The organism is Acidovorax sp. Leaf73 (genome assembly GCF_916855635.1).
Classification (GTDB): Bacteria; Pseudomonadota; Gammaproteobacteria; order Burkholderiales; family Burkholderiaceae_C; genus Acidovorax; species Acidovorax facilis.
Genome location: NZ_CAKASI010000003.1, coordinates 679,273 through 735,580, shown reverse-complemented (window position 1 = coordinate 735,580; position 56,308 = coordinate 679,273). Strand labels below are relative to the sequence as shown.

Genomic DNA, 56,308 nt, shown 5'->3' with positions numbered 1-56,308 from the left:
CATCTGGCTGTGGTCGAGCTTGCCTTCAGCGCCAATACCGTCTTCTTCACCGGCTTCGCCGGTTTCCAGGTTGCCCAGGCAGCCCAGTTCGCCTTCGACCGTGACGCCCACCTTGTGCGCCATGTCCACCACCTTGCGGGTCACTTCCACGTTGTACTCGAAGGAGGAAGGCGTCTTGCCGTCTTCCATCAGCGAGCCGTCCATCATCACCGAGCCAAAGCCCAGGTCGATGGCGCCCTGGCAGACCTTGGGCGAAGTGCCGTGGTCCTGGTGCATGACGAGCGGAATGTGCGGGAAGGCCTCGACCGCTGCCTGGATGAGGTGCTTGATGAAGGGCTCACCCGCATATTTGCGGGCACCGGCGCTGGCCTGCAGGATGACCGGGGCGCCCACTTCGTCGGCGGCGGCCATGACGGCCTGGACCTGCTCCAGGTTGTTGACGTTGAAGGCAGGGATGCCATAGCTGTTGGCAGCGGCATGGTCGAGCAGTTCGCGCATCGAAACGAGGGGCATGGTCGTAGGGTCCGTTGAGGGTTGGGGAAGGCGCTGTAAGCCGGGCTTGGCGGTGGTAACCGCTTGGTAACTCGCAATTTTAACCGGGGGGCGTGACCGCCGAAGGGGGCAAATCCAACCGAAAACAGGTGGTAAAGGGCGGGGCGGCAGGCGCTGGCCCGAAATAGCCACCATGAATGTCTGCGACCCGCCGCAGGATCTCGTGGCCCAGATGCAGGCTGTCCGAGGGGTTTCTCGGCCCCGGAGCGACAGACGCATCGCCCTGGCGCCGCGCGCCGTCGTCGCACACCTGCAGCCATGCACCCGCCCCGTCAGAAGCACCTACCTGCACGGCGATGTGCGTGCCGTCTGGTGTGTGTTTGAGCGCGTTCTCCACCAGATTGCGCGCCGCGATGTCCAGCAGCAGCGCATGCCCAGACACCCACAGCGCCGGTGGCGCCGACAGTGCGATGTCGTTGCCCCGCTGCCAGGCCGCCTGGGCATAGTCGGCACACACCTGGCGCGCCACCGCGCACAGATCCACCGGCGCCTTGGCCTCATGCAGTTCGGCCCGGCTCGCGCGCGCCAGGGCCAGCAGCTGGTTGAGCACATGCCCTGCACGCAGGGCATCCTGGCCAATGCGGGCGATCGCCTGCGCCCGGGCGGCCGCATCCAGTTCGCCGCCCAAAGCACTGGCCTGCAGCGCAATGGAGGACAGGGGCGTGCGCAATTCGTGCGCGACTTCATTGGCCAGCCGGCGCTCGCGCACCATCGCCGCCTGCTGGCGGTCCAGCAGGGTGTTGATCGATGCGACCACGGACTCGAACTCGTTCCAGGCATGGCGTGACGCCAGGCGCTGGGTGCTGGCGGGGTCGAGCGCCGCCACGTCGGCCGACAGGGCATACAGCGGGCGCAGACCGCGCCACAGCGCAAGCCCGAGGGCCAGGGACACCACGGGCAGCAACCACAGGCCAGGCTCGATCATCTGCTCGGCAATGTCCTGGGCCAGCTCGTCGCGCTCGCGCAGCTCCAGCAGCACCATGATCTTGTGCGTGCGTGCCGCGTCCCACTGAGAAAAACTGCGCCACACCACACCCTTCGCCCCCAGCGCCATGTTGGCGAACCCCTCGGCGGCGCTGAAAGCAGGAACGGGCGCCGTACCGCTGTGATGGAGCAGACGCCCCTGCGCATCCCACTGGACGACGCTGAGCGATTGCTGGTAGTCGTGCGACTTGAGCCAGGGTGTGGCGACCCGCTGGGTGACCTGGGGCCCCTCGGCAGCCTCGTTCGCACGCAGGTTAAGCAACAGGGCGGCCACGCTGGCCAGGTGCCCGTCGGTCAGTTCATCCGCCTCGTGCACCCCCGTCTGGTAGCCCATGAACACAAAGCTGCCCCACACCAGCACCAGCGCGCCCAGGGACCACAGCAGCAGCTGCCGGGTCAGCGACGGCCTGCGCGCACTCCCCCCGGACGTTGCGGCAGCAGCGCTCATGCGGCCGCCTCCTGGGGCATGAAGTAGCCCACACCTCGCATGGTCTGGATACATGTGCTGCCCAGCTTGCGCCGCAGGTGGTGAATGTGGACCTCCACCGCATTGCTCTCGATGGCCGCATCCCAGCTGTACAGGCGCTCTTCGATCTGCTGGCGCGAGAGCACCCGCCCCCGCGCCTCCAGCAACACCAGCAGCACCGAAAACTCCCGGGGCGACATCTCCACCAGCTTGCCGCCTTGGTGCACCGTGCGCGCCGCAGGGTCCATCTCGATATCGCCATAGCGGATGGTGGGCGAGGCACGCCCGGCGGCCCGGCGCAGCAGGGCGCGCAAGCGCGCATCCAGCTCGTCCATGTCAAAAGGCTTGGCCAGGTAGTCATCCGCCCCCTGGTCCAGCCCCGCAATGCGCTGGTGAACCTGGTCACGGGCGGTCACGATGAGCACAGGGGTGGAGGGATCGGGCAAAACCTGCGCAGAAGCCGCCCCCCCGGGCGCCGGGCTCAGGCGCAACCGCCGCAGCAGATCGCCGCCATCACCGTCGACCAGCCCCAGATCGAGCAGCACGGCATCAAAGCGCTCCGCGCGCAACGCCCCCCAGGCACTGGCCACGCCATCACACACATCCACCGCATAGCCACGTTGCTGCAGGTTCGTGCGCAGGCCTGCGGCAATGCCGGCATCGTCTTCGACAACGAGTATTCGCATGCAGCGATTGTCGCCGGGCGCGGCCACCTGCGCAGGGTCATTAAGGCGGCGTTAAGTGGCGCGCCCTATGGTCGGTGAAATGCTGTCCACGCCTTCCTCGCCCCGCCGCTTCGCCCACGACCACCGTACCTTGCTCCTGTGGACCCTGGGCATCCTGATCGCCATAGTGGCGTGGGACGCTGGCGGGCAAGACATCCCCCTGGCCCGCGCGTTTGGCTCGGCCAACGGGTTCCCACTGCGAGAACAATGGTTCTTCGTGCAGGTGCTCCACGAAGGGGCCCGCCGCCTGGGATGGCTGCTGGTGCTGCTGCTGGCGCTGGGCGTTTGGTGGCCCTGGGGGGTGCTGCGGCGTCTGGATATGGGTGAGCGCCTGCAGATGGCCATCAGTGCCTTGCTGGCGCTGGCGGCCGTGAGCGTGGGCAAGAACCTCAGCACCACCAGCTGCCCCTGGGACCTGGCGGAGTTCGGCGGTGTGGCGCGGTATGCCTCCCACTGGGCGCTGGGCGTGGTCGATGGCGGCGGTGGGCGGTGCTTTCCGGCGGGCCATGCCTCGGCGGGTTTTGCCTTCGTGGGGGGCTACTTCGCGCTGCGCCACAAGGCACCGGCTGCCGCGCGCTGGTGGCTGGCTGCGGCGGTGCTGGCAGGCTTGGTGCTGGGTGGAGCCCAACAGGTGCGGGGCGCGCACTTCATGAGCCACACGCTGTGGACGGGCTGGCTCTGCTGGACGGTGGGCTGGCTGTGCGACCTGGGAGCGTTGGCACTGCGCCCACGCCTGGCGGCGTTGTCTCTCGCCAACGACCCGCCACACGCGGCCAGCTAACGACTCAGAACCTGGCTATTCAGCTCGCCACGCAGATCTTCAGCATATTGGTCCCGCCCGGCGCACCCATGGGTTCGCCGCAGGTGATGGCATAGACATCGCCCTTTTGCACGATGTTGCGGTTCTTGAGGTGGCGCTCGGCCTGCTCAAGGGCCGTATCGCGGTCAGCACTGGTGTCCATGAGCAGGGGGCGCACGTTGCGGTACATGGCCATCTTGCGCTGCGTGGTCACCTTGGGCGTGAGCGCATAGATGGGGATGCGGATGCTGTGGCGGCTCATCCACAGCGCCGTGGCACCGCTGTCGGTCATGGCCACGATGGCCTTGGCGCCCAGGTGGTGGGCCGTGAACAGCGCGCCCATGGCAATGGACTGGTCGATGCGGCCAAAGGTCTGGCCGGTGAAGTCCGCGTCCAGGTGATGGTCTTCCGCCGCCTCGGCCGCTGCGCAGATGGTGGCCATTTCTTCCACGGTTTCGAGCGGGTAGCGGCCTGCGGCCGTCTCGGCGCTCAGCATCACGGCGTCGGTGCCGTCCAGCACGGCGTTGGCCACGTCACTCACCTCGGCGCGCGTGGGCACGGGGTTGGTGATCATGCTTTCCATCATCTGCGTGGCGGTGATGACGACCTTGTCCAGCTCGCGCGCCATGCGGATCATCTTCTTTTGCAGCGCGGGCACGGCCGCGTTGCCCACTTCCACCGCCAGGTCGCCGCGCGCCACCATGATCCCGTCGCTCACGCGCAGGATGGCTTCGAGGTGCGGGATGGCCTCGGCCCGCTCGATCTTGGCGATCAGGCCCGGCTTGTGGCGGTACTCGGACGCGGCCACATTGCACAGCTGGCGCGCCATTTCCATGTCGGTTGCGTTCTTGGGAAAGCTCACGGCCACGTAGTCGGCCTGGAAGCTCATCGCCGTGCGGATGTCCTCCATGTCCTTGGCCGTGAGGGCCGGTGCCGTAAGGCCGCCACCCTTCTTGTTGATGCCCTTGTTGTTCGACAGCTCGCCACCCACCTTGACGGTGGTGTGCACTTCCTCGCCGCGCACCGCATCCACCGTGAGCACGATCAGGCCGTCATTGAGCAGCAGCAGGTCGCCCGCCTTCACGTCGCGTGGCAGCTCCTTGTAGTCGAGCCCCACACCTTCGATGTCGCCCAGTTCGGTGCGCGATGCATCCAGCACAAACTTGGCGCCCGACTCCAGCTGCACCTTGCCCTCGGCAAACTTGCCCACGCGGATCTTGGGGCCCTGCAGGTCGGCCATGATGGCCACCTCGCGGCCCGCGCGCTGGGCAGCGGCACGCACGGTGGCGGCGCGGTCGATATGGTCCTGCGCCTTGCCGTGGCTGAAGTTCAGCCGCACCACGTTCACCCCCGCTCGGATCATGGCCTCCAGCAGTGCCGGGTCGCTGGAGGCGGGGCCCAGAGTGGCAACAATCTTGGTGGCGCGGCGGGTAGGCATGGGTTTGTCTCTTTCTCTCGTTTGTCTGGTGGATGTAATCGAGTTTCAATTCTCACACGAAGCGGTTACAGGCGAGTTACCCCTTGCATCCGCCCTGCGGTCCAAAAGCCCCATCAGAGCAACGGGGATGACAACAGATGCGCCAGCACATGCGCCAGGATCGCGGCCTCCAGCCCGTGGCGCGCGTAGAGCCAGCCTGCCACCAGGCCAAAGGCCGTGTTGCCCACCAGCACAAACACCACAACGGGCACCGTCAATGCGCCCGCCAGCGCCTGCGCGGCAGGCAGATGCCCCAGCGCAAACAGCAGCGCACTGAGCAGCACCGCCACAGCCACCAGCCCCTTGCCCGGCTGGCCCTGTCCGCGCTGCACCACGCGCCAGCCCAGCCACATCAGCAAGGTCATCACGCCCCAGCGCACCAGCAGCTCTTCGGTGATGCCGCCATACAGCAGCTTGACCACCAGCGGCATGGCGCTGGCAGGGTCCGACGGCTGGAGCGCTGCGGGCGCCACCTGGGACAGCACCCACAACCACGCGGCACCCACCACACCGCCCACGATGCCAGGCAGGGACTGGACACGCAGCGCGGGGCCGATGGGCTGGCCGACCAGCCAGGAAGACACCACGGGCGCCCGCAGGCCCACGCGGGGCGCCAGCCACACGCCCACCGCCACAGCCAGCGCCAATAGCACGGCCGTCTGCAACCCGCTGAGCAGCACCACCGCCCAGAGCGGCAACGGCAGCAGCGCCTCGTTGGCCTTCAAAGGTGGCAGCAGCGCCCACACTACCGCCACCACGCCGGGCATGCCCAGCAACCACAGCGTGCCGCCCAGTCGCCACTTCGCGGGTTGCCCCGGGGCACCCGCCGACTCCGCCAACAGAGCGTTGTCCACTGCCATGGGTTTGCCCACGCTCAGGCGCGCATCAGCGCTTCGATCTCGTCGGCCTTCACGGGCACGCCACGCGTGATCAGCTCGCAGCCCGCGTCCGTCACGATGGCATCGTCTTCAATGCGGATGCCGATGTTGTGGAACTGCTCAGGCACGCCCTCGGCAGGGCGCACATAGATGCCCGGCTCGATGGTGAGCACCATGCCGGAGCGCAGCACACGGCTGGGGCGGTTGGTGATGGTCTCGCCCGAGAGCGGGTCCTTGCGCTCGCTCACCTGGCCGACTTCGCCGGGCTCCACGTAGCTGCCGCAGTCGTGCACATCCATGCCCAGCCAGTGGCTGGTGCGGTGCATGTAGAACTGGAAGTACGCGCGCTTGTCGATCACGTCCTGCGCCGACCCCACCTTGTTCTTGTCAAGCAAGCCCAGGTCCAGCATGCCCTGCGCCAGCACGGCCACCGTGGCGTCGTGCGGGTCGTTGAAGCGGGCACCCGCCTTGGTGACAGCCACGGCGGCATCCTGGCTGGCCAGCACCAGGTCGTACAGCGCACGCTGGGGGCCTGTAAATGTGCCGTTGGCGGGGAAGGTGCGGGTGATGTCGCTGGCGTAGCTGTCCAGCTCGCAGCCCGCGTCGATCAGCACCAGCTCGCCATCGCGCACCGGGGCCGCATCGGCGCGGTAGTGCAGCACGCAGGCGTTCGCGCCCGCCGCCACGATGGAGCTGTAGGCCGGGTACTGCGAGCCTGCGTCTCGGAACGCGTGCAGCAGCTCGGCATCGAGGTGGTATTCGCGCACATCCTCCCCGGCGCGCAGCATGCGGGCCGAGCGCTGCATGGCGCGGATGTGGGCCTGCGCGCTGATGCTGCTTGCGCGACGCATGATGTCCTGCTCATGCGCGTCCTTGAACAGGCGCATCTCGTCGAGCAGCGTGCACAGGTCGTTCTGTTCTGCGGGGCAGATGGCGCCATAGCGCACACGGCCGCGCACCACGTTGAGCCAGCCCTCCACCCGCGCCGCCAAGCCGCTGTGCGTGGCAAACGGGTACCAGACGCAGCCCGTGTTTTCGAGCAGGCGCGGCAGCTTGCTGTCCAGCTCAGCCATCGAATGTGCCGCGTCCACTCCCAACGCAGCGGGCGCGGCGGCCGGGCCCAGGCGGTATCCATCCCAGATCTCGCGCTCCAGGTCCTTGGGCTGGCAAAACAGCGTGCTGCGGCCGTCGTGGGCCAGCACCAGGCACGCGCCGGGCTCGGTGAAGCCGGTCAGGTAGTAGAAGTAGCTGTCGTGGCGGAACAGAAAGTCGCTGTCCCGATTGCGCGGGCGCTCCAGCGCCGTAGGAATGATGGCGATACCCCCGGGGCCCAGCTGGGCAGCCAGGTGCGCGCGGCGCTGGGCGTAGACAGAGGCAGTCACGGTGGTGTTCATGGCGCGTTGGAAGAAAAGGAGTTGAGTTCGGCCAGCCGCTCGGGCGTGCCCACATCGGTCCAGCGGCCGGTGTAGAGCTGCGCACTGACGCGGCCATTGTCCATTGCACGGCGAAGCAGCGGTGCCAGCGGGGCTTTGATGCCGCCGGGGTTTCCGGGCGGAATGTCGCACCACGGCGCTGCAAACAGCTCGGCGCGCAACAGGGCGATGGTGCTGTAGGTGTAGCGTGGCGCGGGGTCGTCGGCGGGCAGGTTCAGCGCCAGCCCGTCTGCCGACAGGCCAAAGTCGCCGCGCGGGTTATGGGCGGGGTTGGGCACCAGCCACACGTGGGCCAGGTGGTGGCTGGCTTCAAAGGCCGCCACGGCGGCGCTGTCGAACACGAAGTCGGGGGCAAACACATCACCTGCCGCCAGCCAGAACACGGGGCCCAGCTGGGGCAGCGCGCGCGCGATGCCACCAGCGGTTTCCAGCGCACCGCCAAAGTCCACGCCTTCGTGCGAGTACGAAATTGATAGCTGCTTGCGCTTACCCATCAAGCGCTGGAGACCAAAAACACCTAAAAAATGATCACTGATCTGCGCCCCCAGCCACGCGGTGTTGATCACCACCTGTTCCACACCCGCCTCCTGCAGCGCCGCCAAGTGCCACTGCAGCAGCGGCTGGCCCTGCACCGGCAGCAGAGGCTTGGGGGTGGTGTCGGTCAACGGGCGCATGCGCTCGCCACGGCCGGCGGCCAGCAGCAACGCGGGTACCTGGTGATGGGAGGCGGCACTAGAACTCATGCCGCCACCTCGTTCACAGCACCCCGCTGCAGCGCGTGGCGCTCCACCGTGGTGGGGTCGAACAGGGCCAGCAGCGCGTCCATCAGCGCCCGCGCCTTGCCCGAATGGTCGGCGCCAAAGTTGCACACATACACATCCAGCGTCACCGCGCGCTGCTCGGGCCAGGTGTGCACGCACAGGTGGGATTCTGCTAGCAAAACAGTAGCAGTCACTCCGCCAGGGCCATGCGCCGTGGCCGGAAATTCATGAAATAACTGCCCCACGGGCTGCAGCCCGGCGGCGTGCACCGCATCGGTACAGGCGTGGCCCAGGGCGGCGGCGTCCAGCAGCCAGGCAGGGGCACAGCGGCAGCCATGCAGATCGGCGGTGAGGTGCAGTCCTTGCATGGGGGTGCACTGTAGTGCATTGGCGAGCGGATCGCGGTCGGTTTGGCGCAAGGTCGCAACCGCACAAAGAGCTTCGATTTTCTGCCAGCCGGATCGCGCCAACCGGTTTCGGGCTACGGATAATGCGCACTTTGCCGTTGCACAGATCCAACCCTATGCGTCCGCAGGCCATCAGCACTCCCAAAACCGTCGCCTCGCAGCAGCGGCTTTGGCAACAGCTCGACATGCTCTGTGACCTGGGTCTGGGGCTTGCACCGGTCGCACCTGATGTTTGCGCGGTGTTGCGCGTACTCGTCGGTGCCGATGCCGCAGCACTTTTCTGGCTGGACGAAAACGGCCTTCCTGCCGGATTCCACCACGAGGACTCACCGGCATCCACGCAGGATCTTTTTCTCAACGAGTACCCGCGTCTGTTTAACGGGCCCGGGGAAACGAACGTGCTGGAACTTGCCAAGACCGACGGTCCTCGCGTCGGCCGACTCCTGGCTCCCGGGGCAAGGTACTTTCGGTCCAACAGCTACAACCTTCTGGTGCGCGCCAGCGGCCACCAACATACGCTGGATCTTCGCGTCGAGGTGGATGGCCGCGCACGAGCCATTGCGACTCTGTTTCTTGCACCTGGCCTCAGCTTTAGCGATGCCCAGGCCAGGATGCTGGAGCGCGCCTGCGTCAGTCTGTCACGGGCTTTTAAGCCCACCTCGCTCACCACCCGCTGGGAAACCGGGCGGTTCGGTGCCACAGGCCATATCCTGCTGGATGCTGCGGATCAGCGCCCCCTGCTGGTGGACGCGGTCGCCACCGAGCTGCTACGCCAGGCCAACCTGGCAGGACTTGGTGTGCGCGATGACTCGCGATCACGCTTGCCGCAAAAGTTGCCGCAGGATCTATTGCAGCGTTTGGGCCTGCCGCAGGATGGCACATCGCGCGTACCCGTTCCACACGGCTGGCTGGTGGCCAAAGCACACGAACTGAACTCTCTGGCAGGGGGACCGAGCCAGGTAATGCTGACGCTTCAACTGGAGCGGTCCCGCTGCATCGATATGGTGCGTCGCGTCCTTGCTTTGCAGCTCAGCCCATTGCAACGCGAAATTGCGCTATTGGCGGGTATCGGTCACGCGCGCAGCGAGTGCGTAGAGCGCACCGGCGTAGGCGCTGCGGCGCTCAAGAAGCATCTGCGGGCCATCTTCGAAGTCACCGGCGCCGCCGACTGGGAGAGCCTGGGCCAAATTCTGCAGCAGCACTAGCAGCAGTTGGGTGGCAACGCCATTCCCCCCTGGGGGACTGGTATGCGCCGCCACCGCCCCACACAATCGCGCTCCGTTGGGTGCACGCACGCACCCAATCTTATTCAACGGAGCCCCCATGAGAGATGCCGCATGGCCCCGTCAGGCGCGTGCTGAATCCCCCGCCCCCATCGTCGGCCATCCGACAAACAATGCCCCCGACCACATAGGCTCAGCGTTGGCGCCCGCAAACCGATCCCATGAAGCGATGGTCAACAGCCTCACGTTCGAACCCTTTCTGCATTTTCAGTTTCATTGTGACCCGCCCTTGCACGTGGAGATCAGCAGCCGCAGCCGCGCGCCGCTGTACATCGTAGGTAGTGAGGGTTGCCAGTTGCGCTGGGAGAACAACGCCCCGCTGGCCCTGAATGCGGGAGACGTGGTGTTTTTGCCGCACGCAGGGCGCCACCGCATCTATACCGATGAGCGTGCACCACTACAGCAATTTTCTGACCTGGTGGGCCAGGGTCTCAAGCGACGCGGCAAATCCTTTGACATCGTGATGGGACACGCGGCGAACGCACCACCATCGGCGGACGAGCGCTGGAGCGGTAGTTTCTACTGGCGCTCTGAGCTCTCTGCCCATCCGCTGATGGCCTCATTGCCGCCCATCCTTGTGTTGGCAAAAGCGGATGCGATGACCTGGCTGCCCACCATGACGCAGCTAGTCGCATGGATGGCCGATATTCGAGGGGGTGGCAATGGCGTCGGGCTAACGCACGTCATGAACTCACTCATGCAGCGGCTGGTGCTCGCGTGGTTGAACGATCCTGGGCGTGTGGTGCAGAGCCGGGCCAGCGACGTCAGCGCCCCCCGGGATGAGCGCCTTCTGGTCGCGCTGGAGAGCATTCATACCCGCTGCGCCCACCCATGGACGGCCAGCTCACTGGCCGCGCTGTGCCACATGAGCAGAACGCAGTTCACCCAGCGATTTCAGGCGCAGACGGGGCTTCCGCCCATGCGCTACCTGGCGCGATGGCGGCTTCACCTGGCAGAGCGCTTGCTCAAAGAGCAGCGCCTCACCTTGCAACAAGTTGCCGATGCCGTGGGGTATTCCACAGGCGCGATCCTCGCGCGCGCCTACAAGCGAGAGCACGGGGTCACGCCCGGGTCCGAAGCCCCCCCACCGAACAGCCGGCTGTGAAATTGCGCTGAACGGCTGTCGCCGCAGTGGCCTCTTTTCTAAAGAATTCACCACGGGCCCGTAGCGGGCCCATTTTGTTTTCTTTGGAAGGGATTTCGCATGACAGATACCGCACTGGCCGCGAATACGCCGCGCGTGCTGAGGGCCGCAGTCCTTTGGCTGGGATTGACCAGCGCGGCCATGGCCAACGCTGCAGGGTGGCAACCAGTGGCCAGCTTCGCCACGGCACGCTACGAGCACACCGCCACCGAGATGAATGACGGCCGCGTGCTCGTGGCCGGAGGGCGCAGTGGCAGCGCCACCAACGCGAGCACCCAGATCTATGACACTGGCACCGGCAAATGGGCCGCCGGGCCAGCACTGCCCAGTGGTGCTCGCTCTCGCCACACAGCAACGTTGCTGCGCAACGGCATGGTGTTGATTGCGGGAGGAAACAACGGAAACGTTTCGCAGACTTCGGCCGCAATCTTCGACTCACAGGTGGGTCAGTTCTCCACGGTGGACCCCATGGGTGTGGAACGTGAGTACCACACCGCCACGCTGCTCAAGGATGGACGCGTGTTTATAGTCGGCGGCCGAGGAAAATCTGGCGCTGAAGCGCGGCGATCGGCGGAGATCTATGACCCCGAGACGCGCAGCTGGGGCTCCATCGCACAAATGCCGGGCCAAGGCGCGCGCCAGCATACAGCCACGCTGCTGAATGACGGACGCGTGCTCGTGGTCGGAGGTATTGACAACGGCCAATCCTCCACCAAGGCGGTGGCTGCCTGGAACCCTTCGACCGACACCTGGGCCTCGGTGGCAGCGTTACCGTCACCTCGCTTTGATCACACAGCGACCCTGCTCCCCGATGGAAAGGTATTGCTGGTCGGCGGCAGCGACGCAAGCGGTGCACTTGCCAGCACCTTGCTGTACGACCCCGCCACTGACACGTGGACTCCCTCGGCAACGCTCAACGCCTCTCGCACACGACATACCGCAGCCCTGCTGCCCGATGGGCGGGTGCTGCTCAGCGGAGGCGAGGCGGGCGGGATACCCATCGACAAGGCTGAGATTTACAACCCACTATCGGGTTCGATCAACGTTTTTGCACCCATGACCACAGCGCGCAGCGGGCACAGCGCACTGGTACTGCACACGGGCAATGTGCTCGTGGTCGGCGGCCAGGGTGGTGCTGGGGCTCTCGACAGCGCTGAGTTGTTTAGCGCAGATACTCTGGCGCCCGCCACAACTGGCCCGTTGCCCGCGCTGCGGGCGTATCACAAAGCCACGGCACTGCCCGACGGCACCGTGCTCATCGCTGGTGGCCTTATCCCCAACGGCGGTTCCGCCCAGCCCTCTGCCACCACGCTGCGCTACCACATCGCCAGTGGACAATTTCAAGCGGCTGCATCGATGGCAAAGGCTCGGCAATACCACACCCAAACCCTGCTGACCGATGGCCGCGTATTGGTCGTGGGGGGCGCGTATTCGCTCAACGATGTCGAGCTGTACGACCCCATCTCCAATCAGTGGTCTGCTGCCCCTTCGCTGGTTCACGGACGGTATGTACACACGTCCACCTTGCTGCCAGGTGGCGACGTTCTTGTGGCGGGAGGGACCAACAACGGTAGCTTGGTGGAGGCGGAAATCTACAACGTTGCGACCAACAAATGGTTGTCTGCGGGGCCCATGTTAACGCCGCGCAATGGGCACACGGCTACGCTGCTGCGCGACGGGCGAGTCATGCTGGCGGGCGGAAACGCAGTGAACGGACAGGCTACCACCACGGTGGAGTTCTACACTCCGCGCACGGGAGCCTGGACAGCAGGCCCAAGTATGCAAGGTGCGAGGAGCCAGCACACGGCAACGCTACTATCAGACGGTCGGGTTTTGGTGGCAGGAGGCATGGCCAACTTCACCTACCTGAACAGCGCTGAAATATTTGACCCTGCGACGAACGCCTGGCAACCCACCAGCGACCTTCAGCAAAAGCGCGTTGTCCACACGGCAACACTCCTTACCGATGGCCGCGTTCTGGTCACCGGCGGTATGTACAGCGGGGCTGGCATAGGATCAGCAGAGGTTTACGACCCAGGTGCCGGAACCTGGCAGACTGCGGGCCCATTGCCCCAGGGGAGAAACCAACACACTGCGACCGTGCTGGCGAATGGCCAGGTACTGATTGCAGGCGGGCTGACCAATGGCGCAGCCACGGCACTGCTCTACGGTGGAAAGCTTGGTGTTTCGGATTCGCGTCGCCCGCGCATCACAACGGCTCCGGCACAGGTCGCGCATGGCTCATCGCTTCAACTGGGCGGACTGCGTTTTACCGGCGACAGCGAAGGCAGCGGCGGCGGCTTCAGCCAGTCTGCCTCCAATGTGCCCCTGGTACGCATGCAGCGCGTGGACAACGAGGAGGTCTATTGGATCGCCGCAGAGAACTCCAACGCCACCACCTTCACAGGGCAACCTATGCCGACAGGGGTCACTGCGGGTTGGTATCAGCTCACGCTGTTCGTCAACGGTATGGCATCCGATGCGGTCACCTTGCGCGTGCTGGCCGGGGGAGCGCCCAACGCGCCGACCAATGTCAACGCCACCCCTGGCGACGGCAGGGTTACGGTGTCCTGGCAACCACGCCTGGGGGGCACTCCGCCCACGTCGTACACGGTGACCGCCCAACCGGGCGGCGCCAGTTGCACCGTGCAAGCACCTGCCACCTCGTGCACCGTGACGGGCCTGACCAACGGCACGGCGTACACCTTCACGGTGACTGCCAACACCGCAGGCGGCAACGCATCAGCACCTCCGTCGGCCGCCGTCACGCCTGTACCCGGCGCGGTGGGTGGCGCGCAGAGCATCCCCACATTGTCTGAATGGGGTTTGATTCTGCTGTCTGTGCTGATGGCCGGTTTCGCGCTGCTTCAGAGACGCCACATACGCATTTGATGGATGGCTCGGCGCAGCTTTGACTGCGGCCAGCTCATGGATGCAAAAAACTGCTTCTAGCGCTCGCTCATCAAGCGTTAGTTGCTCACTTTTTTAGAACGCTACGAATCCGAGCCAACTTCGCAGCGGTGCATGCGGGGTGAACAACCAGCCGTTCGAACTACGGCAGTGTTTCCCCTTGTTTCACGGACCCAGACAACAGGACAACCATGTCAAACGACGCTTCAATCAGAACACTCTTCGCACCTCGGGCGCGCGCCATAGCAGCAGGCCTGCTCCTGGCGAGCACCCAGGCGCTTGCACTCGATTGCGCACCCGGCCAGTGGCTGGTGGAATACTTTCCCAACACCAACCTGTCCGGAGCTGCCGTGCTGACCCGGTGCGAACAAGGCCCCATCGACTACTACTGGATGACCAACAGCCCCGACGCGCGCCTGCCAGTAGACGCGTTCTCGGTCCGCTGGACGGCGAGCCTGCCGTTCGCCGCTGGAGCCGCCAAGTTCACCACCTTCACAGACGACGGAGTGCGCCTGTTCGTCGATGGGAAACGGGTCATCAACCACTGGGCTCGGCACAGCATCGCGATGGACACCGCATCCATGCGATTGACGGAGGGCCCTCACACCGTGCGCATGGAGTATTTTGAGGCCGGAGGCGAAGGCTTGGCGCAGCTCTTTATTGAAGGGTTAAAGCCCACCACAACACCCCCACCACCACCAGAACCCCCGCGCATCCGCGCATTCACTGCCCAGCCAGAAGCCATTGACATGGGGGGCAGCAGCATCTTGGCGTGGACCACCGAAAACACCGTCACATGCGCCGCCAATGGCGGCTGGACCGGCGAACAGGCCACCAACGGCGGCACCAACGTGCGGCCTGCCGCAACCACCACCTATGGCCTGAGTTGCCGCAATGCGGCGGGTACCACGGCCAGCGCATCCGCCACCGTCACAGTGCGCAAGACGCCGCCACCGCCCGTCACGATCAGCTTGACGGCCACGCCGCCCCGCATTACCGCAGGCCAGAACGCGCGCCTGGCCTGGCAGGCTAGCAACGCAGCCAGCTGCGCCGCGTCGGGCGGATGGAGCGGCGCGCGCGCCACCGAAGGCAGTGAGCTGGTAAGTCCCACCACAAACACCGCCTATACCCTGACCTGTACCGACAGCGCTGGCAAGAGCACCGTGGCCACAACGCAGGTGGAGGTAGAGGCCAGTAACCCGCTTCCCTCGGTCAGCGGGTTGAACGCGACAGTTTCCACACGCGGGGTAAACCTGGCTTGGGATCCGGTGGCCCGCAGCGGCAAATGGGTCAACGGCTACTACGCCGGTTGGTTCTGGGAGACCTATCCGCCGGAAGCCGTGGACATGAGCACGATGACGCACTTCGTTTTCGGGCGCTATGCACCAGCGCTCGGGTCCCTCCCGGGTGGACGGGCGGGTGATCTGCTCGAAGGTGCGGGCGGAGGGCACTCGCCAGAGGTTGAGAACGCGCTGATTGCCAAGGCCCATGCTGCAGGCGTAAAGACGGTGATGATGGTAGGTGGCGACAGCGACGGCCCCGGATTTTTAGCCGCCACCGCCGACCCCACGGTTCGTGCACGCTTCATCCAGAACATTCTGGACAAGGCCGTACAGAAGAACTACGACGGCGTGGACATCGACTGGGAAGAAAACCTGGAAACGGCCCCCGCACGCGCCCAGGCCCTGGCACTTCTGCGCGAATTGCGCGTCGCATCCGCGCAAAGGGCCCGATACCAGGTACCTAACGCGCCACTGGAACTGAGCTGGCCTGGGTTCTGGGTCAATCAGAACCAGTCCGACATCACGCCCTGGCACGTCGAAGTGGCCGCAGCAGTCGATCGCTTCAATTTGATGACTTACAGCATGACGGGCGACTGGGGCTGGCTGTCTTGGCACCACTCCCCGTTGTTCGGTGCAGGCGAACTGTATCCAACGTCGATTCAATCAACAGTTCAAGCCTACCTTGACGCAGGCGTGCCACGCTCCAAGCTGGGCATCGGCATCGGTTTGTATGGCGCCTACTACAACCATCCTGTCACCGGACCGCGCCAAAGCTTGAACGGCATGCAAGGCTGGATGAACAATGGCGATTGGGAAAATAACTACCAGCGCCTGGTTCAAGACAACGCCTTCGGCCGGACGGGCGCCATCTACCATTGGGATGACGTGGCAAAACAAGGCTACATCACTTACTCCCCGCCATGGAATCGCGGCCCCAACACGCCAGTGACCTACCTGAGCTTCGAAGACGAGCGCTCCATCGCGGCCAAAGGCCAGTGGGTGCGTGAGCAAGGCTTGGGCGGCACGCTGGTGTGGACCATCAACTACGGGTATTTGCCGCAATCCAGCAGCAATCCGCAGATGCAGGCGGTCAAACAGGCGTTCATCGCGTCCGGGGCTGCAGGCTATCGCGTGTACAGAGATGGCGTGCTGGTCGCCACCGTCACCGGAATCACCTTCGCAGACACCGCCGCTCCGCGCGGTCATCGGGGCTACCAGGTCAGCATGCTGGACGCGGCAGGCAACGAAGGCCCGCTGTCTGCGCCGGTGTTTGTGCAGGTCCCCTGAAGAGGAGCACAGGGTCGCGGCACCTCCGTCCCGCGTCAACCCTGCAGCCATGGAGTGCGGTGGGCGACGCCCCATCTGCCGCGCCAAGCCCCGAACGCTGGGGCGACGCAACGCGTTGGGGAAGCCGCTTTGGAGTAGCCCGGGCGAAGACGCGTGGGGGTGAGTGCAGCGCGCCCCGGTAAAATGCCGGGTTTCCCCCGAATCACCCACCCTGAACCCTCCCCCCATGGCCAACACCCAGCAATCCCAACAGATGGCAAATGCGATCCGCGCATTGGCCATGGACGCCGTTCAACAAGCCAACTCCGGCCACCCCGGCGCCCCCATGGGCATGGCCGACATGGCCGTGGCGCTGTGGAGCCGCCACCTCAAGCACAACCCTACCAACCCCCAGTGGTTTGACCGCGACCGGTTTGTGCTTTCCAACGGCCATGGCTCCATGCTGCTGTACGCGCTGCTGCACCTCACGGGCTACGACCTGCCGATTGGCGAGCTGAAGAACTTCCGCCAGCTGCACAGCAAGACGCCCGGCCACCCCGAAGTGGGCTACACCGCTGGCGTGGAAACCACCACCGGCCCGCTGGGCCAGGGCATTACCAACGCCGTGGGCTTTGCGCTGGCTGAAAAGCTGCTGGCCGCCGAGTTCAACCGCGAAGGCCACGCCGTGGTGGACCACCACACCTACGCCTTCCTGGGCGATGGCTGCCTGATGGAAGGTATCAGCCACGAAGCCGTGTCTCTGGCCGGCGCCTGGAAGCTCAACAAGCTGATCGCCCTGTACGACGACAACGGCATCAGCATCGACGGCCAGGTCGCGCCCTGGTTTGCCGACAACACCCCCCTGCGTTTTGTGGCCAGCGGCTGGAACGTGATCGGCCCCATCGACGGCCACGATGCTGACAAGGTGGCCGCAGCCATCGAAGAAGCCAAGAAGCAGACCGAGCGCCCCACCCTGATCGTGTGCAAGACGCACATCGGCAAGGGCAGCCCCAACCGCGCCAACACCGCCAAGGCCCACGGCGAACCGCTCGGCGCCGAAGAAATCGCGCTGACCCGCGAAGCCCTGGGCTGGGCCAGCGAACCCTTCGTGATCCCCGAAGACGTGTACGCCAGCTGGGACTGCAAGGCCAACGGCCAAGCTTTTGAGGCCGCCTGGAACGAGCGTTTTACCGCCTACACCGCCGCCTTCCCCGAGCTGGCTGCCGAGCTGACGCGCCGCATGAACGGCGACCTGCCCGCCAACTTTGCCCAGGTGGCCGTGGACACCGTGGTGGCCGCCCATACCAAGGGCGAAACCGTGGCCAGCCGCAAGGCCAGCCAGCTGGCGCTGGAAGCCTTCACCGCAGCCCTGCCCGAACTGCTGGGTGGCAGCGCCGACCTGACCGGCTCCAACCTCACCAACACCAAGAGCACGCCCAACCTGCGCTTTGACATGCAGGGCAACGTGGTCAAGACCGAAGCCGCGAATGGCGACAAGGTCGGTGGCCGCCACATCAACTACGGTGTGCGCGAATTCGGCATGGCCGCCATCATGAACGGCGTGGCGTTGCACGGTGGCTTCATCCCCTACGGCGGCACCTTCCTCACGTTCAGCGACTACAGCCGCAACGCCATCCGCATGGCCGCGCTGATGAAGCAGCGCGTGATCCACGTGTTCACGCACGACTCCATTGGTCTCGGTGAAGACGGCCCCACGCACCAGTCCATCGAGCACGTGGCCAGCCTGCGCCTGATTCCGAACCTCGACGTCTGGCGCCCCGGTGACACGGCCGAAACCGCCGTGGCCTGGAGTGTGGCCCTGTCCAACCGCAACAAGCCCACCGTTCTGGCCCTGTCGCGCCAGAACCTGCCCTACGCTCCCAAGCGCGACCTGGGCGACATCTCGCGCGGCGCCTATGTGCTGTCAGAACCCTCCGACGTGGGCATCAAGAAGAAGCCCGTGGCCGTGATCATCGCCACCGGGTCTGAAGTACAACTAGCCCTCAAGGCCCAGCGCCTGCTGGCCGACAAGAAGATCGGCGTGCGCGTGGTCTCCATGCCCAGCACGACCACCTTCGACCGCGAAGACGCCAAGTACAAGAGCAGCGTGCTGCCCGCCGGCGTGCCCCGCGTGGCCGTGGAAATGGGCGTGACCGACGGCTGGTGGAAATACGGCTGCGCCGCCGTGGTGGGCATCGACACCTACGGTGAATCGGCCCCCGCGCCGGTGCTGTTCAAGCACTTCGGCTTCACCGAAGAGAACGTGGCCGACGCAGTGCTGGTGGCCATCGGCGCGGCCCGCCTGAAGCCCGCCAAGAAGGCCCGCTAAAACTTCTCCTGCCCGCTGTGCCCCGCTGCCAGCGGGCGCGCGGCGGCAGATTCCCGATTTCGACTTTGCAACTTTGAAGAGGCTCCCTATGACGATCAAGATTGGTATCAACGGCTTCGGCCGCATCGGCCGCAACGTGCTGCGCTCGGCCATCCAGAACTTCAGCGACATCGAAGTCGTGGGCATCAACGACCTTCTGGAGCCCGAGTACCTCGCGTACATGCTGCAGTACGACTCGGTGCATGGCCGCTTCAAGGGCGAAGTCTCGGTCGAGGGCAACACCCTGGTCGTCAACGGCAAGAAGATCCGCCTGACGCAAGAGCGCGACCCCGCCAACCTGAAGTGGAACGAAGTCGGCGCCGACGTGGTGATCGAATCCACCGGCCTGTTCCTGGACAAGGTCACCGCGCAGAAGCACCTGGACGCTGGTGCCAAGAAGGTCATCCTGTCGGCCCCCTCCAAGGACGACACCCCCATGTTCGTGTTCGGCGTGAACCACGACACCTACGCGGGCCAGGCCATCATCTCCAACGCATCGTGCACCACCAACTGCCTGGCCCCCGTGGCCAAGGTGCTGAACGACAAGTGGGGCATCAAGCGCGGCCTGATGACCACCGTGCACGCAGCCACCGCCACGCAAAAGACCGTGGACGGCCCTTCGAACAAGGACTGGCGCGGCGGCCGCGGCATTCTGGAAAACATCATCCCCTCCAGCACCGGTGCTGCCAAGGCCGTGGGCGTGGTGATCCCTGCGCTGAACAAGAAGCTGACCGGCATGTCTTTCCGCGTACCCACCTCCGACGTGTCGGTGGTGGACCTGACGGTGGAGCTGGACAAGGCTGCCACCTACGAAGAAATCAAGGCCGAGATGAAGGCCCAGTCCGAAGGCGCGCTCAAGGGCGTGCTGGGCTACACCGAAGACAAGGTGGTGGCCACCGACTTCCGTGGCGACACCCGCACCTCGATCTTTGATGCCGACGCTGGCATTGCACTGGACGGCACCTTCGTGAAGGTCGTGAGCTGGTACGACAACGAATGGGGCTACTCGAACAAGTGCCTGGAAATGGTGCGCGTGGTATCCAAGTAAGTACGACTTGCGCAAAAGGGGATCAGGCGCCATGCTTGTCCCCGGAACGCAACGGCGGACTCAGGCCTGTTTGCGCAGGTCTTGAAAAGTTTTCCCTTTGAAGATGAAGAAGCGCTAGTAGCAACTACCCTGTTCAAGCCGGTCGCCTGCCAAGGCCACCGGCTTTTTTTTGCCCGCCCTCCGCGCATAGCAGGTACGGAGCACCTGGCATTCAACGGTCACCACTCCCAGGAGCTGCCGCTGCTGAGGCCGCCACAGCCAGCGGCGCAGGCCCCGGCACCTGCCCTGGAGCACTTGCGATGTGCACCGTGCGGGTGGGGAAAGCAAACTCCACGCCCATGGCCTTGAACTCGCGCAGCAGCCCGAGGTTGATGGACTGCTGCAGGTCCATGTACACGTTGAAGGCCGGGTCTTCGACGATATAGACCACCTCGTAGTCGAGCGAACTGGCGCCAAACGCCTTGAAATGCGCGCGGTCAAAACGCAGCTGCGGCTGGGCTTCGATGAGCTTGCGCACCACACCCGGAATGGCCTCAGCTTGCTCGGGGGTGGTGTCATAGGCCACGCCAAACGTGAACACGATGCGCCGCCGCTCCAGCATGCGAAAGTTGCTGATGGTCTGCTTGAGCAGGTCGGTGTTGGACATCACGATCTGCTCGCCCTGCAGGCTGCGGATGCGTGTGGTCTTGAGACCAATCACCTGCACCGTGCCCGACACATTGCCCACCACGATGAAGTCGCCCACCTCAAACGGCTTGTCCACCGCGATGGCGAGCGAGGCAAACAGGTCTCCCAAGATGTTTTGCACCGCCAGCGCCACCGCAATGCCGCCCACGCCCAGGCTGGCGATGAAGGCCGTGATGTTCACGCCCACATTCGACAAGATGGCCAGCAGCACCACGCTCCACAACAGCGTGCGCAGCCCCCAGGACATCAGCGTGGCCGAGGCACTGACCTGCGTCATGCCACTGGACGAGTGCCGCTCCACATAGCGGCGCACGCCAATGCCAATGGCACGCATGCCCCACAGGCCCATCTGCAGCGCCACGGCCACAAACCACAGCTGGCTCAGGCGGCTCTCCCAGCGGCCGGGCAGGTCCAGCAGGCTCGCGCCCACGAGCAGAGCCACCACCAGCATCAGTGTGCGGCTGGTGCCTTCCAGCACATCCACCATGGTCAGCGCCATGCCGCTGTGCGACTGCGTGGCCCACACCTTGGCGCGGCGGGTCAGCAGGTGCAGCACCACAAGGATGGCTGCATAGGTGGCCGTGGTGGCTGCCAGGGCCACGCACAGGCTCCACAACGGCACGCCGGCAAAGGTGGTCTCCTGGACCCAGGTCATAAAGGTGGATGGCTGCATGCGGGGACTCTCCTCTTCGTGGTGCAGTGACGGGATGGGGCGCGCGGGGGCGGGGCTGATACACGGGGTCACCCGTGACCTCGGCCATGCAGGGCGCTTCAGCCCCGCAATGGAGCGCTAAGGTGCGCAACGTCCTTGATCGAGACCCCGTGGAAGTCAGAGTTCCGCAGTTGATCAGACAACGGCCAATGCGCCGCTGGTCTGCCCCGTTTGCAAGTGTTCGTAAGACATGCCCCACAGCAATACAGAGGCAGGGCCTACGCCCCGGTACTGCGCGGGCCCCAACAATGCATCAACACCAGAGCACCGCTGGCTGCCCGCCCGAAATCTCGGTGCGGCACATCCCACAACCTCCACAGGAGTCCACCACACCATGCATTCATCCGCACTGATCCGCACCGCCACAGCGGCACTCGCACTGGGCGCACTGGCCGCCTGTTCCTCCACCCCCGCACCCACCGAGCAAATGGCCGTGAGCCGCACCACCGTGAACCGCGTTGCGGCTGCCCCGGCGGTGGCCACCAGCGCCCCCGTGCAGTTGCAACAAGCGCGCGAGAAGCTCATGCAGGCCGAAAAAGCCATGGCTGAAAAGGACTATGTGGCCGCGCGCCGCCTGGCCGCTGAGGCCGAGGTAGATGCCCGCGTGGCCGAAACCCGCGCCGACGCCGCCAGCAATGCCGCCAACCTGACGCAAGTGCAAGACGGCATCCGAGCGCTGCAAGAAGAAATCAACCGCCGATCGCCGCGCTAGGCCAGCGCCAGACGTTGGAGCCCTAGCGCCCAACCTGGACTCACGCCCAACACCGCTGGGGCCCCGCGATTGACCTCCCCCAAAATCTCAAGGAACACCTGACCATGCATCGCTTTTTTCACCGAACCACCGCCCTGTGCACCAGCCTGATTGCCGTAGGCCTGCTGGCCGCCTGCGCCAGCACCACCCCATTGCCCGCGCTGGAAGAGGCCCGTACCGCAGTGAGCACCGCTGCAGGAGACCCGGCCGTCAACCAGTACGCGCAGCTCGAACTGAAACAAGCCACCGACGCACTCGCCAAGGCCGACCGCGTGTGGGCCGATGACCGCGACACGTCCGAGACCAACCACTTGGCATACATCGCCCGCCAACGCGCCGAGATCGCCACCAATGCGGCCCGCGCGCGCCAGCTCGATGCCAACATCCAGCAAGCGGGCAGCGAAGCCGACCGCATCCGCCTGCAGGCCCGCACCCAAGAGGCTGACGCAGCCCGCCTGCGCGCCCAGCAAGCCCAACAACAGGCGATGAGCGCAGAGCAACGTGCAGCCCAACAGCAGGCCCAGGCCACGGCCGCCATGGCCCAGGCCAACGCCGCACAAGACCGTGTGCGCGCCCTCGAAGCACAACTGCGCGAACTCGAGGCCCAGCAAACCGAACGCGGCCTGCTGGTCACTCTGGGCGATGTGCTGTTTGCCTTCAACAAGGCCGAGCTCTCCGCCCAGGCCGGCCCGCGCCTGGACAAGCTGGCCAACTTCCTCAAACAGTTCCCGGACCGCAAACTGCTGATCGAGGGCTACACCGACAGCGTGGGTAGCGACAGCTACAACCAGGACCTGTCAGACCGCCGCGCCCAAGCCGTGCGCGACGCGCTAGTGCAGCGCGGCGTGGACACCAGCCGCATCACCGCACGCGGCTACGGCAAGGCCCACCCCGTGGCCGACAACGCATCGCCCGAAGGCCGTGCGATGAATCGCCGCGTGGAGATCGTGATCGCCGATGACAAGGGCAACCTGCGCGGGAGATAAAGTACCCCCCTGAGGCGCTGCGCGGCGGCCACTGGCTTGAGCCACGCCGGTTTCTGCGGCCTATATCAATAAACGCTTCAAAGACCGCGCCGCTTACGCCGCGCGGTCTTCAAACGTTTCGGTATCCACTTCGCGCGCGCTCTGGGCGTTGTAGCGATTGCCCACCACCGTGCGCTCATTGATCAGCGCGCCCAGACGCTCCATGGTGGCCGCATCCAGTCGCACGTTCACGGCACCCAGGTCGTCGTGCAGATGCTCCACATTCGTGGTTCCTGGGATGGGGATGATGTGCTCACCTTGGTGCAGCAGCCACGCCAGGGCCAGCTGGGCGGGCGTGCAGCCCACATCGCGTGCAATCGCCTGGTAGCCATCGAGCAGCTTCAGGTTGGCCGCATACGCCTCGGGTGCAAAACGCGGCATGGCACGGCGGATGTCCTTGGCGTCCAGCGTGCTCACATCGGTCAAGCCGCCACACAAGAAACCCCGCGCCACCGGGCTGAACGCCACAAAGGCCACGCCCAGCTCGCGGCAGGCGTCCAGCACGGCAATCTCGGGGTTGCGCGTCCACAGCGAATACTCGGTCTGCACCGCCGTGATCGGGAACTCGGCATGCGCGCGGCGCAGCGTGGCAGCAGACACCTCGGAGAGACCCACAGTGCGAATGTACCCGCGCCGCACCAGCTCGCCCAGTGCGCCCACGCTTTCCTCAATCGGCACGCTTTTGTCCCAGCGGTGCAGGTAATACAGGTCGATCACATCGGTCTGCAGGCGGCGTAGGCTGTCTTCGCAAGTCTTTCGCAGCGTATCGGGCCGCCCGTCGATCACGCGCACCAGCTTGCCGTCACCCGCCACATCCACGCCCTGCATGCCGCATTTGCTGGCCAGCGTGAAGCGGCTGCGGTGCTGCTTCAACACACGGCCCACCAGGTTTTCGTTGGCTCCAAAGCCATAGAGCGTGGCGGTGTCGAACAGCGTCACGCCCGCATCAAGTGCAGCCAGCAGCACGCGCTCGCCCTGCTCGGCAGACACCGGCGCGCCATAGGCGTGCGACAGGTTCATGCAGCCCAGGCCGATGGCCGAGACGGAGAAAGGTCCAAGGTTTCTTTGTTGCATGCCGCGAGCTTACGGCAAGCGCGGCAACCCAGCGGGTGGCTCGGGCTTGGGTGCGGGGCCTAAGATTTTGCGGCCGATGGCCGCTTGGCCCACAGCTCAATGCGCTCACCCGCAGCGCAGGCGGCCACCAACTCCGCAAACCGTGCCTCGCGGGTCGCATCGCGCTTGGCGGATGCGACCCAGTGCAGCATGCTCTTGCGATAGCTGGGTGGCGTGGACTCCTGAAAGAACCGCCACGCGGCCTTGTTGCGCTGGAAGGCGCGCTGCAGCGACGCCGGCAGCTCGACCACTGCCGCCTGCTCGTGGGAATAGATGGCCGACTTGTGCGCCTTGCGGTGGGCAAAGGCCGCGAGCCCCGCGGGCGTCATGCGGCCCGCCGCCTGCAACTGCTCCACCTTGGCGATGTTGACAGCGCTCCAGATGGACGACGGCTTGCGCGGGGTGAAGCGGATCGAATACGTGTGCTCGTCAATGCGCCGCCGGATGCCATCGATCCAGCCAAAGCACAGGGCTTCGTCCACCGACTCCGACCATCCCATGCTGGGGCGGCCCGAACCCACCTTGTGAAAGCCCACCAGCAACTCCGGCGCGCTGTCTGCATGGTGCTCCAGCCACTGGCGGAACGCCTTCGGGGTGGCAAAGAAGGTGGGGGTGGTCTGGGAGGCCATTGTGCTGCGAACGTCTTTTTGTGAAGGCGGGCGGCTGGCAATTGCTGTTGTGCGGGTGCGTCGGCTAGGCCGCCACGCCTTCGTGCGCCAGCTCGGCGCATGGCCCCAGGGGCAACACGCACAGTGCCACGCCGTCGAGCGTGAGCACCAAACCCAGTTGCCCGCCTACCTGCACCACACCACCCGCCGTGGCCCGTGGGCGTCGGGCTTTGTGGTGCAACGGGAGCACGGCATGCACCGCACCATGTATGGCCAATGCACTGACCGGCGGCTGGCGCAGCAGGGCCCACAGGCCCTGTGCGTCCCGCGATTGCAGCGACTGCAGGTACAGGCGCAGCACCGCAGGGTCGGCGTCCTTGGATTCATCGCGCCCATCACCACGGCGGGCCTCCTCTTCGGCCCGCCGCAGGCGTTGCAACGCGCGGCGTAATTGCTGGCGGCTGGCCGCCCCCGTCCGGCCGGTGGCCTGCGCCAGCTCGGCGTGGCTGGCATCGAACACAGCATGCAGCAGCACCGCAGCCCCCTCCACGGGCGTCACGCACGCCGCCAGCCGCCGCAACGCCAGCGTGGCTTGCTGCGCCAGCGCGGCATCGGCCTCTGCCGAAGGCGCGACCGAAACGAGGGCATCCCCTTGCGCTGCCTGGATGGTCTCTGCCGCCCACTGCGCCATCCACTGACGGCGACGCAGTCGATCAATGGCCAGGTTGCGCACCACCGTCAGCAGCCACGCCTGGGCCGCATTGAGCGCCGGGGCGTTGGCCTCCAGCGCACGCACATAGGCGTCCTGCACGGCGTCCTCGGCCTCGACCGGGCCCAGCAGGCGCGTTGCGGCACGCAGCAAGGTGCTGCGGCTGGCGTTCACCAGCGCCATCAGGTGTTCATCGTTCTGCATCGGGGCATGGTGCCACAGGCTGAAGCCGGCCACACATCGGCAGACAATGGCTCGCAGGCTGTTGTCACTACCTCCGTCACATGGGTTGGCGGCGTTCAACAGCCCGCAACGCGAGAGGGCCGCCAGTCAACTTTCCCTGCGCCTTGCCGATAACCAGGGATGCAAATTGCCAGCACCACCTCCACCACCGGCCCGGTCTCTTCCTCCAGTGGCAGCAGCGACATCGCCAAGCTGCAAAAGCAGCTGCGCGAGCTGACCGAGCAGCTCAAGGGCTTGGCCAGCTCCGACATGGATGCCAAGGCCAAGCAACAGAAGGCCAAGTTGCTGCAGGCCCAGATTCAGATGGTGCAGGCCCAGATCACGGCGATACAGCGCGCGCAACAGCAAGAGCAGCAACGGGCCCAGGCGGCGAAGGCCGAAGGCGCGGCGGCCAGTGCCGCGCAGCAGCAGAAGGCCCAATCGGTAAAGAATCCACCTGCTGGGCTGGGCAACAACGTCGATACCTACGCCTGAAAAGAACGGCTTTCTGAACGGGTGGCCTCTGCCTGCGGCCCCCGCCCCGGCATACACCAGCGCCGCATTCGCCTGCGGCGTCCGCGACAAGCTCCGCCCGCCATTGCATGGACAATCTCGGTATGTCTGGCGCACCTACTACCACTTCACATCCCTCTTCCGCCCACCCCGTCTTGATCGCCGGTGGTGGCATTGGTGGCATGGCCACTGCCCTGACCCTGCACCAGATCGGCGTGCCCTGCATCGTCTTTGAATCAGTGCCCGAGCTGCAGCCGCTGGGCGTGGGCATCAACCTGCAGCCCAATGCCGTACGAGAACTGCACGACCTGGGGTTTGGCAACGAAGTGCTGGACACCATTGGCCTGCAGGCGCGCGAATGGGCCCTGGTGGGCCGCAACGGGAACGAGGTGTACGCCGAGCCACGCGGCCTGCAGGCGGGCTACCACTGGCCGCAGTATTCGGTGCACCGGGGGCAGCTGCAGATGATGCTGTTCAACGCCGTGCGAGAACGCCTGGGTGACGATGCTGTGCAATTGGGACAGCGGGTGGTGGGCTACCGGCAAGATGCCGACGGTGTGACGGCGATCATCGAGACACGCGATGGTGAACGCCGGGAAGTGGACGGATCGCTGCTGATCGCCGCCGATGGCCTGCACTCGGCCGTGCGGGCGCAGATGCACCCCGCGCAGCCGCCCATCCAGTGGGGCGGTGCCATCATGTGGCGCGGCACCACGCCGGGGGTGCCTGTGCGAACGGGCGCTTCGTTTGTGGGCGTGGGCTCGCTGCGGCACCGTGTGGTGTTCTACCCCATCACACCGCCCGACCCGGCCACGGGCTTGGCCACCATCAACTGGATCGCCGAGATCACGGTGGACAACCAGGGCGGCTGGCAGCAGGGCGACTGGAACCGGCGTGTGGCGCTGGAGGAATTCGCTCACCACTTTGACGGCTGGAACTACAGCTGGCTGGACGTGCCCGCGATGCTGCGGGGTGCGAAGGACATTTTTGAATACCCCATGATCGACCGCGACCCCGTGCCCACCTGGGTGGACGGCCGCGTGGCGCTGCTGGGCGACGCGGCGCATGTGATGTACCCCGTGGGCTCCAACGGCGCCAGCCAGGCCATCGTGGATGCGCGCGTGCTGGGCGCACAGCTGATTGCGCAGGGCGTGGGCCCGCAGGCGCTGCGTGCCTATGACGACCAGCTGTGCAAGGACATCTCGGCGCTGGTGCTGCGCAACCGGGGCTCCGGCCCCTTTGGCCTGCTGGGGCTGGTGGACGAACGCTGCGGCGGGGTGTTCGACCACATCGACGACGTGCTGCCGCGCGAAGAGCGCGAAGGCTTCATGGCGCGCTACAAGGCGGCGGCGGGGTTTGCGATCGAGACGCTGAATGCGGCGCCGCCCACCATCGTGCCGGGGCAGCGCGTGGCCGCAGGCTGAGGGGTGTCACGCCCGGCGTGTCTCGTTCGTCATGGCAGTCCTGTCACTCTTTTCAAGGACCTGCCCCCATGGACACGCCAGACACCAACACCCCATCCTCCACCCAAGGCGCCGAGCCGCGCACGTCGTACTTGGAAGAAAAGGCCTTCAAGGCCCGCACCCTGCTGGTCTTCGGCACCATCACCGACACCCTGGCCGCCGATGTGGCGCGGCGGCTGATTGCGCTGGATGCAGACAGCGCCGAGCCCATCGACATGCTGGTGAGTTCGCCCGGTGGGCACCTGGAGTCGGGTGACACGATGCATGACCTGGTGCGCTTCATCACCGCGCCGGTGAACATGATCGGCACCGGCTGGGTGGGCAGCGCGGCCACGCACCTGTACTTGGCCGCGCCGCGCGAGCGGCGGTTCTGCCTGCCCAACACGCGCTTTTTGATCCACCAGCCCAGCGGCGGCGCAGGTGGCCCGGCCAGCGACATTGCCATCCAGGCGCGGGAGATCGTGAAAGCCCGCCAGCGCATTGCGCGCACCATCGCCCGGCAGACGGGCAAGCCGCTGGAGGTGGTGCTGGCCGACATCGAACGCGACCACTGGCTGTCGGCCGAAGAGGCGGTGGACTACGGCCTGGTCTCGCGCATCATCGAGAACAAGGCCGCGTTGAGGGCGTGACGCTGCCCCATCGAATTGCTATCAAAACAATAGCTTATAGCGCTTGATACACAGGCGGTAGCGGCCGGTTTCTCTTGAAATCAGCCTGCGTTGAGCTGCTGCTCCAGGTTGTGCAGCACCTGGTAGCACGGCAGCACCTGCGCCACGCTGGCGTTGGGCTCGCGGCCTTCTTTGATGGCGGCGAAGAACTCGCGGTCCTGCAGCTCGATGCCGTTCATCGACACGTCCACCTTCGACACATCGATCTTCTCTTCCTTGCCGTTCACCAGGTCGTCGTAGCGGGCGATGTAAGTCGCGGTGTCGCCGATGTAGCGGAAGAAGGTGCCCAACGGGCCGTCGTTGTTGAAGCTGAGCGACAGCGTGCAGATGGCGCCATTGGCGGCCTGGAGCTGGATGCTCATGTCCATGGCAATGCCCAGGTCCTTGTGGATGGGGCCCTGGATGGCGTTGGCCTTCACGATGGGGCTGCCCGCCTGGTAGGCGAACAGGTCCACGGTGTGCGCAGCGTGGTGCCACAGCAGGTGGTCCGTCCAGCTGCGCGCCTGGCCCAGCGCGTTCATGTTGGTGCGGCGGAAGAAGTAGGTCTGCACATCCATCTGCTGGATGTTGAACTCGCCCGCCGTGATCTTTTTGTGCACGTACTGGTGGCTGGGGTTGAAGCGGCGGGTGTGGCCGCACATGGCCACCAGGCCGGTCTGCTTTTGCAGGGCGACGACCTTCTCGCCATCGGCCAGGATGTCGCACAGCGGAATCTCGACCTGCACGTGCTTGCCCGCTTCCAGGCAGGCAATGGACTGGCTGGCGTGCATCTGCGTGGGCGTGCACAGGATCACGGCATCCACTTCCTTGATGGCCAGGCTGTCCTTCAGCTCGGTGGTGACATGCTTGATGCCGTACTTGTCGGCCACTTCCTGGGTCTTGGCCAGGTCGCGGCTGATGAGGGAGACGACTTCGACGCCGTCAATGTTTTGGATGCCGTCCAGGTGCTTGATGCCGAAGGCTCCAGCGCCTGCGAGTGCGACTTTGATGGTCATGGTGTGTGTCCTTTTACGTGTTCTCAAGAATCAGATGGCCCACGGCGGTGTTGGACGCTGGCACATGGTAGAAGCGGTGCGCCAGCTTCGGGGGCTTGCCTCCGGCCACGTCGGCCATCGCGCCACGGGCGATGAGCCACATCACCAGCTCGATGCCTTCGCTGCCCGCCTCGCGCACATAGTCGATGTGCGGGATGCTGGCAGCGGCCTCGGGGTCGTTGATGAGCTTGTCGAGGAAGGCGTTGTCAAATTCTTTGTTGATGAGGCCTGCGCGCGGGCCCTGCAGCTGGTGGCTCATGCCACCCGTGCCCCAGATGTGCACGTTGATGTCTTCGTCGTAGCTCTCCACGGCCTTGCGGATCGCCTGGCCCAGGTTGTAGCAGCGGCGGCCGCTGGGCACGGGGTACTGCACCACGTTCACGGCGAACGGAATCACCGGGCAGGGCCAAGCGCCCTTCACGGGGTCTTGTTCGCCAAACATCAGCGACAGGGGCACGGTCAAGCCGTGGTCCACGGCCATCTTGTTGACGATGGTGAGGTCAAAGTCCTGCTGGATGACCGACTGCGCAATGTGCGCGGCCAGGTCAGGATGACCAATGACCTTGGGCACGGGGCGCGGGCCAAAACCTTCATCGGCCACTTCGTAGTCGGCAGCGGTGCCGATGGCGAACGTGGGGATCAGGTCCAGGCTGAAGGCCGTGGCGTGGTCGTTGTAGACCAGGAAGATCACGTCGGGCTTGTTGTCCTTGATCCACTGCTTGCCAAAGTCATAGCCCGCGAACACGGGCTTCCAGTAGTCCTCGTGGGTCTTGCCCAGGTCCATAGCCGCGCCAATGGCTGGCACATGCGATGTGAACACGGAGGCGGTGATTTTGGCCATCGTCAAATTCCTTTCTTGCCCGCGCTACCTTGCGGCTGGCGGTGGGCCTGAGCGTCGCCATCTTCGCCCACGTAGCGGTTGCCTTCGGCGCTGCGGCCGCCGTTGATCATCATGTTGCGGTATTCCTCTTCGGTCATGCCGGTCATGCTGCCCGCCATCTGCTGAAAGCTCTTGCCGTCGGTCGAGCCGATCTTGGCCAGGAAGTAGATGTTGCCGCCCAGGCGAATGCACCAGTTCAGGTCACGTGCCAGCACGGCCTGCTTCTGCTCTTCGGTCATCGCCCATTCGTCCAGGTAGGCACGTTCGTTGGCCTTGAAGCGGACGCGGTTCTCGGCCTTCATCAGGCTCATGCAGAACTGGTTGAGCCAGTAGCCTTTGCGGCTTTGCTCCGCATCAAAGATGGTCGTGCCGGGCACGTCCAGGTAGGGTTTATCGAGCGACATGGTGTCAGTCCTCCACGGTGACTTCTTCGGGCCAGTACAGGCGCATGGGGTTGTCCACCAGCAGCTTCTTTTGCAACTCCGGTGTCGTTGCGATGTGCGGGATGAAGTCCACCAGCAGGCCATCATCGGGCATGTGGTCCTTGAGGTTGGGGTGGGGCCAGTCGGTGCCCCAGAGCACACGGTCGGGGAACTCTTCCACCACGCGGCGGGCGAAGGGGATCACGTCGGTGTAGGCGTTCTGCTCGCCATTCAGGGCCTTGGGGCCGGTCACAGAGAGGCGCTCGGGGCAGCTCACCTTGCTCCACACATTGGGGTGCTGGCGCATGAACTTCAGGAACAGCTCGAACTCCGGTCCATCCACGGGCTTGCTCACATCGGGGCGGCCCATGTGGTCCACCACCACGGTGGTGGGCAGGGCGGTGAAGAAGTCCCACAGCTCGGGCAGGTCCACCGCCTCGAAGTAGATCACCACATGCCAGCCCAGTTGGTGGATGCGCGCGGCAATCTCCATCAGCTCGTCCTTGGGCGTGAAGTCCACCAGACGCTTGACGAAATTGAAGCGCACGCCACGCACACCGGCGTCGTGCATGGCCTGCAGTTCTTCGTCAGTGACCGAGCGCTTGACGGTGGCCACGCCACGCGCCTTGCCGCCCGAGTGCACCAATGCATCCACCATCGCGCGGTTGTCCGCACCGTGGCAGGTGGCCTGCACCACCACGTTGCGGGCAAAACCCAGGTGGTCGCGCAGCGCGTACAGCTGGTGCTTGCTGGCATCGCAGGGCGTGTACTTGCGCTCGGGGGCGTAGGGGAACTCGGCCCCGGGGCCGAACACGTGGCAATGCGCGTCCACCGCACCGGCAGGCACCTGGAACCGGGGTTTGCTCGGACCCGCGTACCAGTCGAGCCAGCCAGGGGTTTTTGTGAATTCGCTCATGCGCGTACTCCTTGGTTTTTTGCAGGCTCGCAGATCAGTCGAGGGACACGTTGGCCTTGCGGATCACGTCGCCAAAGCGCTGGCTCTCGTCCTTGACGAACTGGTTGAACTGGGCGCGGGTGGTGGGGAACTGCTCGTAGCCAAAGGTCTTGAACTTCTCGGCCACTTCGGGGCCGGTCAGGGCCTGTTCGATGTCCTTGCGGATCTTGTCGGCCACGGCAGCGGGCAGGCCGGGCGGCACGGCAATGGCGTTCCAGCCCGTGACGGCAAAGTCCTTGGGGCCACCCGATTCGGCCACGGTGGGCACGTCGGGGAACTCGGCCGAGCGCTGGGGCCCTGCAAACGCCAGCAGGCGCAGCTTGCCCGCGCGGTACAGCGGGCCTGCAGTGGCGGCACTGCCCAGCGCAAAGTCGATCTCGCCGGTGGAGACTGAGGTGTAGAGCTGCGTGGTCTCCTTGAAGATCACGTGCTCCATCTGCGTGCCGGTGGCCGATTCGAACAGCTCCGAGCCCAGGTGCACCGGGTTGCCCACGGACCAGCTGCCGTAGTTGAGCTTGCCGGGGCGCGCCTTGGCGTCGGCCACGATATCGGCCACGGTCTTGTACTTGCTGCCCGTGCCCACGGTGAAGAAGAAGTGCGTCTTGAACAGCGGCAGCAGCGTGTCGAAGTCCTTGGCCACGTCGTAGGGCAGCTTCTTGAACAGGCTGGGGTAGGCGGCCAGGTGCACGTTGTCCAGGATGAGCAGGTCGTGGCCGTCCTTGGCGCCGCGCTTCCAGGCATCGATGGCGATGAAGCCGTTGCCACCGGGGCGGTTCTCCACGATCACGCCCGTGCCCCAGGTGCGCGAGAGTTTGTCGGCCACCAGGCGGGCCACGCCGTCGGGGCCGCCACCGACGGGGAAGGGGCTGATGATGCGCACCTGCTTGGTGGGGAACTGCTGCGCGGCAGCGAATTGCGGAGCCAAAGCTGCGGCCGCGGCCACGCCCAATGCCAGGGACAACGTGCGGCGGAGACGGAAAGAGGGAGACACAGAGAACGTCATGGAATACAGAACAGAAGAAAAACGATAGCTATAAAATCAATAGCTACTAGCGCTTATTGAATAAACGCTAGAGGCCAAAAAGACTTGAGACCGGGGTTCAGTCGATGTACCTGAGGCCTGCCTTCTCCAGGCCGGGGCGCATGTTGTACATATCCAGGCCCAGCACGCCGCTGGCCAGCTTGGCGCGCTTTTCGCCTTCAAAGCTTTCGCGCTTTTGCGCGGCGGCCAGGGTCTCGACCGCGCGGGCGGCAGGCACACACACCACGCCGTCGTCGTCGGCCACGATCACGTCGCCCGGCGTGACCAGCGCACCAGCGCACACCACGGGGATGTTGACCGAGCCCAGCGTGGCCTTGATGGTGCCCTTGCTGCTGATCGCCTTGCTCCACACGGGGAAGTTCATTGCCTGCAGCGTCTTCACGTCGCGCACACCGGCGTCGATGATGAGCGCGCGGGCGCCACGGGCCTGGAAGCTGGTGGCCAACAGGTCGCCAAAATAGCCGTCGGTGCACTCCGAGGTGACGGCTGCCACCACGATGTCGCCAGGCTGGATCTGCTCGGCCGCCACATGCATCATCCAGTTGTCGCCGGGCTGCAGCAGCACGGTGACGGCTGTGCCGCTGACCTGCTGGCCGCCGTAGATGGGGCGCATGTAGGGCTTGAGCAGGCCCACGCGGCCCATGGCCTCGTGCACGGTAGCCGAGCCGAGGGCAGCCAGGCCGTCAGCGGCTGCGCGGTCGGCACGGGTGATGTTGCGGTAGACAACGCCAAGTTCAAACATTTCAGAGCCCCTTTGCCTTCAGGCGTGAATCGAGTCGGGAGAAAACACGGCGCGTGTTGGCTTCGTAGATCTGGTGCTTGTCTTCGGCACTGAGGATCTTGGACGCCTCGATATAGCGCTTGGTGTCGTCGTAGTAGTTGCCAGTCGTGGGGTCGATGCCGCGCACCGCGCCAATCATTTCGCTGGCGAACAACACGTTCTTCACCGGGATCACGGTGTTGAGCAGGTCGATGCCGGGCTGGTGGTACACGCAGGTGTCGAAGTACACGTTGTTCATCACATGGTCGTCCAGCAGCGGCTTCTTCATCTCCTGCGCCAGGCCACGGAACCGGCCCCAGTGGTACGGCACCGCGCCGCCGCCGTGCGGGATCAGGAACTTGAGCGTGGGGAAGTCCTTGAACAGATCGCCCTGGATGAGCTGCATGAAGGCCGTGGTGTCGGCGTTCAGGTAGTGCGCGCCGGTGGTGTGGAAGCACGCGTTGCAGCTGGTGCTCACGTGGATCATGGCGGGCAGGTCGTACTCCACCATCTTTTCGTAGATGGGGTACCAGTGCTTGTCGGTCAGCGGGGGGCTGGTCCAGTGGCCGCCGGAAGGGTCAGGGTTCAGGTTGATGCCCACGGCGCCGTATTCGTGCACGCACTTTTCCAGCTCAGGGATGCAGGTCGCGGGATCGACGCCGGGGCTTTGCGGCAGCATGGCCACGGGCACGAAGTGGTCGGGGAACAGCGTGGAGACGCGGTAGCAGAGTTCGTTGCAGATGGCGGCCCAGGTGCTGGACACATTGAAGTCGCCGATGTGGTGGGCCATGAAGCTCGCGCGCGGGCTGAACAGCGTGATGTCGCTGCCGCGCTCCTTCATCAGCTTGAGCTGGTTGGTCTCGATGGACTCGCGCAGCTCGTCGTCGCTGATGTGCAGGTCTGCCACTTTGGGCATGGCCGCGGGGTCTTTGATGCCGGCGATCTGCGCATTGCGCCAGTTCTCCAGCGCCTTGGGGGCCGTGGTGTAGTGGCCGTGGCAGTCGATGATGAGGCTCATTTTTGGGTGCTCCTGGAAGGTGTTCTTGTGATCGGTCAGGCAGGGGTCATGCCCTGCTTTTGCTTGGCTTCGGCCGCAGCGGGCGAAGCCAGGTAGGCCAGCAGTGCATGCGCGGCATCCACCTGCTGCGACAACGCGCCGATGCCCGCTGAAAACGTGGTGGTGATCTGGATGGCCGGTGGCAGCGGGCCCACGATCTGGATGCCCTGCACATGCAGCAACTCGCTCAGCTGCTGAAAGCCCAGCGCCACCTCGCCCTTGGCCACCAGCGAGCCCACCGGCACCCCGGGAGGCGCCTGCACCATGCGCGGTGCGATCTGTTCGGCAATGCCCCAGCGCTCAAACAGCTTGGCCAGTGCCACGCCACTGGGGCCGGTGGACAGGCTGATGCTGGGCGCGGCCAGCACGGCTTGGCGCACTGCGTCTTCGGTGCGGATGTCGGGCAGCGGTGCGCCTGCAGGCACGGCCACGGCCACGCCAGAGTGCACCCAGTCCACCTTGCTGCCGGGCAGCAGGTGGCCTGCGGTCAACAGCTTGTCGATGGCGTCGGCAGCGAGGATGACCACGTCGAACACCTCGCCTGCCGCCACGCGCTTGGCCGCATCCACACCACCCACCGATTCGATGGTGGCCTGGGTGCCCGATTGCTGCGCAAACCCGGACACCAGTTCGGCCAGCACCTGGCGCGTGGCCATGGACGAAATGCCGCGAATTTCTGGGGGGGTCATGTGTGTCTCCTGCCGGGCTGCGGGTGGCCCGCGCGTTGCGTGCGCTGGGGTTCCATGGCGCTGATTGTGGTCAGCGCTGGACCAAACAAGAAGGCGGCACCGGCACTACCAGATATATCATTCCGTGATCGTTGACTTGGAGCTATTCAAATAGCAGAGAGCATTCCCCCATGGACCTCAAGCAAATCGAATACTTTGTGCGCGTGGCCGAGCTGGGTAGCTTTACCCGGGCTTCGGTGGTGCTGGACATTGCCCAGCCCGCCCTGAGCCGCCAGGTGCGCCTGCTGGAGGTGGAGCTGCGCCAGAACCTGCTGGTGCGCAATGGCCGGGGTGCCACGCCCACCGAGGCGGGCAAGCTGCTGCTGGAGCATGGGCGGGGCATCCTGCACCAGGTAGAGCGTGCGCGCGAAGAGCTGGGCCGCGTGCGCGGCGCCCTCGCCGGGCGTGTGGCCATTGGCCTGCCGCCCAGCATTGCCAAGGTGCTGACCGTGCCGCTGACCCGCGCCTTCCGCGTGAAGCTGCCCGATGCGGCGCTGGCCATCAGCGAAGGGCTGTCGGTGGCCATGCGCGAGTCGCTGACCACAGGGCTGCTCGACATTGCGCTGCTCTACAACACGCCCCCTGCGCCGGACATCGAGATCACTGCTCTGCTGGAGGAAGACCTGTTTCTGGTGCAGCGCCGCGCCGTGGGCCAGAGCGAGGCGGAGGCCGATACCCTGGCCCGCACGCCCCTGCCGCTGGACGAGCTGCCCCGCTTTCCGCTGGTGATCCCCACGCGCCCCAACTCGATCCGCATGCTCGTGGAATCGGAACTGGCCGCGCGCGGCAAACGCCCCCAGATCAGCCTGGAGATCGACGGTGTAGCCGCCATCCTGGACCTGGTGGCCGATGGCGCGGGCTGCGCGGTGCTGCCCATGAATGCGGTCACCACGTCGGGCAAGCCCGAGGTGTTCATTACGCGGCCGATTCTGGGTGCGAGCATGGATGGCGAGGACAGTGCAAGGCTGCGCAGCAAGCTCTTCTTGGCAGTGAGTTCGCAGCGCCCGGCCACGCTCACGCAGCAGGCGATGGCGGAACTGATTCGCAGCACCTTGCAAGCGTTGTACAGGAGCCCCCCCTGAGGCGCTGCGCGCCCCGGTGCAGCCGCCCGAGGTGGCAGCTCTTCGCGAACGTCCAAGCCTGTACAAGCAGGCTTGGAGCAGAGGCCCATCAAAGGGACCGAGGCGTCAGCCCGCGGCCCCAGGTGATGACAAACTTTCTAACAAGCGATCCGCATAGTCCTGCCAGCGCGCGTCCTGGGGCAGACCTTGAAAGATGCCTTCGCGCGCCAGGTCGGCCACCCACTGCTGCTTGTCGGCAATGGCTGATGCCATCAGCGGCGCCATGCCTGCTTCACCCACAGTGCGGGCCGACTCGCGCATCTCTTCGGCGCGGCGCTGGCCGTGCTGCACCACGCGGCTGAAGAAGTAGCTGCCCTGCTTTTGCCAGTCGATGGACGGAAAGGTCTCGGCCAAGGTGGGCAGCACATGGTCTTCCACACCGTAGTGGCGGGCCGTTGCATAGCTCTCCATCACCAGCGCCTCCAGCCCCTTGATCATCACGCTGCGGCACATCTTGATGGCACTGGCCACGCCCAGCTGGTCGCTGACCGGCTTGGCGTCCATGCCCCACCCGTGCAACACAGGCGCCAGCGTGGCGGCGTGGGGGCCTCCGAGCAGCATGGGGACGGCGATGCCATAGGGCGGCACCGACGTCATCACCCCCGCCTCGACGTACCGGGCGCCACGCGCATGGATCAACGCGGCGGCCTGCTGCTTGGTGCCGGGGGATGCGGAATTGAGGTCCAGAAAGAACGCGCCAGGCGCAATGTGCAGCGCCACCGCCTCGGCCACCGCCAGCGTGTTGCTAGCCGTCACGGCCGACACGATGAGCTGGCGCCCGGCGCACAGGGCCGCAACGCTGTCGGCCGCAACCGCGCCCGCCACCTGTACGTGGGCGAGCGGCTCGGGGCCCTTCGCAGGGTCGATGAACTTCAGGTCCCATACCGCCACATCGCTCACACCGGCTTTGCGCAGGCCTGCTGCAAAGATGCGGCCCACCTCGCCGTAGCCGACGATACCCAGGCGGTCCACGCGGTCGACAGGGGGCAGGACTGGGTTCTCTTCGGTCTGCATGGTGCTATCAGGTTTCATTGCTTGGGGATGCCCGCGCGCTCCATCACGGCGCGCCAGCGGTCGATGTCGGCTTTGAGCAGGGCGGCGGCCTGCTCGGGCGTGGAGGTGCGGGGCTCGACGTTGAGCGCGCGCAGCTGATGCTGCACAGCGGGTGTCGCCACGGTGGCCACCACCTCGCGCTGCAGCCGGTCCACCACCGCGCGCGGTGTGCGCGAGGGCACGGCCAGCGCGTTCCATGAAGCGGCCACAAAACCCTTCACGCCCAGCTCCACCGCCGTGGGCGCATCGGGCAACACCACAGAGCGCTGCTCGCCCGTGACCGCCAGAACGCGCAACGCCCCGGCGCGCACCTGCGGCAAGGTGGGGCCCAGAATCTCCACGCCCACATCCACCTGCCGACCCCGCAGCGCGGTGATGAGTGCGGGCGTGCCGTTGAACGGCACCACCTGCGCATCAATGGCCGCGCTGCTTTTGAACAGCTCGGCCGCCAGGTGCTGGGTGCTCCCGATGTTGATGCTGCCGATATTGAGTTGGCCTGGATGGGCCCGCGCATGCGCCAGCAGCTGGGCCAGCGTGCGGTGGGGCGAATCGGCAGGTACCAGCACCGCGATATCGAAGAAACCCAGCGTGCTGACCGGAGCGAAGTCGGCCAGCGTGTCGTAGGGCAGCGACTTGAAAAGGCTTGCGGATACCGCCGTGCCGTTGGACAGCAGGAACAGCGTGTGCCCGTCGGGCTCCGCGCGTGCGACCGCATCGGCAGCCGCCACACCCCCGGCGCCGGGGCGGTTGTCGATGACCACGGGCTGCCCCAGCCGCGCGGCCAGCCCCGTGGCCACGGCGCGTGCAGTGAGGTCACCCACGCCGCCCGCCGCAAAGGGCACAACGATGCGCAGCGCCTTGGTTGGAAATGCGGGCTGCGCACGCAGCACGGTGCAGGGGGTGAGGCCCAGCGCGAGGAGTGCTGCCCGGCGATCCATCAGCCGACGAACTGCACCAGCCACAAGGAGATGGGCGGAAACACCAGCAGCAGCGTGGTCCGCACCACATCGCTGGCGAGGAAAGGCATTACGCCCTTGTAGCTCTCAGCGATGGGTACGTCTTTCGCAAGGCCATTGACCACGTACACATTCAGGCCCACGGGCGGCGCAAGCAAGCCAAACCCCACCGTCATGAGCACCATGATGCCAAACCAGATGGCTGTGTGCTCCTGCGACATGCCGAAGTCCAGGCCCATGATCACCGGGAAGAAAATGGGGATGGTCAACAAGATCATGGACAACTCGTCCATCACCGCACCCAGCACCACGTAAAAGAGCAGGATGCCGGCCACCACCATATAGGGCGAAACGTTCCAGCCCTGGATCAGGCCCGCCAGCTGACCAGGCACCTGCGTCAATGCGAGCGCCGTGTTCATCATGTCGGCGCCAATGAAGATCATGAAGATCATGGCGCTGGCAGACGCGGTGGACAGGAAACACTGCTTGATTTTCTCCAGTGTCAGTTCGCGCTTGAGCAGCGCCGCAAGGAAGGTGCAGGCCACGCCTACCCCCGCGCCCTCGGTGGGTGTGAACAGGCCGCCATAGATGCCGCCAAACACCACCAGGAACACGATGGCAATGGGCAGCACGCCCAGCACGGCCTGCAAGGACATCTTGGGAAGATCGACGGTGTGGTCCGGCGCATGGCCGGGGCGGATGCGCACGTAGATCGCAATCGCGATCATGTAGCCCAGCATGGCGATGATGCCGGGGATGGTGGCCGCAGCAAACAGCTTGGCGATGTTCTGCTCGGTCAGGATGGCGTAGATCACAAGGGGCACGGAGGGCGGGATCAGAATGCCCAGCGTGCCCCCCGCCGCCAGCGTGCCGGTGGCCAGGCGGCCGGAGTAGCCGTGCCGCTTCATCTCGGGCAGCGCCACCGACGTGATGGTGGCTGCGGTGGCAATGGACGAGCCGCAAATGGCGCCAAAGGCCGCACTCGCCGCCACCGCTGCCATGGCCAGCCCGCCCTTGAAGCGCGCCATGAGCACGCTGGCAAACTGGAACAGCGCCTTGGAGATGCCTCCCTGCGTGGCGAAGTTGCCCATGAGGATGAACAGGGGGATCACCGACAGGTCATAACTCGCAAACCGCGCAAAGGCCAGGCCGTTGAGGTTGTTGAGAAACGGCGGTAGCCCTACCTGGTAGAGGTAGCCAAAGGCACCTGCGCCAAACATCGCCGCCGCAATGGGCACACGCACCACCATGAGCGCAAGCATCACACCAAAAATCGAAAGAGCGAGGGCCAGCGGGCTCATGCGGCATCCTCTTCTTCAATTTCAATGTGCGCCGGGCCGAAGGCCTGCATCAGGGCAATCACCCCCGTCAGCAACAGGGGCGGCACCATGGCAGCGTACGTGATCCATTCAGGAAACCCAAGCATCATGGTGGTGGTCATGGAGTTGCGGGCACTGAGCCCACCTGTGGCCGTGCGCCAGGCCAGCACGAGGAACATAGCCGACAGCAGCAGTGCGCCGAAGCGGTCCAGCCGGGCATTCACGGCCGAGGAGGCCCGGGCGGTGAAAAAGTCCACGATGATGTTCTGGCGGCGCAACTGGCACCAGGGCATGAACAGCGCGATCGCGGCCCCTGCGGCCACGGCCGTGAGTTCGTAGTCGCCCAGGACAGTCCAGCCTGTGGTGTTGCGGCCCACAATGCTTGCACAGGTGACCAGCGTCACCCCCGTGAGAATGACCCCGGCCAGCACCGCGCAAGCCTGGGCGAGAAACGATAGGAACTTCAAGGCAGGGTCCTGTCAAAAAATCAAACCGATCCATTCCGGTAACCACCAGAGCGGATCGGCATGGAGCAGCGCAACCGGGTGCGCCTGGCGACACCGCCGAGGTTATCGGCTGTGCTTTTCGATCAGGGCCCGCGCCTCAGCAGCAAGCTTGGCACCGTCGATGCCCTTGCCCTTCACCTCGTTGATCCAGTCGGTTTCCACACTGGCAGCCGTGCGGCGCCAGCGCTGCGTCTCGGCCAGGTCCAGGGCCACGATGTTGTTCTTGGCGCGCTCGGCAATCTGGCGGCCCACCTTGTCGCCCTCGTCCATGGCGCGGCCAAACATGGCGGCGGTCTCGATGCCGGAGTTCTTGTCGATCACGGCCTTGAGATCGGGCGGAAGCTTGTCATAGCTGGCCTTGTTCATCGAGAACGCAAAGGTCTGCGTGTACAGGCCTTCCTTGCCAGCAAAGGTCGTGTGGTTGCGCACCAGCTCGGTCACCTTCAGCGAAGGCGTCACCTCCCAAGGGATGGTGGTGCCGTCGATGGTGCCCTTGCTCAGCGCATCGGTCACGGCAGGGACAGGCATGCCAACCGGCGTGGCGCCCAGCTTGGTGAGCATGTTGCTGATGATGCGCGAGCCACCGCGCACCTTCATGCCGCGCAGGCTTTCCAGGCCGGTGACGGGCGTCTTGGTATGGAACAGGCCAGGGCCGTGGGTGTGCACGGCGATCAGCTTGACGTCCTTGAACTCATCGGCCGCGAACTTCTCGACGTATTCCTGGATGGCGCGCGAAGACGCTTCAGCGTTGCCGCTCATGAAGGGCAGCTCGAACACTTCCGTCTTGGGGAAGCGGCCCGGGGTGTAGCCCAGCACCGTCCAGGTGAAGTCCACCACGCCGTCGCGCGCCTGGTCAAACAGCTGTGGCGGCGCACCGCCCAGCTGCATGGCGTGGAACAGTTGCACCTTGATCTTGCCGCCCGACTCGGCCTCGACCTTCTGGGCCCAGGGCACCAGGGCCTTGGCCGGGATGGTGGCCTGGGGTGGGAGCATCTGGTGCAGCCGCAAGGTCACGGTCTGCGCCATGGCACTGCCAGCCACCGTTGCCAGGGCCGCCGCCCCCAGGGCCGTCAATGCGGCGCGTCGCTTGAAGAAGTTCATTTTTTGTCTCCGGTCTCGATTTATCTGCACATCTGCGAGGCCACACCCCAGGGCCGCAGAGAACCTGCGGCATGGAGCGGGACACTGTCCCGCCCCCACTGTGCATGCAGTCGCATCCACATGCCAGTTCTATGACGGACTTTCAGCTATGCCGTAACGTTATGAAACCGGTGAAACCCGCAGACCCTGCAACCCTCGCGCTTGGTTGGTTGTCCGTCACCCCCGCCGAATGAGCGTGAGGGCGGGCATGTCGGCATGCACCTGCCCACCGGCCTGGCCCGACAAGGCTGCACGCAGGTTGCGCTGCGCGAGGCGCGAATGCTCGCGCATGATCGCCTCGGCCCGCGCGCCCTCGTGGTGCTCAATGGCGTCCAGCAGCTGGCGATGCTGGTCTTGGGCCACTACCAGCAAGTCGCGCGCCTGCGGCGAATGGGTCTGCACCATCACAAAGGCCGAGGGCGACGCAAACGGCAAGCCCTTGACCCGCTCAAGCTCCCGCGCCACCACATCGCTGCCCACCATGCGGCCCAGCAGCAGGTGAAAACGTGCGTTCAGCTCCACATAGCGCGAGAAACCCACGTCGTCCAGCGTGGAAGGGGCCAAGGTGGTGTCGATGGCATCCAGGCAGGCATGGGCGTCGGCCAGCACGGCGGCATCCACCCCGCGCTCGGCCGCCAGGCGCGCGGCCAGCCCCTCCAGCGTGCCGCGCAGTGCAATGGCGTCGGCCACATCGGTTTCGGAAAAGGTGCGCACGGCGTACCCGCCCCCGGGCAGCAGCTGCAGCAGGCCCTCTTGCTCCAGCCGCATGAGCGCGGCGCGGATGGGCGTGCGCGACACCCCCAGCTTCTCGACGATGGCCAGTTCGGCAATGCGCGCACCGCCCGGCAACTCGCCCGCCAGGATCATTTCACGCAGGCGCAGCTGCGCCTTCACCGACTGCGAAGCGCCACCTTCGGCAGCGTCGCCCGGGGCGGAATCCGCCAGGAGGGGCTCAGAGAGGTTCATGTGGAGTGTGCGGAGAGGTGATCAGAAAAAACCATGCAACCAAGGCTTGGGTCAGCCCGGCAACCCATTAATGTATACAAACAAAAACTAACCCAACTAAAAAATTCAAAAAATAGCTTCAAAAACAATGACATATGCGATATACCAATTCGCAATAGCTGCTTTTCAACGATTGAATGTATACATCGAACGGCCTTTTTTGCACAATCCGCTTCACAACACCAAAGCGCTGAAGGCGGCCTGCGGGCCAGGCCAACAACATCCCACCACCCCACGGAGAGAGACAAGCATGTTTCCCAAAAACGCCTGGTACGTAGCCTGCACCCCTGACGAGATCGCCGAAAAGCCCCTGGGCCGCACCATCTGCGGCGAGAAGATCGTCTTCTACCGCCCCGCGCCCGACCAGGTCGCCGCGCTGGACGACTTCTGCCCCCACCGGGGCGCACCACTGTCGCTGGGCACGGTGTGCGAAGGCCACCTGCAATGCGGCTACCACGGCCTCAGGGTGGAATGCACGGGCAAGTCGGTGTCCATGCCCGGCCAGCGCGTCCAAGGGTTTCCCAAGGCGCGCAGCTTTCCGGTGGTGGAGCGCTACGGCTTCATCTGGGTGTGGCCCGGCGACGCGGCGCAGGCCGACCCCGCCACCATCCACCACCTGCCCTGGGCCAACAACCCCGAATGGGCCTATGGCGGCGGGCTGTACCACATTGCCTGCGACTACCGCCTGATGATCGACAACCTGATGGACCTGACGCACGAGACCTACGTGCACTCCACCAGCATCGGCCAGAAGGAAATCGACGAGGTGCCCTGCAAGACCCGCGTGGAGGGCGACGAGGTGATCACCAGCCGCTTCATGGAAGGCATCGAAGCGCCGCCCTTCTGGAAGATGGCGCTGCGCATGAACGGCCTGCCCGACGACCAGCCGGTGGACCGCTGGCAGATCTGCCACTTCACACCACCCAGCCATGTGCTGATCGAAGTGGGCGTGGCGCTGGCGGGCAACGGCGGCTATGACGCCCCGGCGGACAAGAAGGCATCGAGCATCGTGGTGGACTTCATCACGCCCGAGACCGAGACTTCGATCCACTACTTCTGGGGCATGGCGCGCAACTTCAAGCCGCAAGACCCCTCGCTCACCACGCAGATCCGCGAGGGCCAGGGCAACATCTTTGCCGAAGACCAGGACATGCTGGAACAGCAGCAGCAGAACCTGCTGCGTTACCCCGACCGCAAGCTGCTCATGCTGAACATCGACGCAGGCGGGGTGCAGTCGCGCAAGATCCTGGACCGCATCATCGCGGCCGAGCAGGCCGCCGCTGCACCCCAGGCGGTGGCCGCATGACCGCGCAGGAAACGATCCAGGTCCGCGTCGTCAAAAAGCAGGCCGAGGCCGAAGGCATTGCCAGCTTCGAGCTGGCGCGCGTGGACGGCGCCGCACTGCCCCCGTTCAGCGCGGGTTCGCACATCGATGTGCATCTGCCCGGAGGTGTGACGCGGCAGTATTCGCTGTGCAACGCCTCGCACGAATCGCACCGCTACCGCATTGCCGTGCTGCGCGATCCGGCGTCGCGTGGCGGCTCGGTCGCCATGCACGACAGCGTGCACCAGGGCGATGTGATCACCATCAGCACACCCCGCAACCACTTTGCGCTGCACCCAGCGCAGCGCACGGTGCTGCTGGCCGGTGGCATTGGCGTCACGCCGCTGCTGTGCATGGCCGACCGGCTGGCGCGCACGGGCGCCGACTTTGCGCTGCACTACTGCACGCGCTCTGCCGAACGCACGGCGTTTGCTGCCGAGATCGCCGCATCGGCCATGGCACCGCGTGTGCATTTCCATTTCGATGCGGGCCCGGCCGAACAGAAGCTGGACATTGCCGCCGTGCTGGCCGCGCCCGGGCCCGACAAGCGCCTGTATGTATGTGGACCGGCAGGCTTCATCGACCATGTGGTGAACAGTGCCAAGGCCCTGGGCTGGGCGCAGGACCACATCCACCTCGAATACTTTGGCGCCCCTGCGCAGGACACCTCGGGCGATCAGGGCTTTGACGTGCGCATTGCCAGCACGGGCAAGGTCTACGCGATTGCGCCCGATGTGTCGGTGGTGGAAGCCCTGCGCAAGGAGGGCATCGACATCCTGACCTCGTGCGAGCAGGGCGTGTGTGGCACCTGCCTCACGCGCGTGCTGGAGGGCGAGGTGGACCACCGCGACATGTACCTGACGGACGAAGAAAAGGCAGCCAACGAGCAGTTCATGCCCTGCTGCTCGCGCGCGCGCAGCAAGCTGCTCGTGTTGGATTTGTGAAGTTGAACACCCCCTGAGTCGCCTGCGGCACCTTCCCCCTGAAGGGGGACGACGCCCTCGCTGCGGGGCGGCCCTTGCCAGGCGTCCCCCGCGTGGGGCTCGCGAGGGTTTGGCCGAAAAACTCCTGAATTGATAGCTGCTGGCACTTATCCATCAAGCGCTAGCAGCCAATTTCACTCAAAACTCACTCTTCCACGGCCGTGCGGATCGTGTCGCGGCCGTGCCGGTCTTTGACGCGGCCCAGGTCGGTGTCGAGCGCGCGGGCCAGTTTGTCCACAGCGCCGATGAAGGCGTTGGCCATCTTGTCGGCTTCGTCGGTCACAGTGACCGGCTGGCGGCCGGTGACGCGTGCCTCGAGGCGGCAGCGTTTGTCATTGGCGCCGGACTTGCCCGCATCCAGATCTGACAGAAACACCTCCAGCCGCGTGATGTGGTCCTGAAAGCGCGTGAGGCGGCTCTTGGACTCGTCCGTGATCCATTGCGCGAGCGACTCGCCGCCGTGGATGTGGTCGTCGGTGTTGACTTGTACTTGCATCAGAGTTCCTTTCAGATGACGTTGCTCAGGGGTCCATGATGGCACCGCAGGCCTTGACCCCGGAAAACACATGTCAAAACATCCTCAGAACCTGTTCAAGGTCTTTTCGGGGATCGCATTGGAGTGCCATCGGGAGGAGTGGAAGCTTCGGATGCGCCGCATGGGCTCGTGCCCATGCAAGCAGCCGGGGCGCCAAAGCTCCGAGTTCATCGGCCCGATTTCACTCCAACCCTTCGGGCAAGTGCCTTGTGCGACCCCGAAAAGACCTTGAACAGGCTCCTACAACTTGTCCAGCGCCACGGCGGGCGACCAGTCGCTGCCAGCGGGCAAGGCGCGCGCCTCTGCCACGCGCTGCTGCAGGCGCAGCGCCGCCGCATCCCCAGGCACGCGTGCCAGCACCTGCGCCAGATAGCCGCAAGCGCCGTTCCAATCGCGCGCGTGGAAGGCATTGAGCGCGGCCAGGCTGGCATCCCGCACAGCGGCATCGCCACACGGTGTGAACACACGCACGGGCTCGGTTTTGCCCTTCACGACCACATCATCGAGCGCGCGCAGAGCCACCGAGGAAGGCAGCTGCGCGGCGGTGGCGGCAGAGAGCAGGATGCCGGTGCCAAAGGCCTTGTTGGCGCCCTCCAGCCGTGCGGCCAGGTTCACCGCATCGCCAATCGCGGTGTACGAAAAGCGCTGCTCCGACCCCACGTTGCCCACCACCACCCGCCCCGTGTGCAGGCCAATGCGCATGTGGATGGGCGGCAGGCCCCGCGCACGCAGGTCGGCCACCAGCACCTGCATGGCCTGCTGCATGAGGATGGCCGCAGTCACCGCGTGCTCGGCGTGCTGCGGGTCGTCGAGCGGCGCCCCCCAAAAGGCCATCACCGCGTCGCCGATGAACTTGTCCACCGTGCCACCCGTGGCGTGCACGATGGGCGTCATGGCGTTGAAATACGCAGTGAGCACTTCCACCGTCTGCTCGGCACTGAGCTGCTCCGATAGCGTGGTGAAGTTGGCCAGGTCGGTGAACATGAGCGTGACCTCGCGCGCCTCGCCGCCCAGGCGCATCAGCTCGGGCTGCGCAATGAGGCGCGAGACCACGGCGGGCGGCACATACTGTGCAAACATCGCCCGCGTCTGGCGCGCGCGCCGGCGCACAAAGGCATAACCCGCCAGCGCCGCTGCGCCGTAGACCGCCACTGCCGCCGCCGCAGGCAGCAAGGGCGGCCACCACAGCTGAAAGCGCCCGAACAGCCACCACGAGGCTCCCGCTATCGCCGCCACCAGCGCCGCCGCCAGCGCTGCGGCGCCCGCCGGGTGCAGCCTGCGGTTGCCCCATAGCAGCAAGGGGACCAGCAGCGCTACGAGGGCCAGCGTCCAGCCTTCGGGCACGGTGCGCAGCCCGCCGCCGGTGAGGTAGTTGTCCACCAGCGTGGCCTGCAGTTCCACACCGGGAAACAGGCGCTCGCCCCCTGCGGTGCCAAACGGTGAATTGAACAGGTCGGCCTGCGACCGCGACAACTCGGTCGCGGTGCGCGCCGAGCGCCCCACCAGCACGATCTTGTTCTTGAAGAAGCCCGCAGGCAGCAGGCCCGGCTCCAGCGCCTGGTAGTACGAGCGCGTGTCAAACGTGCCGCGCGGGCCCCGGTAGCCGATCCAGTCGAAGTGGCGCAGCACCGGCAGCTTGCCGCGCGCCTCGGCCGCGCGCTGGGCCAGCCGCAGGGCAAAACCCTCGCGCGCCACGGGCACACGGCGCACCACAAAGTCATCGTCGGGCTCCACCCCGGCATCGCCCGCATCGGCTCCGGCGTCCAGAAACCGCTGCAGTGGCATCACGTCCAGCCACAGCGCAGCGTTGCTGCTGTCGATCTTTTCACGGGTGGCGGCCAGCACCACGGGGCCGGTCTCAGCGATGGCCTGCGCCAGTGCGGCATCTTCGGCTTCGGTTGATGGGTCGGCGAACACGATGTCCAGGCCCACGGCGGCGGCACCCTCGTCGTGCAAACGCTGCAAAAGCGCTGCATGCACGCTGCGCGGGAAGGGCCAGGTGTGTTGCAGCTCTTGAAACGTGGGTTCGTCAATCGCCAGGATCACCATGGGCAGCGCCGTGCGCTGCGGCGCAGTCCAGGCCGTGAGCACGTCGAAGGTCTTGAACTCCAGCGCGTGCCAGGTGCGGCTGAACGTGGCCGCCCCCACCAGCAGCAGCGCCAGCGCGCAGGCTGCCAGCGCGTAGACCTGTTGCTGGCGCCGGACCGCTGGTGATGCGGAATCAGAAGCGGTAGCGCGCGTCCAGAACATACCGGGACTTTCTGCGGTCTGACTTCGGCGCCCACAGGTTCAATGCGGCCACGCCCACCACCCAGTGTTTGTCCTGCGATTCCCAGAAACCCATCAGGTCCAGGCCCCAGCCGGGCGCCATGCGCGTGAGGTTTTCCTTGTCTTCAAAACGCTCCGACCGGTACACCGCACGGCCGCTGACATAAAACCGCTGCGGGCTGACCCAGGTGGCGCCCAGCACTGCGGTGTGGCGCGGAATGTAGGGGATGCGCCCTGCCGGCCCCTCCGTGTCGTAGATATGGCTTTCGCTGCCCTGGTAGAGGTACTTGGCGTAGCCCGACCAGCGCCGGTTGAACATGTGGTTGACACCGGCACCCAGTGTCTTGAGGTTGCCAGCGTCGAAGCTGGGCGTGTCTTCCAGCAGGTCGGTGGTGGAGAGGTTGACCAGCTGGACGTTGCGCATTTCTTCCAGGAACGGCAGGCTGGGGGTGCGCAGGTCTACGCCCACGGTACCGGGGTTGCGCACACGCAGATGGTCTGCACGCAGGCTCAGGAACGTATTGGCTCCCAGTTCCATGCCCAGTTGCGCCACGGTGCGCTTGTGGCGGCCACCAGCTTCCACCAGCCGGTCTTCCACGGGAATGCCTGCCGTTTCCACGCTGGTGAGGGTGGAAACGCTGAGTGGCCGCAGCCAGTCCTGGTAGGCCATGCGTACGGTGGTGCCTGCGGCGGGTTGCCACACCATGCCTACGCGGGGGGTGACGACGCGCTCCATCTCGGCACGGCGCGCGGTTTCGTCGGTGAACTCCTCAAGATTGACCAGGAGGCTTTGGGTCCGTCCATCGACACGGTGCCGGATTTGCTGCAACCCCAGTGCGGCATCCAGGTTCAGCGCCGTGTTCAGACGCTGGTTGGTGGCCAGGGTCAACGCCGTGTAGCGCCGATCGATGTGGTTGTAGCCATCGACGAGAAGGTAGTCGGTGTAGCGCCCAAACCCAGGGATATCCGCAGCGACCCCCGCTATGCCGCCAATCAGATTGTTCTGGCGCTCGCGCACGTGTTCCAGCGCCACGCTCCAGCGGCTTCCCGGCGCAGGGTCCACCGTATGACGCAGTTGCACATCGCTGAGCTGCTTGCTTGGCTCGCTGCCCACGCCCATGACGCTCACGAACGGAGGTGCGAAATATAGCGTGGGGTAGTTCCGCAGAACGCTGTTTTCGACACCCCGTCCAAGCTTGATCCAGGTCTGCTCCGTCGGCCCCCACCGGTACGCCATTCCAAGGGCGCCCTGTGTACTCTCGTTGTCCATGGACGTCTCAAGCAGGTTCTGGCTGCGCAAACGCATGTCGAACTGGTTGACATAGGCAAACAGGTTGATGCGCTCGGTAGGCTGCATGCCAGCCCCCACCGTGACTGCCCGCGCGCGCACGTCGCCATAGCCACCGCGCACGGCGGGCGCATCGTTGACCTGGAGGTCAAACGGGAACTCGCTGGCATTGGCCGACTGCGCCTTGAAGAACCACGACACGGGCACACGGCTGTTGTCCATGCCGTTGAGCGTGACCGCAGGGGCCCGCATGCGGTACTGGTCGCGGTCCAGCGTCACCCCCACCGCCCCATGTGCCCCGGGTTGCTGCAGCAGCGACGAATAGCGCTGGCTCGCACCAAACGCCATCGGGTCTGTGAGGAAACCCTGGAACAGCGCCGAGTTCTTGTTGAACTCTCCCGCATACCGGTCTGCCAGGAACAGGTGGCTCCCGCCCCAGTAGGGATAGAAGCTCTGCTGCGCCAGTTCCAGCGCCCAGTCTTCCATGCCAAAGAAGGCCATGGAGGCCCCCAGGTTGGCGCTGCCTTTCTGGTCGTTGGCGACCTGGTTGAGCGACTTGAGGTAGGGCATGCGTTGCACCGCTGCGCGCGCAGCCTCCACCGCTTCGCCGGGCTGGAACAGGTCGGTGTGGATCTGTGCCAGCAGCATGTAGGGCACGGGGTCCTTGTCGTCCAGGCTGCTGGCCTGGCGCAGCGTGGCCAGTGCGTCCTGGGGGCGGCCGAGCTGGTAGTACGCCACGGCCGTCCAGGTTTTGGCGCGGGCGTAGCGGGGCTCCATCACACCCGCGCGCAAAAAGGCATCCAGCGCGGCCTGAGGGTAGCCCTGCTTGAGGTGCAGCAGCCCCTGGCCGGTGAGTGCCACGTAGTCCGCCGGGTTGTCGCCCAAAGCGGTGGCAAAGGCCTGGCCCGCCTCGGTGAACTGGTTGGTGAAGGTTTCCAGCGTGCCCAGTTCGCCCCAGGCGCCGGGACTTTGGGGCGACAGCGCCAGCGCCTGCTGCAGATTGGCGCGGGCGGGGCGGGCGTCTTCGCGTTCGGTGTGGGCACTGCCCAGGCCCTGCCAGCCCCGGGCGTCTTGCGGCGCGAGCTGCGTGGCCTCGGTGTACGCGCTCAGCGTGCCGGGGGCATCTCCCCGGCGGCGGGCCAATTCAGCCCGCACCATCGCAAGCTCTGCATGCGCCGTGCCCTGTGCCGGGGCCAGCGTGGCGGTGGCCTCGTCCACGCGGTCGCTCAGCAGTTGCACCCGGGCCAGCTGGGCCACCAGGGCCGGGTGCGCGGGCCAGCGCTGCAGGGCGGTGCGCAGCGTGGTGGCCGCAGCGGCCGCGTCGCCTTCCATGAGCAACACGTCCGACTGCATGAGCCAGACCGGCAGCGGGGCGGCCGGCGTGGCCGCCTGGCGGGCCAGCTGTTCGCGCGCAGCGAGGACATCGCCCGCCTGCAGTGCGATGGCGGTTTCCATCACGGCCACCCAGGGTGCGGGTGCGCTGCCGTTTGCTTTCGCCTGCGCCAGCGCGGCACGCGCGGCGGGCAGATCGCGGGCCACCAGCGCGGTGCGCACCGGGGCCAGCGCTTCGGGCACGGTCTCGGCGGCCAGGTGCGGCAGCGGGTCGGCGCTCAGGGCGTTCACCCACTGGATGCGGTCGCGCGGCTGGCTCAGCACCAGCTTGACCGGTGCCTTGCCCACTTCGGCATAGGCGGCCTCGTTGGCGCCCACCGACACCTGCCCCTGCGCATTGGAGAACTCCACCGTGCCCGACAGCACGGTCAGCAAGGTGCGGCCGTCGTCCTCCACGCTGATGTCCCAGTCGGTGCCCCGGATCGCCGCCGTGGCCGCCGGGGTCTCCAGGTTCAGCCGGGAGCCATCGGCGCGGCGCGTCTGCGTCCAGGCCCGGCCCGCGTTGAGCAGCAGCGTGGTCACCGGCTGAGCGGGTGTGGCCACGCCCTTGACCTGCAGCACCGTGTTCTGGTGCAGGCGCAGCTGGGTGTCGTCGGCAAACAGCAGGGCCATCCGCGCCGCTTGCCGGGTGCGCACGAAATCGCCCGTGGCGAGGGCCTGGGCCGGGCGAGCGGGCTGCCAGTCGGCTGCAGCGGCGGCACGCTGGTCGCCCGTGCCCTGCAGGCTGACGATCTCGGCGGCAGCACCTGCGGGCACAGCGGCCTGGGCCAGCAGCGGCCAGGCCAGGGCAGTCAACGTGGCCAGCGCCGTGAGCGCGGGCAGGCAATGCTTCTTGTGGGACATGTCGTGGGCTTTCGGGGAAGGCTGGAGGGGCACCACCTGGCGCAGCCTCCCTGGCGCCCGGCGAGCAGAAATTATGGCCAGCCCACCGCCCCAACCGGCCTCTTGCGAGACACCGCAGGGTTGCATTTTCATGAAGAAAGCCACATTTCGTAGCACTGCTTTACCGGCGGCAGGCCTCGCGCAGCCCTGCACGGCCCCTTCCTACAGACGTGGCGCGGGGGCGGTGCTACAAATTGGTAACCCAAGATTGCATTGATCACACGCCCCGCGCGTGTTCCCTGGAGCCCACCACCCATGCCCGCCGCACCCCGCCTCAAGATTGGCCTGTCCGCCTGCTTTCAACACGCCGACCCCGCCCGCCCGTTGTTCACTGGCAAGACGCTGCAGTACGTCGAGCAGTCCATCGCCCACTGGCTCATGTCGGCCGGTGCCATGGTGGTGATGGTGCCCTGCCCCACGGGCGAGACGGCACGCGGTGACGTGACGCTGGACCACTACGCCGAGTGGCTCGACGGCATCGTGATGCACGGTGGCGCCGACGTGTGGCCGGGCAACTATGGCGAGGAGCCCCTGCGCGAAGAGTGGGTGGGCGACCGCGTGCGCGACCTGTACGACCTGGCCGTGGTGAAAGCCTTTGCCCAGGTGGGCAAGCCCATCTTTGGCGTGTGCCGGGGCCTGCAGCTCATCAACGTGGCCTTTGGCGGCGCGCTGTACCAGGACATCGAGACCCAGCACCCCGGTGCGCAGCAGCACCGCAACGCCAGCACCTACGACCAGCATTTCCACGACATCCAGATCCTTCCCGACTCGCACCTGGCCACGCTGTACCCCAACACGCCACGCGCTCGGGTCAACAGCATTCACCACCAGGGCATCAAGCGAGTGGCGCCCGAGTTTGTGGTCGAGGCCCTGAGCGAGCCCGACGGCGTGCCCGAGGCGATTCGCCTCAAGCCCGCGCCGGGGCGCGGCTACATCGCCGCCACGCAATGGCACCCGGAGTTCCACAAGCAGGGTTCAGACACGCTGGACGACACGGCCATCCTGAATGACTTTCTGGCGGCGTGCGAACAGGCCAAGGCCCACCCACGGCCGGTGCTGCGCCCCGCGCCTTCGTTGCGGGAACGGGCGGCGCGGCGGCTGCGAAAGGCGCTGTCACGGCAGCGCGACTGACCCCGCGGGTCAGGCTCCTTCCATAGGCAACACAGCGGCCAAGACCTCTTGCAGCTGCGCCCGCAGCCAGCGGTGTGCCGCGTCTTGCTGGTAGCGCACATGCCAGATCAGGTACATGGGCAGACTGGGGCAGGCCACGGGCACCGGCACACCCGCCAGCGCGGCCAACGCGGTGCGCCCCATCAGCGACGGCGCTGTAGTGAGCAGCGAGGTGCCCCGCACAAACGCGGGCAGCGCGGCAAAGCCGGGCACGCGCACCACCAGGCGGCGGCGCACACCACGTGCTTCCAGTTGCCGGTCCAGTTCCAGCCCCCGGTGCGCCTCGTAAGCCACCGTGGCGTGGTCCGCCGCCAGGTACTCCGCCTCTGAGGCCGGAGCGCTGCGCACGACCGGGTCATAGAACACGCGGTATTGGTCTTCAAACAGACGCTTTTGCACGATGTCGGTGCCCTCGGGCGGGCGGGGGCTGATGACCAGTTGGCACGCGTCAGACCGCAGCAGCTCGGCACTGGGCGCGCCGCTGGGCACGATGCGCAGCGTGACGCCCGGTGCAGCAGTGCGCAGGCGCGCGGCCAGCGCGGGCAAAAGCAGATCGCGCTGAAAGTCGTTGGCGGCGATGGTCAGCTCGGTCTGCCAGGCGCTCGGGTCAAACTCGGCCCCTTGGGCAAACAGCTGCATCTGGTGCAGCATGTCACGCGCGGGCTGGGCCAGGGCCTCGGCCCGGGCGGTGGGCACGATGCCACGCCCGCGCTTCACAAAAAGCGGGTCGCCGGTAATGGCGCGCAGCTTGTCGAGCAGGTGGCTCACGGCCGACTGGGTGACGCCCAGGCGATCAGCCGCCGCCGTGATGCTGCCCGTCTCCAGCACCGCCAGTAGCAGCTTCAGCAGGTGGCCGTCCAGCGCTGATCCATCGAAATTGCTCATGCATTCGATGATGTTTTGAGGCTTCATCTTTGGCAATGGCGTCGCGACACTGCGGGCTGACTTACATCAAGCCCCGGAGACTTCCATGCCTTCCCCACTGCCCCCGATCCCCGGCACCACGCCGTTCGATGGCGACCAGGCCCGCAAGGGCTATGCGCTGAACAAGATGTGCTTCTCGTTCAACGACGAAGCCAACCGCAAGGCCTTTCTGGCCGACGAAGAGGCGTACATGAAGAAGTACGGCCTGAACGAACAGCAGGCCGCCGCCATCCGCGCCAAGAACGTGTTGCAGCTGATTGCCGCGGGCGGCAACGCCTATTACCTGGCCAAGTTCGCGGGCATCTTCAAGCTGGACATGCAGGACATCGGCGCGCAGCAGACGGGCATGACCAAAGACGAATTCAAGGCCATGCTGGTCGCAGCGGGCAAATAAGGAGACAAACCCATGGCACAACTCATCGGTGGCCTCGGCACCTCGCACATCCCGGCCATTGGCAACGCCATCCACAAGGGCCTGCAGAACGATCCGTACTGGAAGCCCTTCTTCGACGGCTTTCCGCCCATCCGCCAGTGGCTGGACGAGAAGAAGCCGGACGTGGTGGTGATGTTCTACAACGACCACGGCCTGAACTTCTTTCTCGACAAGATGCCCACCTTTGCCGTGGGTGCGGCGGCGCAATACAACAACGCCGACGAAGGCTGGGGCATCCCCACGCTGCCGCCCTTCCCGGGCGAGGTGGACCTGTCATGGCACCTCATCAACACGCTGATCGAGCAAGAGTTTGACGTGACCACCTGCCAGGAGATGCTGGTGGACCACGCCTGCACGCTGCCGCTCAAGCTCTTCTGGCCCGAGGGCGATTGCCCCGTGGCGGTGGTGCCGGTGTGCATCAACACCGTGCAGTTCCCGCTGCCATCTGCCAAGCGCTGCTACGCACTGGGCAAGGCCGTGGGCCAGGCGATCCAGAGCTGGGACAGCGACAAGAAGGTGGCGGTGATTGCCTCGGGCGGCCTCAGCCACCAGCTCGACGGCGAGCGCGCGGGCTTCATCAACAAGGCGTTTGACCTGCAGTTCATCGAGAGCCTGACCACCAACCCCGAATGGGCCACGCAGTTCAGCGTGCACGAGCTGGTGGAAAAGACCGGCACCCAGGGCGTGGAGCTGCTGATGTGGCTGGCCATGCGGGGCGCCCTGGCCACTGCGAGTGCGGGCGTGCGGCGGGTGCACAGCAACTACCACATCCCGATCTCGAACACGGCGACCGCAGTCATGGCACTGGAAACGGTCTGACCTCGTCGATTTCAAGCATTTTTAGCCGCTAGCGCTCATCCATAAAGCGCAAGCAGCTATCAATTCAGGATCGGCAACCTCTCCACAATTCCCCCCAGGCTGGTGTCAGGCATCCGAGATACTGTAAATTCATCCAGTGAATTTACAGTCCAAACTCGCCATCCTGGCCGACGCCGCCAAGTACGACGCCTCGTGCGCATCCAGCGGTGCTGCGCCGCGCAACTCGGTGGGCGGGCGCGGCATGGGGTCCACCGAGGGCATGGGCATCTGCCACAGCTATGCGCCGGACGGGCGCTGCATCTCCCTGCTCAAGATTCTGCTCACCAACTTCTGCCAGTACGACTGCCTGTACTGCGTGAACCGGGTGACCAGCAACGTGCCCCGCGCACGCTTCACGGTCGATGAGGTGGTGCAGCTCACGCTCGATTTCTACCGCCGCAATTGCATCGAGGGGCTGTTCCTGTCCAGCGGCATCATCCAGAGCCCGGACTACACCATGGAGCAGGTGGTGGAGGTGGCCCGCGTGCTGCGCGAAGAGCACGACTTTCGCGGCTACATCCATCTGAAGACCATTCCCGATGCAGCGCCGGAGCTGATGGAGCGCGCAGGCCGCTATGCGGACCGCCTGTCCATCAACATCGAGCTGCCCACGGCCGAAGGCCTCACGGCCCTGGCGCCAGAAAAAGACAGCGCCGCCATCGACCGCTCCATGGCCCGCATGGCGGTGCACATTGGAGAATCCCGCGCCGCGCGCAAGGAGCAGGCTGCACTGCCCATCGTGTCCATGCCGCAGTCGCGCACCACACTCCGCGCCAGCGTGCCGCACTTTGCGCCCGGCGGGCAGAGCACGCAGATGATCGTGGGGGCGGATACGACCAACGACCGCACCATCCTCGCCACCAGCGCGCGGCTGTACGGCGTGCACCGGCTGCGGCGCGTGTACTACTCGGCCTTCAGCCCCATCCCCGACGCGGCCCGCGCCCTGCCACTGGCCGCGCCACCCACGGTGCGCGAGCACCGGCTGTACCAGGCCGACTGGCTGATGCGCTTTTACGGTTTCACCCACGACGAGATCGTGCCGCCCAGCCAAGGCAACCCAGGCAGCCAGGCCGGCATGCTGGCGCTGGACATGGACCCCAAGCTGGCCTGGGCGCTTGCGCACCGCGAGCGTTTTCCGGTCAACCTCAACACCGCCCCGCGCGAACTGCTGCTGCGCGTGCCCGGCTTTGGCGTGCAGACGGTGGACCGCCTGCTGGCCGCGCGCCGCGTGCGCCGCCTGCGGCATGCGGACCTGGCGCGGCTGCATGTGCCGCTGAAGAAAGTGCTGCCCTTTGTGGAGGCGGCCGACTACCGCCCCGGCCGTGCGCTGGACGCTGCCGACCTCGCCGCGCAGCTGGCGCCGCCGCCGGTGCAGCGCAGCCTGTTCTGAGCTGGAGCGGCACGGATGCAGCGCCACACCATCACGCTGGACCACGCCACCGACTGGCCCGGTTTTCGCCAAGCGGCACGCGCCCTGGTGCAAGCCAACGTGCCTCCGCAGGCGGTGGACTGGCGCTACCAGGCGGATGCCGCTGAAGACCTGTTTGCGCCCGAGCCTGCTGCCAGCGACACCTTGCCCAGCCCAGCCCCCGATGCGCCGCCGCTGCGCGTACCGCCCGACTTTGTGCACCTGTGCGAGCAGCTCATCCTGCACCGCGACCGGGGCCGCTTTGCGCTGATGTACCGCCTGCTGTGGCGCATGGCGCAGGGCGGCCATGAAGCCGACAGCGCGCGACACGACCCGCTGGACGCCGACCGCATGTTGGCCCACCACATGGCCCGTGCCGTGGGGCGCGACAAACACAAGATGCACGCCTTTGTGCGCTTTCGGCCCGTGGTGGAACCCGACGGCCAGACCCTGCACATGGCCTGGTTCGAGCCCGACCACTACATCACCGTGGCCAACGCGGGTTTTTTCATCCGCCGCTTCACACAGATGCGCTGGGCCATCCTCACCCCCGACGCCAGCGTGCGCTGGGACGGCCACCAGCTGCACACCGGCCCCGGCGCGCAGCGCA

50 protein-coding genes (2 of these 50 running past the window's edge) are annotated in these 56,308 nt (G+C 65.8%); 20 read left to right on the top strand and 30 right to left on the bottom strand.

Translation table 11 applies throughout. The features are described 5' to 3' along the window. The 3 genes from fba to LPA35_RS13165 form a co-directional block, all read right to left on the bottom strand. Window positions 1–513, bottom strand: partial view of a class II fructose-bisphosphate aldolase gene (fba, locus tag LPA35_RS13175; RefSeq protein WP_055398457.1) — the 5' portion only. 552 nt of this gene lie to the left of the window's left edge; the window shows 513 of its 1,065 coding nt (coding positions 1–513); it begins with the start codon at window positions 511–513; its stop codon lies off the left edge, out of view. Between the two features lie 79 nt (window positions 514–592). Further along, window positions 593–1,984, bottom strand: a complete 1,392-nt coding sequence (locus LPA35_RS13170) for a histidine kinase dimerization/phospho-acceptor domain-containing protein (protein ID WP_228897278.1) — start codon at window positions 1,982–1,984, stop codon at window positions 593–595. Continuing rightward, a complete protein-coding gene (locus tag LPA35_RS13165) occupies window positions 1,981–2,688 on the bottom strand; it encodes a response regulator transcription factor (RefSeq protein WP_228897277.1) in 708 nt (235 codons plus the stop codon). Before LPA35_RS13165 ends, LPA35_RS13170 begins: the two co-directional genes overlap by 4 nt. Before the next feature lie 79 nt (window positions 2,689–2,767). On the opposite strand from LPA35_RS13165, the gene LPA35_RS13160 reads away from it, so the two are divergent. Further along, entirely contained in the window at window positions 2,768–3,508 is a 741-nt protein-coding gene (locus LPA35_RS13160; protein WP_228897276.1) for a phosphatase PAP2 family protein, read from the top strand. A gap of 19 nt (window positions 3,509–3,527) precedes the next feature. Here the strand turns inward: LPA35_RS13160 and pyk are convergent, their stop codons facing one another. The 5 genes from pyk to LPA35_RS13135 form a co-directional block, all read right to left on the bottom strand. Next, the gene (pyk, locus tag LPA35_RS13155; protein ID WP_055398460.1) at window positions 3,528–4,964 is read right to left on the bottom strand and encodes a pyruvate kinase; all 1,437 of its coding nucleotides are present in this window, start codon (window positions 4,962–4,964) and stop codon (window positions 3,528–3,530) included. 113 nt (window positions 4,965–5,077) lie between these two features. Next, on the bottom strand, window positions 5,078–5,863 hold the full coding sequence (locus tag LPA35_RS13150; RefSeq protein ID WP_228897275.1) for a CPBP family intramembrane glutamic endopeptidase: 786 nt from the start codon (window positions 5,861–5,863) through the stop codon (window positions 5,078–5,080). Window positions 5,864–5,877: 14 nt separating this feature from the next. After that, on the bottom strand, window positions 5,878–7,275 hold the full coding sequence (locus LPA35_RS13145) for an aminopeptidase P N-terminal domain-containing protein (RefSeq protein WP_228897274.1): 1,398 nt from the start codon (window positions 7,273–7,275) through the stop codon (window positions 5,878–5,880). Beyond that, window positions 7,272–8,057, bottom strand: coding sequence for a nucleotidyltransferase family protein (locus LPA35_RS13140; RefSeq protein ID WP_228897273.1), 786 nt, complete (start codon window positions 8,055–8,057; stop codon window positions 7,272–7,274). The genes LPA35_RS13145 and LPA35_RS13140 overlap by 4 nt, the downstream gene beginning before the upstream one ends. After that, window positions 8,054–8,443: an S-adenosylmethionine decarboxylase family protein gene (locus LPA35_RS13135; RefSeq protein WP_228897272.1), complete on the bottom strand. Its 390-nt coding sequence runs from the start codon at window positions 8,441–8,443 to the stop codon at window positions 8,054–8,056. Before LPA35_RS13135 ends, LPA35_RS13140 begins: the two co-directional genes overlap by 4 nt. A 155-nt stretch (window positions 8,444–8,598) precedes the next feature. On the opposite strand from LPA35_RS13135, the gene LPA35_RS13130 reads away from it, so the two are divergent. The 6 genes from LPA35_RS13130 (at window position 8,599) to gap (ending at window position 19,784) form a co-directional block, all read left to right on the top strand. Then, window positions 8,599–9,687 carry a hypothetical protein gene (locus LPA35_RS13130; protein ID WP_228897271.1) on the top strand — a complete coding sequence of 363 codons (1,089 nt, stop codon included), beginning with the start codon at window positions 8,599–8,601 and terminating at the stop codon, window positions 9,685–9,687. Between the two features lie 247 nt (window positions 9,688–9,934). Continuing rightward, window positions 9,935–10,870, top strand: coding sequence for an AraC family transcriptional regulator (locus tag LPA35_RS13125; RefSeq protein WP_228897270.1), 936 nt, complete (start codon window positions 9,935–9,937; stop codon window positions 10,868–10,870). 99 nt (window positions 10,871–10,969) lie between these two features. After that, window positions 10,970–13,801, top strand: coding sequence for an IPTL-CTERM sorting domain-containing protein (locus LPA35_RS13120; RefSeq protein ID WP_228897269.1), 2,832 nt, complete (start codon window positions 10,970–10,972; stop codon window positions 13,799–13,801). Between the two features lie 209 nt (window positions 13,802–14,010). Beyond that, window positions 14,011–16,389, top strand: a complete 2,379-nt coding sequence (locus LPA35_RS13115; protein ID WP_228897268.1) for a glycosyl hydrolase family 18 protein — start codon at window positions 14,011–14,013, stop codon at window positions 16,387–16,389. Between the two features lie 226 nt (window positions 16,390–16,615). Further along, entirely contained in the window at window positions 16,616–18,697 is a 2,082-nt protein-coding gene (tkt, locus tag LPA35_RS13110) for a transketolase (RefSeq protein WP_121508273.1), read from the top strand. A gap of 88 nt (window positions 18,698–18,785) precedes the next feature. Further along, a complete protein-coding gene (gap, locus tag LPA35_RS13105; RefSeq protein ID WP_055398466.1) occupies window positions 18,786–19,784 on the top strand; it encodes a type I glyceraldehyde-3-phosphate dehydrogenase in 999 nt (332 codons plus the stop codon). 211 nt (window positions 19,785–19,995) lie between these two features. Here the strand turns inward: gap and LPA35_RS13100 are convergent, their stop codons facing one another. Then, window positions 19,996–21,144 (bottom strand): mechanosensitive ion channel family protein, encoded by a 1,149-nt coding sequence (locus tag LPA35_RS13100; RefSeq protein ID WP_228897267.1) that lies wholly within the window; start codon window positions 21,142–21,144, stop codon window positions 19,996–19,998. A gap of 373 nt (window positions 21,145–21,517) precedes the next feature. On the opposite strand from LPA35_RS13100, the gene LPA35_RS13095 reads away from it, so the two are divergent. Together LPA35_RS13095 and LPA35_RS13090 are read left to right on the top strand one after the other, a co-directional pair. Then, entirely contained in the window at window positions 21,518–21,895 is a 378-nt protein-coding gene (locus LPA35_RS13095; protein WP_055398468.1) for a DUF4398 domain-containing protein, read from the top strand. Window positions 21,896–21,999: 104 nt separating this feature from the next. Beyond that, complete coding sequence (locus LPA35_RS13090) at window positions 22,000–22,920, top strand: OmpA family protein (protein ID WP_228897266.1); 921 nt, start codon at window positions 22,000–22,002, stop codon at window positions 22,918–22,920. 93 nt (window positions 22,921–23,013) lie between these two features. On the opposite strand, the gene LPA35_RS13085 is transcribed toward LPA35_RS13090, so the two are convergent. From LPA35_RS13085 to LPA35_RS13075, 3 genes are all read right to left on the bottom strand, one after another. After that, a complete protein-coding gene (locus LPA35_RS13085; protein WP_228897265.1) occupies window positions 23,014–24,033 on the bottom strand; it encodes an aldo/keto reductase in 1,020 nt (339 codons plus the stop codon). A gap of 59 nt (window positions 24,034–24,092) precedes the next feature. After that, a complete protein-coding gene (locus LPA35_RS13080) occupies window positions 24,093–24,701 on the bottom strand; it encodes a YdeI family protein (protein WP_228897264.1) in 609 nt (202 codons plus the stop codon). Window positions 24,702–24,765: 64 nt separating this feature from the next. Continuing rightward, complete coding sequence (locus LPA35_RS13075) at window positions 24,766–25,593, bottom strand: sigma-70 family RNA polymerase sigma factor (RefSeq protein WP_228897263.1); 828 nt, start codon at window positions 25,591–25,593, stop codon at window positions 24,766–24,768. 159 nt (window positions 25,594–25,752) lie between these two features. On the opposite strand from LPA35_RS13075, the gene LPA35_RS13070 reads away from it, so the two are divergent. The 3 genes from LPA35_RS13070 (at window position 25,753) to LPA35_RS13060 (ending at window position 28,216) form a co-directional block, all read left to right on the top strand. Then, window positions 25,753–26,106 carry a FlxA-like family protein gene (locus LPA35_RS13070; RefSeq protein WP_218300933.1) on the top strand — a complete coding sequence of 118 codons (354 nt, stop codon included), beginning with the start codon at window positions 25,753–25,755 and terminating at the stop codon, window positions 26,104–26,106. Window positions 26,107–26,228: 122 nt separating this feature from the next. Next, a complete protein-coding gene (locus LPA35_RS13065) occupies window positions 26,229–27,548 on the top strand; it encodes a flavin-dependent oxidoreductase (protein WP_228897262.1) in 1,320 nt (439 codons plus the stop codon). Between the two features lie 68 nt (window positions 27,549–27,616). Next, window positions 27,617–28,216 (top strand): ATP-dependent Clp protease proteolytic subunit, encoded by a 600-nt coding sequence (locus LPA35_RS13060; protein WP_228897261.1) that lies wholly within the window; start codon window positions 27,617–27,619, stop codon window positions 28,214–28,216. Between the two features lie 80 nt (window positions 28,217–28,296). Here LPA35_RS13060 and LPA35_RS13055 read toward each other — a convergent pair whose 3' ends face one another. The 8 genes from LPA35_RS13055 to LPA35_RS13020 form a co-directional block, all read right to left on the bottom strand. Continuing rightward, on the bottom strand, window positions 28,297–29,250 hold the full coding sequence (locus LPA35_RS13055; protein WP_228897260.1) for a Gfo/Idh/MocA family oxidoreductase: 954 nt from the start codon (window positions 29,248–29,250) through the stop codon (window positions 28,297–28,299). A 13-nt stretch (window positions 29,251–29,263) separates the two neighbouring features. Continuing rightward, a complete protein-coding gene (locus LPA35_RS13050; RefSeq protein ID WP_228897259.1) occupies window positions 29,264–30,130 on the bottom strand; it encodes a class III extradiol dioxygenase subunit beta in 867 nt (288 codons plus the stop codon). Window positions 30,131–30,132: 2 nt separating this feature from the next. Then, window positions 30,133–30,573, bottom strand: a complete 441-nt coding sequence (gene ligA, locus LPA35_RS13045; RefSeq protein WP_055398479.1) for a protocatechuate 4,5-dioxygenase subunit alpha — start codon at window positions 30,571–30,573, stop codon at window positions 30,133–30,135. 4 nt (window positions 30,574–30,577) lie between these two features. Further along, the gene (locus LPA35_RS13040) at window positions 30,578–31,507 is read right to left on the bottom strand and encodes an amidohydrolase family protein (RefSeq protein WP_228897258.1); all 930 of its coding nucleotides are present in this window, start codon (window positions 31,505–31,507) and stop codon (window positions 30,578–30,580) included. 34 nt (window positions 31,508–31,541) lie between these two features. Continuing rightward, window positions 31,542–32,549: a tripartite tricarboxylate transporter substrate binding protein gene (locus tag LPA35_RS13035; protein ID WP_055398481.1), complete on the bottom strand. Its 1,008-nt coding sequence runs from the start codon at window positions 32,547–32,549 to the stop codon at window positions 31,542–31,544. Window positions 32,550–32,646: 97 nt separating this feature from the next. Next, the gene (gene ligK, locus LPA35_RS13030) at window positions 32,647–33,330 is read right to left on the bottom strand and encodes a 4-carboxy-4-hydroxy-2-oxoadipate aldolase/oxaloacetate decarboxylase (RefSeq protein ID WP_218300927.1); all 684 of its coding nucleotides are present in this window, start codon (window positions 33,328–33,330) and stop codon (window positions 32,647–32,649) included. A gap of 1 nt (window position 33,331) precedes the next feature. Continuing rightward, complete coding sequence (locus LPA35_RS13025) at window positions 33,332–34,366, bottom strand: amidohydrolase family protein (protein ID WP_228897257.1); 1,035 nt, start codon at window positions 34,364–34,366, stop codon at window positions 33,332–33,334. Window positions 34,367–34,401: 35 nt separating this feature from the next. Then, window positions 34,402–35,094 carry a substrate-binding domain-containing protein gene (locus LPA35_RS13020; protein WP_121421514.1) on the bottom strand — a complete coding sequence of 231 codons (693 nt, stop codon included), beginning with the start codon at window positions 35,092–35,094 and terminating at the stop codon, window positions 34,402–34,404. A gap of 170 nt (window positions 35,095–35,264) precedes the next feature. On the opposite strand from LPA35_RS13020, the gene LPA35_RS13015 reads away from it, so the two are divergent. Beyond that, window positions 35,265–36,215 (top strand): LysR substrate-binding domain-containing protein, encoded by a 951-nt coding sequence (locus tag LPA35_RS13015; protein WP_228897256.1) that lies wholly within the window; start codon window positions 35,265–35,267, stop codon window positions 36,213–36,215. Window positions 36,216–36,320: 105 nt separating this feature from the next. On the opposite strand, the gene LPA35_RS13010 is transcribed toward LPA35_RS13015, so the two are convergent. The 6 genes from LPA35_RS13010 to LPA35_RS12985 all read right to left on the bottom strand — a co-directional run bounded on the left by LPA35_RS13010 (window position 36,321) and on the right by LPA35_RS12985 (window position 42,194). Next, window positions 36,321–37,268, bottom strand: a complete 948-nt coding sequence (locus LPA35_RS13010) for an NAD(P)-dependent oxidoreductase (protein WP_228897255.1) — start codon at window positions 37,266–37,268, stop codon at window positions 36,321–36,323. Window positions 37,269–37,282: 14 nt separating this feature from the next. Then, entirely contained in the window at window positions 37,283–38,245 is a 963-nt protein-coding gene (locus tag LPA35_RS13005; RefSeq protein ID WP_228897254.1) for a tripartite tricarboxylate transporter substrate binding protein, read from the bottom strand. Next, window positions 38,245–39,564 carry a TRAP transporter large permease gene (locus tag LPA35_RS13000; RefSeq protein ID WP_218300923.1) on the bottom strand — a complete coding sequence of 440 codons (1,320 nt, stop codon included), beginning with the start codon at window positions 39,562–39,564 and terminating at the stop codon, window positions 38,245–38,247. The genes LPA35_RS13005 and LPA35_RS13000 overlap by 1 nt, the downstream gene beginning before the upstream one ends. Next, complete coding sequence (locus LPA35_RS12995; RefSeq protein ID WP_228897253.1) at window positions 39,561–40,049, bottom strand: TRAP transporter small permease; 489 nt, start codon at window positions 40,047–40,049, stop codon at window positions 39,561–39,563. The genes LPA35_RS13000 and LPA35_RS12995 overlap by 4 nt, the downstream gene beginning before the upstream one ends. Window positions 40,050–40,151: 102 nt before the next feature. Beyond that, window positions 40,152–41,189, bottom strand: a complete 1,038-nt coding sequence (locus tag LPA35_RS12990) for a TRAP transporter substrate-binding protein (RefSeq protein ID WP_121421518.1) — start codon at window positions 41,187–41,189, stop codon at window positions 40,152–40,154. Between the two features lie 216 nt (window positions 41,190–41,405). Further along, complete coding sequence (locus LPA35_RS12985) at window positions 41,406–42,194, bottom strand: GntR family transcriptional regulator (RefSeq protein WP_055398490.1); 789 nt, start codon at window positions 42,192–42,194, stop codon at window positions 41,406–41,408. A gap of 289 nt (window positions 42,195–42,483) precedes the next feature. Here LPA35_RS12985 and LPA35_RS12980 point away from each other — a divergent pair, with 289 nt between their 5' ends. Next, entirely contained in the window at window positions 42,484–43,539 is a 1,056-nt protein-coding gene (locus LPA35_RS12980) for an aromatic ring-hydroxylating dioxygenase subunit alpha (protein ID WP_228897252.1), read from the top strand. Next, window positions 43,536–44,501, top strand: a complete 966-nt coding sequence (locus tag LPA35_RS12975) for a PDR/VanB family oxidoreductase (RefSeq protein ID WP_228897251.1) — start codon at window positions 43,536–43,538, stop codon at window positions 44,499–44,501. Before LPA35_RS12980 ends, LPA35_RS12975 begins: the two co-directional genes overlap by 4 nt. Before the next feature lie 184 nt (window positions 44,502–44,685). Here LPA35_RS12975 and LPA35_RS12970 read toward each other — a convergent pair whose 3' ends face one another. The 3 genes from LPA35_RS12970 to LPA35_RS12960 all read right to left on the bottom strand — a co-directional run bounded on the left by LPA35_RS12970 (window position 44,686) and on the right by LPA35_RS12960 (window position 50,866). Beyond that, on the bottom strand, window positions 44,686–45,036 hold the full coding sequence (locus LPA35_RS12970) for an HPF/RaiA family ribosome-associated protein (RefSeq protein ID WP_218300919.1): 351 nt from the start codon (window positions 45,034–45,036) through the stop codon (window positions 44,686–44,688). A 279-nt stretch (window positions 45,037–45,315) separates the two neighbouring features. Next, the gene (locus tag LPA35_RS12965) at window positions 45,316–47,325 is read right to left on the bottom strand and encodes an adenylate/guanylate cyclase domain-containing protein (protein WP_228897250.1); all 2,010 of its coding nucleotides are present in this window, start codon (window positions 47,323–47,325) and stop codon (window positions 45,316–45,318) included. Continuing rightward, on the bottom strand, window positions 47,297–50,866 hold the full coding sequence (locus LPA35_RS12960) for a TonB-dependent receptor domain-containing protein (protein ID WP_228897249.1): 3,570 nt from the start codon (window positions 50,864–50,866) through the stop codon (window positions 47,297–47,299). The genes LPA35_RS12965 and LPA35_RS12960 overlap by 29 nt, the downstream gene beginning before the upstream one ends. 294 nt (window positions 50,867–51,160) lie before the next feature. Here LPA35_RS12960 and LPA35_RS12955 point away from each other — a divergent pair, with 294 nt between their 5' ends. Then, on the top strand, window positions 51,161–52,036 hold the full coding sequence (locus LPA35_RS12955; RefSeq protein ID WP_218300916.1) for a gamma-glutamyl-gamma-aminobutyrate hydrolase family protein: 876 nt from the start codon (window positions 51,161–51,163) through the stop codon (window positions 52,034–52,036). Between the two features lie 9 nt (window positions 52,037–52,045). On the opposite strand, the gene LPA35_RS12950 is transcribed toward LPA35_RS12955, so the two are convergent. Further along, window positions 52,046–52,987, bottom strand: a complete 942-nt coding sequence (locus tag LPA35_RS12950; RefSeq protein ID WP_228897248.1) for a LysR family transcriptional regulator — start codon at window positions 52,985–52,987, stop codon at window positions 52,046–52,048. A gap of 58 nt (window positions 52,988–53,045) precedes the next feature. On the opposite strand from LPA35_RS12950, the gene LPA35_RS12945 reads away from it, so the two are divergent. From LPA35_RS12945 to LPA35_RS12930, 4 genes are all read left to right on the top strand, one after another. After that, window positions 53,046–53,393: a protocatechuate 4,5-dioxygenase subunit alpha gene (locus LPA35_RS12945; protein ID WP_228897247.1), complete on the top strand. Its 348-nt coding sequence runs from the start codon at window positions 53,046–53,048 to the stop codon at window positions 53,391–53,393. Window positions 53,394–53,405: 12 nt separating this feature from the next. Beyond that, window positions 53,406–54,251, top strand: coding sequence for a class III extradiol dioxygenase family protein (locus LPA35_RS12940; RefSeq protein ID WP_228897246.1), 846 nt, complete (start codon window positions 53,406–53,408; stop codon window positions 54,249–54,251). A 136-nt stretch (window positions 54,252–54,387) separates the two neighbouring features. Beyond that, window positions 54,388–55,680, top strand: a complete 1,293-nt coding sequence (locus tag LPA35_RS12935; protein ID WP_228897245.1) for a putative DNA modification/repair radical SAM protein — start codon at window positions 54,388–54,390, stop codon at window positions 55,678–55,680. Window positions 55,681–55,695: 15 nt separating this feature from the next. Beyond that, a protein-coding gene (locus LPA35_RS12930) for a TIGR03915 family putative DNA repair protein (RefSeq protein ID WP_228897244.1) crosses the window boundary here: on the top strand, window positions 55,696–56,308 show its 5' portion. 377 nt of this gene lie beyond the right edge of the window; 613 of the gene's 990 nt are visible here — the first part of the coding sequence; it begins with the start codon at window positions 55,696–55,698; its stop codon lies beyond the right edge, outside the window.

What these genes read in the sequence shown, in the direction of transcription:
- LPA35_RS13170 (WP_228897278.1), bottom strand. Translation starts at nt 1,984, where the DNA reads ATGAGCGCTGCTGCCGCAACGTCCGGGGGGAGTGCGCGCAGGCCGTCG.
- LPA35_RS13125 (WP_228897270.1), top strand. Translation starts at nt 9,935, where the DNA reads ATGGTCAACAGCCTCACGTTCGAACCCTTTCTGCATTTTCAGTTTCAT.
- tkt (WP_121508273.1), top strand. Translation starts at nt 16,616, where the DNA reads ATGGCCAACACCCAGCAATCCCAACAGATGGCAAATGCGATCCGCGCA.
- LPA35_RS12990 (WP_121421518.1), bottom strand. Translation starts at nt 41,189, where the DNA reads ATGAACTTCTTCAAGCGACGCGCCGCATTGACGGCCCTGGGGGCGGCG.
- LPA35_RS13140 (WP_228897273.1), bottom strand. Translation starts at nt 8,057, where the DNA reads ATGAGTTCTAGTGCCGCCTCCCATCACCAGGTACCCGCGTTGCTGCTG.
- LPA35_RS13040 (WP_228897258.1), bottom strand. Translation starts at nt 31,507, where the DNA reads ATGAGCGAATTCACAAAAACCCCTGGCTGGCTCGACTGGTACGCGGGT.
- LPA35_RS13115 (WP_228897268.1), top strand. Translation starts at nt 14,011, where the DNA reads ATGTCAAACGACGCTTCAATCAGAACACTCTTCGCACCTCGGGCGCGC.
- LPA35_RS13065 (WP_228897262.1), top strand. Translation starts at nt 26,229, where the DNA reads ATGTCTGGCGCACCTACTACCACTTCACATCCCTCTTCCGCCCACCCC.
- LPA35_RS13135 (WP_228897272.1), bottom strand. Translation starts at nt 8,443, where the DNA reads ATGCAAGGACTGCACCTCACCGCCGATCTGCATGGCTGCCGCTGTGCC.
- LPA35_RS12970 (WP_218300919.1), bottom strand. Translation starts at nt 45,036, where the DNA reads ATGCAAGTACAAGTCAACACCGACGACCACATCCACGGCGGCGAGTCG.
- LPA35_RS13145 (WP_228897274.1), bottom strand. Translation starts at nt 7,275, where the DNA reads ATGAACACCACCGTGACTGCCTCTGTCTACGCCCAGCGCCGCGCGCAC.
- LPA35_RS12980 (WP_228897252.1), top strand. Translation starts at nt 42,484, where the DNA reads ATGTTTCCCAAAAACGCCTGGTACGTAGCCTGCACCCCTGACGAGATC.
- LPA35_RS13015 (WP_228897256.1), top strand. Translation starts at nt 35,265, where the DNA reads ATGGACCTCAAGCAAATCGAATACTTTGTGCGCGTGGCCGAGCTGGGT.
- LPA35_RS12940 (WP_228897246.1), top strand. Translation starts at nt 53,406, where the DNA reads ATGGCACAACTCATCGGTGGCCTCGGCACCTCGCACATCCCGGCCATT.
- LPA35_RS13130 (WP_228897271.1), top strand. Translation starts at nt 8,599, where the DNA reads ATGCGTCCGCAGGCCATCAGCACTCCCAAAACCGTCGCCTCGCAGCAG.
- LPA35_RS12945 (WP_228897247.1), top strand. Translation starts at nt 53,046, where the DNA reads ATGCCTTCCCCACTGCCCCCGATCCCCGGCACCACGCCGTTCGATGGC.
- LPA35_RS13055 (WP_228897260.1), bottom strand. Translation starts at nt 29,250, where the DNA reads ATGACCATCAAAGTCGCACTCGCAGGCGCTGGAGCCTTCGGCATCAAG.
- LPA35_RS13000 (WP_218300923.1), bottom strand. Translation starts at nt 39,564, where the DNA reads ATGAGCCCGCTGGCCCTCGCTCTTTCGATTTTTGGTGTGATGCTTGCG.
- LPA35_RS13035 (WP_055398481.1), bottom strand. Translation starts at nt 32,549, where the DNA reads ATGACGTTCTCTGTGTCTCCCTCTTTCCGTCTCCGCCGCACGTTGTCC.
- LPA35_RS13080 (WP_228897264.1), bottom strand. Translation starts at nt 24,701, where the DNA reads ATGGCCTCCCAGACCACCCCCACCTTCTTTGCCACCCCGAAGGCGTTC.
- LPA35_RS13085 (WP_228897265.1), bottom strand. Translation starts at nt 24,033, where the DNA reads ATGCAACAAAGAAACCTTGGACCTTTCTCCGTCTCGGCCATCGGCCTG.
- LPA35_RS13050 (WP_228897259.1), bottom strand. Translation starts at nt 30,130, where the DNA reads ATGGCCAAAATCACCGCCTCCGTGTTCACATCGCATGTGCCAGCCATT.
- LPA35_RS13165 (WP_228897277.1), bottom strand. Translation starts at nt 2,688, where the DNA reads ATGCGAATACTCGTTGTCGAAGACGATGCCGGCATTGCCGCAGGCCTG.
- LPA35_RS13090 (WP_228897266.1), top strand. Translation starts at nt 22,000, where the DNA reads ATGCATCGCTTTTTTCACCGAACCACCGCCCTGTGCACCAGCCTGATT.
- LPA35_RS12985 (WP_055398490.1), bottom strand. Translation starts at nt 42,194, where the DNA reads ATGAACCTCTCTGAGCCCCTCCTGGCGGATTCCGCCCCGGGCGACGCT.
- LPA35_RS13070 (WP_218300933.1), top strand. Translation starts at nt 25,753, where the DNA reads ATGCAAATTGCCAGCACCACCTCCACCACCGGCCCGGTCTCTTCCTCC.
- LPA35_RS13095 (WP_055398468.1), top strand. Translation starts at nt 21,518, where the DNA reads ATGCATTCATCCGCACTGATCCGCACCGCCACAGCGGCACTCGCACTG.
- LPA35_RS13120 (WP_228897269.1), top strand. Translation starts at nt 10,970, where the DNA reads ATGACAGATACCGCACTGGCCGCGAATACGCCGCGCGTGCTGAGGGCC.
- LPA35_RS13010 (WP_228897255.1), bottom strand. Translation starts at nt 37,268, where the DNA reads ATGCAGACCGAAGAGAACCCAGTCCTGCCCCCTGTCGACCGCGTGGAC.
- LPA35_RS12975 (WP_228897251.1), top strand. Translation starts at nt 43,536, where the DNA reads ATGACCGCGCAGGAAACGATCCAGGTCCGCGTCGTCAAAAAGCAGGCC.
- gap (WP_055398466.1), top strand. Translation starts at nt 18,786, where the DNA reads ATGACGATCAAGATTGGTATCAACGGCTTCGGCCGCATCGGCCGCAAC.
- pyk (WP_055398460.1), bottom strand. Translation starts at nt 4,964, where the DNA reads ATGCCTACCCGCCGCGCCACCAAGATTGTTGCCACTCTGGGCCCCGCC.
- LPA35_RS13005 (WP_228897254.1), bottom strand. Translation starts at nt 38,245, where the DNA reads ATGGATCGCCGGGCAGCACTCCTCGCGCTGGGCCTCACCCCCTGCACC.
- LPA35_RS13025 (WP_228897257.1), bottom strand. Translation starts at nt 34,366, where the DNA reads ATGAGCCTCATCATCGACTGCCACGGCCACTACACCACGGCCCCCAAG.
- LPA35_RS13020 (WP_121421514.1), bottom strand. Translation starts at nt 35,094, where the DNA reads ATGACCCCCCCAGAAATTCGCGGCATTTCGTCCATGGCCACGCGCCAG.
- LPA35_RS13160 (WP_228897276.1), top strand. Translation starts at nt 2,768, where the DNA reads ATGCTGTCCACGCCTTCCTCGCCCCGCCGCTTCGCCCACGACCACCGT.
- LPA35_RS12955 (WP_218300916.1), top strand. Translation starts at nt 51,161, where the DNA reads ATGCCCGCCGCACCCCGCCTCAAGATTGGCCTGTCCGCCTGCTTTCAA.
- LPA35_RS12960 (WP_228897249.1), bottom strand. Translation starts at nt 50,866, where the DNA reads ATGTCCCACAAGAAGCATTGCCTGCCCGCGCTCACGGCGCTGGCCACG.
- ligA (WP_055398479.1), bottom strand. Translation starts at nt 30,573, where the DNA reads ATGTCGCTCGATAAACCCTACCTGGACGTGCCCGGCACGACCATCTTT.
- LPA35_RS12965 (WP_228897250.1), bottom strand. Translation starts at nt 47,325, where the DNA reads ATGTTCTGGACGCGCGCTACCGCTTCTGATTCCGCATCACCAGCGGTC.
- ligK (WP_218300927.1), bottom strand. Translation starts at nt 33,330, where the DNA reads ATGTTTGAACTTGGCGTTGTCTACCGCAACATCACCCGTGCCGACCGC.
- LPA35_RS13060 (WP_228897261.1), top strand. Translation starts at nt 27,617, where the DNA reads ATGGACACGCCAGACACCAACACCCCATCCTCCACCCAAGGCGCCGAG.
- LPA35_RS13100 (WP_228897267.1), bottom strand. Translation starts at nt 21,144, where the DNA reads ATGCAGCCATCCACCTTTATGACCTGGGTCCAGGAGACCACCTTTGCC.
- LPA35_RS13075 (WP_228897263.1), bottom strand. Translation starts at nt 25,593, where the DNA reads ATGCAGAACGATGAACACCTGATGGCGCTGGTGAACGCCAGCCGCAGC.
- LPA35_RS12950 (WP_228897248.1), bottom strand. Translation starts at nt 52,987, where the DNA reads ATGAAGCCTCAAAACATCATCGAATGCATGAGCAATTTCGATGGATCA.
- LPA35_RS13150 (WP_228897275.1), bottom strand. Translation starts at nt 5,863, where the DNA reads ATGGCAGTGGACAACGCTCTGTTGGCGGAGTCGGCGGGTGCCCCGGGG.